46 protein-coding genes (1 of these 46 only partly in view) are annotated in these 48,551 nt (G+C 40.3%); 16 read left to right on the top strand and 30 right to left on the bottom strand.

Annotated features, from left to right (window positions below):
• Positions 1-179: 179 nt before the first annotated feature.
• The 12 genes from alr to ppsA all read right to left on the bottom strand — a co-directional run bounded on the left by alr (position 180) and on the right by ppsA (position 12,614).
• Complete coding sequence (gene alr / locus ABDV70_RS09775; RefSeq protein WP_343597403.1) at positions 180-1,253, bottom strand: alanine racemase; 1,074 nt, start codon at positions 1,251-1,253, stop codon at positions 180-182.
• Between the two features lie 18 nt (positions 1,254-1,271).
• Entirely contained in the window at positions 1,272-2,717 is a 1,446-nt protein-coding gene (dnaB, locus tag ABDV70_RS09770) for a replicative DNA helicase (RefSeq protein ID WP_343597402.1), read from the bottom strand.
• A 186-nt stretch (positions 2,718-2,903) separates the two neighbouring features.
• Positions 2,904-3,350, bottom strand: coding sequence for a 50S ribosomal protein L9 (gene rplI / locus ABDV70_RS09765; RefSeq protein ID WP_343597401.1), 447 nt, complete (start codon positions 3,348-3,350; stop codon positions 2,904-2,906).
• A gap of 12 nt (positions 3,351-3,362) precedes the next feature.
• Positions 3,363-3,590, bottom strand: coding sequence for a 30S ribosomal protein S18 (rpsR, locus tag ABDV70_RS09760; protein ID WP_004928375.1), 228 nt, complete (start codon positions 3,588-3,590; stop codon positions 3,363-3,365).
• Positions 3,591-3,604: 14 nt separating this feature from the next.
• Positions 3,605-3,994, bottom strand: coding sequence for a 30S ribosomal protein S6 (gene rpsF / locus ABDV70_RS09755; protein ID WP_343597398.1), 390 nt, complete (start codon positions 3,992-3,994; stop codon positions 3,605-3,607).
• A 261-nt stretch (positions 3,995-4,255) separates the two neighbouring features.
• Complete coding sequence (cyoE, locus tag ABDV70_RS09750) at positions 4,256-5,134, bottom strand: heme o synthase (RefSeq protein WP_343597396.1); 879 nt, start codon at positions 5,132-5,134, stop codon at positions 4,256-4,258.
• Positions 5,135-5,144: 10 nt separating this feature from the next.
• The gene (gene cyoD / locus ABDV70_RS09745; RefSeq protein WP_343597394.1) at positions 5,145-5,471 is read right to left on the bottom strand and encodes a cytochrome o ubiquinol oxidase subunit IV; all 327 of its coding nucleotides are present in this window, start codon (positions 5,469-5,471) and stop codon (positions 5,145-5,147) included.
• Positions 5,468-6,091 carry a cytochrome o ubiquinol oxidase subunit III gene (gene cyoC, locus ABDV70_RS09740; protein ID WP_343597392.1) on the bottom strand — a complete coding sequence of 208 codons (624 nt, stop codon included), beginning with the start codon at positions 6,089-6,091 and terminating at the stop codon, positions 5,468-5,470. The genes cyoD and cyoC overlap by 4 nt, the downstream gene beginning before the upstream one ends.
• 4 nt (positions 6,092-6,095) lie before the next feature.
• A complete protein-coding gene (gene cyoB / locus ABDV70_RS09735) occupies positions 6,096-8,087 on the bottom strand; it encodes a cytochrome o ubiquinol oxidase subunit I (protein ID WP_343597390.1) in 1,992 nt (663 codons plus the stop codon).
• A 3-nt stretch (positions 8,088-8,090) separates the two neighbouring features.
• Entirely contained in the window at positions 8,091-9,134 is a 1,044-nt protein-coding gene (gene cyoA, locus ABDV70_RS09730; protein WP_343597388.1) for a ubiquinol oxidase subunit II, read from the bottom strand.
• A gap of 297 nt (positions 9,135-9,431) precedes the next feature.
• Positions 9,432-10,163 (bottom strand): RDD family protein, encoded by a 732-nt coding sequence (locus ABDV70_RS09725; protein WP_343597387.1) that lies wholly within the window; start codon positions 10,161-10,163, stop codon positions 9,432-9,434.
• A gap of 72 nt (positions 10,164-10,235) precedes the next feature.
• The gene (ppsA, locus tag ABDV70_RS09720; RefSeq protein WP_343597385.1) at positions 10,236-12,614 is read right to left on the bottom strand and encodes a phosphoenolpyruvate synthase; all 2,379 of its coding nucleotides are present in this window, start codon (positions 12,612-12,614) and stop codon (positions 10,236-10,238) included.
• Positions 12,615-12,774: 160 nt separating this feature from the next.
• Here ppsA and ABDV70_RS09715 point away from each other — a divergent pair, with 160 nt between their 5' ends.
• Complete coding sequence (locus tag ABDV70_RS09715) at positions 12,775-13,611, top strand: pyruvate, water dikinase regulatory protein (RefSeq protein WP_343597382.1); 837 nt, start codon at positions 12,775-12,777, stop codon at positions 13,609-13,611.
• Positions 13,612-13,767: 156 nt separating this feature from the next.
• Here the strand turns inward: ABDV70_RS09715 and ABDV70_RS09710 are convergent, their stop codons facing one another.
• Positions 13,768-15,021: a D-amino acid dehydrogenase gene (locus ABDV70_RS09710; protein ID WP_343597381.1), complete on the bottom strand. Its 1,254-nt coding sequence runs from the start codon at positions 15,019-15,021 to the stop codon at positions 13,768-13,770.
• A gap of 140 nt (positions 15,022-15,161) precedes the next feature.
• Between ABDV70_RS09710 and ABDV70_RS09705 the strand changes: the two genes are divergently transcribed.
• The gene (locus tag ABDV70_RS09705; protein WP_343597379.1) at positions 15,162-15,626 is read left to right on the top strand and encodes an Lrp/AsnC ligand binding domain-containing protein; all 465 of its coding nucleotides are present in this window, start codon (positions 15,162-15,164) and stop codon (positions 15,624-15,626) included.
• Here ABDV70_RS09705 and folE2 read toward each other — a convergent pair.
• From folE2 to ABDV70_RS09680, 5 genes are all read right to left on the bottom strand, one after another.
• Positions 15,608-16,540: a GTP cyclohydrolase FolE2 gene (gene folE2 / locus ABDV70_RS09700; RefSeq protein ID WP_343597377.1), complete on the bottom strand. Its 933-nt coding sequence runs from the start codon at positions 16,538-16,540 to the stop codon at positions 15,608-15,610. The genes ABDV70_RS09705 and folE2 overlap by 19 nt on opposite strands.
• Positions 16,533-17,753, bottom strand: coding sequence for a zinc metallochaperone GTPase ZigA (gene zigA, locus ABDV70_RS09695; protein ID WP_343597376.1), 1,221 nt, complete (start codon positions 17,751-17,753; stop codon positions 16,533-16,535). Before zigA ends, folE2 begins: the two co-directional genes overlap by 8 nt.
• Positions 17,754-17,996: 243 nt before the next feature.
• Positions 17,997-18,734, bottom strand: a complete 738-nt coding sequence (locus ABDV70_RS09690) for a D-Ala-D-Ala carboxypeptidase family metallohydrolase (protein ID WP_343597374.1) — start codon at positions 18,732-18,734, stop codon at positions 17,997-17,999.
• A gap of 107 nt (positions 18,735-18,841) precedes the next feature.
• Positions 18,842-19,861, bottom strand: a complete 1,020-nt coding sequence (locus ABDV70_RS09685; protein WP_343597372.1) for an LLM class flavin-dependent oxidoreductase — start codon at positions 19,859-19,861, stop codon at positions 18,842-18,844.
• Positions 19,862-19,986: 125 nt separating this feature from the next.
• Complete coding sequence (locus ABDV70_RS09680) at positions 19,987-20,439, bottom strand: glycine zipper domain-containing protein (RefSeq protein ID WP_343597371.1); 453 nt, start codon at positions 20,437-20,439, stop codon at positions 19,987-19,989.
• Between the two features lie 395 nt (positions 20,440-20,834).
• Here ABDV70_RS09680 and prfA point away from each other — a divergent pair, with 395 nt between their 5' ends.
• The 4 genes from prfA (at position 20,835) to ABDV70_RS09660 (ending at position 25,449) form a co-directional block, all read left to right on the top strand.
• Positions 20,835-21,923 (top strand): peptide chain release factor 1, encoded by a 1,089-nt coding sequence (gene prfA / locus ABDV70_RS09675; protein WP_343597370.1) that lies wholly within the window; start codon positions 20,835-20,837, stop codon positions 21,921-21,923.
• Positions 21,923-22,756 carry a peptide chain release factor N(5)-glutamine methyltransferase gene (gene prmC / locus ABDV70_RS09670; protein WP_343597368.1) on the top strand — a complete coding sequence of 278 codons (834 nt, stop codon included), beginning with the start codon at positions 21,923-21,925 and terminating at the stop codon, positions 22,754-22,756. Before prfA ends, prmC begins: the two co-directional genes overlap by 1 nt.
• A 313-nt stretch (positions 22,757-23,069) precedes the next feature.
• Complete coding sequence (locus ABDV70_RS09665) at positions 23,070-24,389, top strand: NCS2 family permease (protein WP_343597366.1); 1,320 nt, start codon at positions 23,070-23,072, stop codon at positions 24,387-24,389.
• 61 nt (positions 24,390-24,450) lie between these two features.
• Positions 24,451-25,449 (top strand): adenosine deaminase, encoded by a 999-nt coding sequence (locus ABDV70_RS09660; RefSeq protein ID WP_343597365.1) that lies wholly within the window; start codon positions 24,451-24,453, stop codon positions 25,447-25,449.
• 45 nt (positions 25,450-25,494) lie between these two features.
• On the opposite strand, the gene ABDV70_RS09655 is transcribed toward ABDV70_RS09660, so the two are convergent.
• Complete coding sequence (locus ABDV70_RS09655; protein ID WP_343597364.1) at positions 25,495-26,055, bottom strand: cytochrome b; 561 nt, start codon at positions 26,053-26,055, stop codon at positions 25,495-25,497.
• 242 nt (positions 26,056-26,297) lie between these two features.
• On the opposite strand from ABDV70_RS09655, the gene ABDV70_RS09650 reads away from it, so the two are divergent.
• Together ABDV70_RS09650 and rnhB are read left to right on the top strand one after the other, a co-directional pair.
• On the top strand, positions 26,298-26,693 hold the full coding sequence (locus ABDV70_RS09650) for a hypothetical protein (RefSeq protein ID WP_343597362.1): 396 nt from the start codon (positions 26,298-26,300) through the stop codon (positions 26,691-26,693).
• 7 nt (positions 26,694-26,700) lie between these two features.
• Positions 26,701-27,273 (top strand): ribonuclease HII, encoded by a 573-nt coding sequence (rnhB, locus tag ABDV70_RS09645; RefSeq protein WP_343597410.1) that lies wholly within the window; start codon positions 26,701-26,703, stop codon positions 27,271-27,273.
• Between the two features lie 95 nt (positions 27,274-27,368).
• Here rnhB and csrA read toward each other — a convergent pair whose 3' ends face one another.
• The 3 genes from csrA to alaS form a co-directional block, all read right to left on the bottom strand.
• Entirely contained in the window at positions 27,369-27,623 is a 255-nt protein-coding gene (gene csrA / locus ABDV70_RS09640) for a carbon storage regulator CsrA (protein ID WP_343597360.1), read from the bottom strand.
• Between the two features lie 238 nt (positions 27,624-27,861).
• Positions 27,862-29,142: an aspartate kinase gene (locus ABDV70_RS09635; RefSeq protein WP_343597358.1), complete on the bottom strand. Its 1,281-nt coding sequence runs from the start codon at positions 29,140-29,142 to the stop codon at positions 27,862-27,864.
• Between the two features lie 63 nt (positions 29,143-29,205).
• Positions 29,206-31,842: an alanine--tRNA ligase gene (gene alaS, locus ABDV70_RS09630; RefSeq protein WP_343597408.1), complete on the bottom strand. Its 2,637-nt coding sequence runs from the start codon at positions 31,840-31,842 to the stop codon at positions 29,206-29,208.
• A gap of 264 nt (positions 31,843-32,106) precedes the next feature.
• On the opposite strand from alaS, the gene ABDV70_RS09625 reads away from it, so the two are divergent.
• A complete protein-coding gene (locus ABDV70_RS09625) occupies positions 32,107-33,135 on the top strand; it encodes a type I glyceraldehyde-3-phosphate dehydrogenase (RefSeq protein WP_343597356.1) in 1,029 nt (342 codons plus the stop codon).
• Positions 33,136-33,171: 36 nt separating this feature from the next.
• On the opposite strand, the gene ABDV70_RS09620 is transcribed toward ABDV70_RS09625, so the two are convergent.
• A complete protein-coding gene (locus ABDV70_RS09620) occupies positions 33,172-33,474 on the bottom strand; it encodes an AzlD family protein (RefSeq protein ID WP_343597355.1) in 303 nt (100 codons plus the stop codon).
• The gene (locus ABDV70_RS09615; RefSeq protein WP_343597353.1) at positions 33,471-34,202 is read right to left on the bottom strand and encodes an AzlC family ABC transporter permease; all 732 of its coding nucleotides are present in this window, start codon (positions 34,200-34,202) and stop codon (positions 33,471-33,473) included. Before ABDV70_RS09615 ends, ABDV70_RS09620 begins: the two co-directional genes overlap by 4 nt.
• Positions 34,203-34,359: 157 nt before the next feature.
• Here ABDV70_RS09615 and ABDV70_RS09610 point away from each other — a divergent pair, with 157 nt between their 5' ends.
• From ABDV70_RS09610 to ABDV70_RS09590, 5 genes are all read left to right on the top strand, one after another.
• Positions 34,360-34,812: an Lrp/AsnC family transcriptional regulator gene (locus tag ABDV70_RS09610; RefSeq protein ID WP_343597352.1), complete on the top strand. Its 453-nt coding sequence runs from the start codon at positions 34,360-34,362 to the stop codon at positions 34,810-34,812.
• Positions 34,813-35,028: 216 nt separating this feature from the next.
• Positions 35,029-36,195, top strand: a complete 1,167-nt coding sequence (locus ABDV70_RS09605) for an ATP phosphoribosyltransferase regulatory subunit (protein WP_343597350.1) — start codon at positions 35,029-35,031, stop codon at positions 36,193-36,195.
• 78 nt (positions 36,196-36,273) lie between these two features.
• On the top strand, positions 36,274-37,593 hold the full coding sequence (locus ABDV70_RS09600; protein WP_343597349.1) for an adenylosuccinate synthase: 1,320 nt from the start codon (positions 36,274-36,276) through the stop codon (positions 37,591-37,593).
• 126 nt (positions 37,594-37,719) lie between these two features.
• Positions 37,720-38,031, top strand: coding sequence for a hypothetical protein (locus ABDV70_RS09595; protein ID WP_343597347.1), 312 nt, complete (start codon positions 37,720-37,722; stop codon positions 38,029-38,031).
• Positions 38,032-38,186: 155 nt separating this feature from the next.
• The gene (locus tag ABDV70_RS09590) at positions 38,187-38,966 is read left to right on the top strand and encodes a M48 family metallopeptidase (RefSeq protein WP_343597345.1); all 780 of its coding nucleotides are present in this window, start codon (positions 38,187-38,189) and stop codon (positions 38,964-38,966) included.
• A gap of 48 nt (positions 38,967-39,014) precedes the next feature.
• On the opposite strand, the gene ABDV70_RS09585 is transcribed toward ABDV70_RS09590, so the two are convergent.
• Complete coding sequence (locus ABDV70_RS09585; RefSeq protein ID WP_343597344.1) at positions 39,015-40,016, bottom strand: helix-turn-helix domain-containing protein; 1,002 nt, start codon at positions 40,014-40,016, stop codon at positions 39,015-39,017.
• Positions 40,017-40,212: 196 nt separating this feature from the next.
• Positions 40,213-41,640: an APC family permease gene (locus ABDV70_RS09580; RefSeq protein ID WP_343597342.1), complete on the bottom strand. Its 1,428-nt coding sequence runs from the start codon at positions 41,638-41,640 to the stop codon at positions 40,213-40,215.
• 354 nt (positions 41,641-41,994) lie between these two features.
• On the opposite strand from ABDV70_RS09580, the gene ABDV70_RS09575 reads away from it, so the two are divergent.
• Positions 41,995-43,335 (top strand): hypothetical protein, encoded by a 1,341-nt coding sequence (locus tag ABDV70_RS09575; protein WP_343597340.1) that lies wholly within the window; start codon positions 41,995-41,997, stop codon positions 43,333-43,335.
• A gap of 203 nt (positions 43,336-43,538) precedes the next feature.
• Positions 43,539-44,204 (top strand): LuxR C-terminal-related transcriptional regulator, encoded by a 666-nt coding sequence (locus tag ABDV70_RS09570; protein ID WP_343597338.1) that lies wholly within the window; start codon positions 43,539-43,541, stop codon positions 44,202-44,204.
• A 147-nt stretch (positions 44,205-44,351) separates the two neighbouring features.
• Here ABDV70_RS09570 and ABDV70_RS09565 read toward each other — a convergent pair whose 3' ends face one another.
• The 4 genes from ABDV70_RS09565 to ABDV70_RS09550 all read right to left on the bottom strand — a co-directional run.
• On the bottom strand, positions 44,352-45,647 hold the full coding sequence (locus ABDV70_RS09565) for an FAD-binding oxidoreductase (protein ID WP_343597336.1): 1,296 nt from the start codon (positions 45,645-45,647) through the stop codon (positions 44,352-44,354).
• 87 nt (positions 45,648-45,734) lie between these two features.
• A complete protein-coding gene (locus tag ABDV70_RS09560) occupies positions 45,735-46,157 on the bottom strand; it encodes a Rid family hydrolase (RefSeq protein ID WP_343597334.1) in 423 nt (140 codons plus the stop codon).
• Positions 46,158-46,225: 68 nt separating this feature from the next.
• Positions 46,226-47,368: a tyramine oxidase subunit B gene (locus ABDV70_RS09555; RefSeq protein ID WP_343597332.1), complete on the bottom strand. Its 1,143-nt coding sequence runs from the start codon at positions 47,366-47,368 to the stop codon at positions 46,226-46,228.
• A gap of 298 nt (positions 47,369-47,666) precedes the next feature.
• Positions 47,667-48,551 carry the 3' portion of a putative zinc-binding peptidase gene (locus ABDV70_RS09550; RefSeq protein WP_343597330.1) on the bottom strand. It continues 198 nt past the right edge of the window, so 885 of the gene's 1,083 nt are visible here — the last part of the coding sequence; its start codon lies beyond the right edge, outside the window; its stop codon occupies positions 47,667-47,669.

Genomic DNA, 48,551 nt, shown 5'->3' with positions numbered 1-48,551 from the left:
TTTGATTTGATTTGATTTGATTTGATTTGATTTGATTTGATTTGATTTGATTTGATTTGATTTGATTTGATTTGATTTGATTTGATTTGATTTGATTTGATTTAGATAGCAAATACATCATAAATTTTTTATAAAAAACAGGATGCTATTTCATTTTAGCATCCTGTTTTTGTATTTTATTATTTGACTATGCGCACTGGACGATTGCTTAGGCGACATAACAACTCATAGCCGATAGTACCATTAGCTTTGGCAACATCATCAACCAAGCGTTGTTCACCCCATAATTCTACAGCATCGCCAATGGATGCATTAAGACCTGTAACATCAATCGACATCATATCCATACTGACACGACCAAATAAATTTACAGTCTGGTCATTTACAACAACCGTGTTTGGGCTGACATAAGCCCGAGGATAACCATCACCATATCCAATTGAAACGATTGCGATATCCATTTCTTTTTCAGCAGTGACTGTTGAGCCATAGCCTACTTTTTCACCTGTATGAATATGATTCAAGGCAATAATTTCTGCACTAAAGGTCATGACTGGTTTTAAATCGAGGTCATGCACCGAGCGATCTGCAAAAGGAGATGCACCATACAGCATAACGCCTGGGCGAACATAGTCGAAATGAAGTTCAGGCCATTTGATGATGGCAGCAGAATTACAGCAAGAACATAAAATAGGAGCGCAAGCTTCACGAACCTGTAAAAATTGTTGTTTCTGCTGTTCGTTCATTGGATGATCATCGCTGTCTGCATTTGCAAAGTGCATGGCGAGGACACATTCAAAACCATCAGCCTTTAAGCTTTGAATGACATTAATAATTTCAGGAAATTTAAAACCAAGACGGTTCATGCCACTATTGAGCTTTACCCAGACTTTTAATTTTTTTTCTTGATATTGGGTTTTATATTGACGTAGCCAGTCGAGTTGCTGTTGATGGTGGATCATACATTCAAAATGATTGTCCAACACAATTTGCATTTCATCTTCGCTGAAGACACCTTCAATGAGGGTGACAGGTTGGTTAAATCCAAGTTGGCGAATCTCAATGGCTTCTTCTAGACATGCAACTCCGAATGCGTCAGATTGGGCAAGGGCAGAGAGGCTGTTTTCTAGGCCGTGACCATAAGCATTGGCTTTAACCATGCTGACTATTTTAGCTTTAGGTGCGAGCTGTTTAACTCTATTTAAATTATATTGTAAAGCATCTCGGTTAATTGTAACTGTTGCTTGGCGCACCTTGAAACTCCTTAAATGTTACTCATCATCATCAAATTGGTTGTAATATTCGGGTGAAAGATTACTAAAACGAGTATATTGCCCTTCAAAAGCCAAACGTACAGTACCAATTGGGCCATTACGCTGCTTGCCAATGATAATTTCGGCAGTACCCGCTTCTTTAGATTCTTTGTTATAGACTTCATCACGATAAATAAACATGATTAAGTCGGCATCTTGTTCAATTGCCCCCGATTCACGCAAATCCGACATAACAGGACGTTTATTTGGGCGGTTTTCCAGACTACGGTTAAGCTGTGAAAGAGCAATAACAGGGCAGTTCATTTCTTTGGCCAAGGCCTTTAAGCTACGTGAAATCTCACCAATCTCACCAACACGGTTGTCGCCCATACCCGGAACTTTCATGAGCTGTAAATAGTCGATCATGATACAACCGAGTTTTCCGCCATGTTGTTTTGCGACACGTCTGGCACGCGCACGCAATTCGGTTGGTGGTAAAGCAGATGAGTCATCAATATAAAGCTGCTTTTCTTGGAGTTGCAAAATAGTCCCTGTTACTTTTGACCATTCATCACTGTCAAGTTTCCCTGAACGTAAATGGCCTTGATGGACTTTGCCGTAAGAGGAAATTAAACGCATGGCAATCGAGTCTGCTGGCATTTCCATTGAAAAGACTAGAGCAGGTAAGTTACAGTTAAATAGAACACTTTCTATAAGGTTCATGGCAAATGTTGTTTTGCCCATAGACGGACGTGCTGCAACGATGATCATATCGCCAGCTTGCATACCAGAGGTTTTGTTGTCCAACTCTACAAAGCCTGTCGATAGACCTGTAATATTCCCTTCGAGCTGAGAGAGTTCGCTGAGTTTATTGAAGACATTCGATACGACAGCAGTAATGGGCTGAGGCCCTTCATTCTTTTTATTGTTATTGTGTTGTTCTGCGATGGAAAAAATATTCGTTTCAGCTAAGTCTAAAATTTCACTTACACTTCTGCCTTTTGTGTCATAAGCATTGAGTAAAATTTCATTACTTGCCTTAATCATGCTACGAAGTGTGGCAAATTCTCGAATTTTAGTTGCATATGTTTCTAGGTTATAAAAACTGGCAGGAGAATCAGACATAAGTTGCATCAGGTAGTCTTCACCACCGATAGCATCAAGTAAATTCTGTTTGACTAACCAATCATTGACGAGAACAGCATCATAAGGTGAGCTTTCTTGTGCAAGTTTATCAATGGCACGGAAAATATATTTATGACGTGTTGCATAAAAATCATTTTCATTCAGGATATCACTGACTTGTTCAAATGATTCAGCAACGGTCATTAGTGCCGCAAGTACCGCCTGTTCAATGGACAAGTTGTGTGGGGGTGTCCGAAATTCTTTCAATGGGCCTGTTTCTATGTTCTTGTTATCAGAAATAGGGGACTTTGCGGTTGTTTTGGCATTCGCCTGAGACATAAAGAACCTTGAGAACGATAAAGCGAAAAGAGAGAAAGATCTGTCTGCTATCTTAAAACAAAAGTTTAAAACTGCATAATCTTATTAACAATTCAAAAAACGGGATGAATCAGAAAAAACTATTAAAACGATTTGTTAGACATAAAAAAAGAGCATGCAAATGCATGCTCTTTTTTTTGCAGAGAATTACTCAGAAACGATAGTAACAAGTACTTCTGCAACAACATCATGATGCAATTGGATTGCGATGTTGAATTCACCAGTGTGACGAAGCGCACCGTTTGGTAAACGAACTTCTGCACGGTCAACATTTAGACCAGCATTCGTTAACGCGTCAGCGATGTCACGAGTACCGATAGAACCGAATAATTTACCTTCATCACCAGCTTTAGCAGTGATTACGATATTTACTTCGTTCAATTGGTCAGCACGCGCTTGAGCAGCAGCTAAAATTTCAGCTTCTTGTTTCTCAAGTTCAGCACGACGAGCTTCAAAAGCAGTTGTATTTGCTTCAGTAGCAGCTACAGCTTTACCTTGAGGGATAAGGAAGTTACGGCCGTAACCAGCTTTAACTGAAACTTTATCACCTAGTTTACCAAGGTTTTTAATGCGTTGTAATAAGATAACGTCCACAGCTCACCTCACTTACTTATGGTTGTCAGTGTACGGAATCAATGCCAAGTAACGCGCTTGTTTGATTGCAAGAGCTAATTGACGTTGATAACGAGCTTTAGTACCTGTGATACGGCTAGGAACAATCTTGCCGTTTTCAGTGATGTACTGTTTTAAAGTGTCGATATCTTTGTAATCGATGTACGCAACATTCTCAGCTGTAAAGCGGCAGAACTTGCGACGACGGTAAAAACGTGCCATTGATGTTCTCCTTATTACGCTTCAGCAGAGTCTTGAGCAACTTGAAGTGCTTCTTCACGTTGAGCTTTACGCGCACGTTTTTCTTCAGCACTCTTAGCAAGCAAAGACTCTTCAGTGATTGCGTGTTCACGACGGATGATAAGGCTACGAATAATTGCATCGTTATAACGGAACAATTCTTCTAGTTCGTCAAGAGTCGTTTGGCTACATTCAACATTCATTAAAATGTAGTGAGCTTTATGAATCTTGTTAATTGGGTAAGCCAATTGGCGACGGCCCCAATCTTCTAAGCGGTGAATTTGACCTTCAGCTTCTTTAATTTGTGAGATATAGCGTTCAACCATACCCACAACTTGATCGCTTTGGTCTGGATGTACCAATAGTACGATTTCGTAGTGACGCATTGTCAGCTCCTTACGGTTTATGCAGCCCCTAAAAATATATTTTAGAAGCAAGGAGTCTCGATAAATTATCGAGTCGCAAATTGCGAAGGCTGAATTTTATAAGATAAGGCGAGCTAACTCAAGGAAAAAGATGTTTATTTAGCAGACTTTTTTGAAAAACAAGGTGATGGTGATGAAATAAAGAAAAAGATGAAAATCTGTTTTATTGTAAAATGGATATGGAAAGATAAAAGTAGAGTGGAAAGTCCACTCTAGCTGATATCAAAAAATTGGTAAATGTGGGGCAGGAGATTGATAGCTAAAGCTGAAGCTTAGACTTAACGCAGTAATCAGAATGACTGAATACAAAAAGTAGCGTTTTGCCCAAAGCTGATTATTTTCCGCTTTAAAGCCAATAATCGATAAGTACACCCAATATGCACATAAAGCGTTAAAGGTGATTAAGAAAAAGACATTGGTATAGCCAAAGCAATATAACCCATTGAGTACCGCAGTAAATAAAAGTACATAAATTAAAGACTCAATCTTTGTACGCAATATAGAGCGGGCCACGGGCAAAATTGGAATGCCTGCTTTTTGATAATCATCAAAACGATAAATTGCAATTCCCCATGAATGAGGCATTTGCCAAAGTGCATACGCTAAAAAGACAAGTAAAGCGGCAACATCAAATTCATGGGATACAGCAGTGTAACCAATGACAGGAGGGCAGGCACCAGAAATGCTACCAATCACAGTTTGATGAATGGAAGAACGCTTTGACCATAAGCTATATAGGCAAACGTATACAATAAAACCAAGCACTGCAAAAGCAGTTGCATAGAGATTAACGAAGAACAGTAGGATGCCTAATCCAAGTGCACCTAAAATAGTGGCATAAATTAATGCAATTTTAGGTTCAACAGTTTTCTTTACTAAGGCGCGATTTTGTGTGCGTTCCATTTTATGATCGATGTCCTGATCGATAAAATTGTTGACGACACAACCAGAGGCAACAACAAGTGTTGTTCCTAAGAGTGTAAAGAAAAGTAAGAGGATATCTACAGCGCCTTGGGCGGCTAAAAAGAAGCCGCCCAAGGTGGTAACGAAGTTACCAAAGAGTATCCCTGGTTTAGTCAGGAATATGTACTTTTTTAGCATGACAACCAGTTTAGATCATCATGTTGTAATGTAGATAATTCATTACCCAAACCGAACCAATCAAAAGAATAGCTACAGTTAAGATCGTGTAGATAAATGCAATGACATTCCAACGTTGTTCTTCTGAAGAGTTCATGTGCAAGAAGAAAATTAATTGCACTAGAACCTGAACAATCGCAGTAATCCCAACAACTGCAAGTAATAAGCCACGGCCAAAACCGCCGCTCATCACCATTCCAAAAGGAATGATGGTGAGTACGATTGATAGGATGAAGCCAACAGTATATTGCTTCATGTTACCGTGAGATGCATCGGATGAATGATGATCATGACTCATGAGATAACTCCCATTAAGTAAACAACACTAAATACACAGATCCAGACGATGTCTAGGAAGTGCCAGAACAAGCTTAAGCAAGCTAGGCGACGTGTATTTGGTAGTGTTAAGCCATTTTTCTTGATTTGGAACATTAAGACAAGCATCCACACTAAACCAGAAGTTACGTGGATACCGTGTGTACCAACCAAAGTAAAGAAGGCAGTCAGGAAAGCACTGTGGCTCGGGCCGTGACCTTCAACAACAAGATGATGGAATTCGTTGATTTCCATGCCGATGAAGATCGCACCAAAAACCCAAGTCACAATCAACCATGTTAAAACGCCATTCACGTTATTTTTGTAACGTGCAAGTACCGCAAATCCGAATGTTACAGATGAAATCAAGAGTGCAAATGTTTCAATTAAAACATAGCTTAAAGATTCGCTGAACAAATCGAACGGGCTTGGTGTGCCTGCTGGTACGTGTGTATGTAATACAACGTATGCGATGAAGAGTGTACCGAATAAAATCAAGTCACTCATCAAGTAGGTCCAAAAACCAAAGACGGTGATGTCTGTATCATCGTGATGATGATGCTCGTCATGTCCGTGGTTTGCGTGATGAAGTACTTCAGCCATTGTCTTAGTCCTTCTTCAAGTGTTTTTCAAGGATGGCAAAGCGTTCGTTTTCAATGCGCTCAACTTCAGCAGCAGGAACGTAGTAATCTACTTTTTTAGTGTTCGAGCTGTTAATGAAGGTAATGATTGTTGAAACGAAAGCAAGTACAACAAGCCACCAAACATGCCATACCAATGCAAAGCCCATTACAGTGATTAACATTGCCAATGCAAAGCCCGCTGCGCGGTTAGTTGGCATATGAATATCTTCGTAGTGAGTTGGTTTTACATAAGCAACGCCATTTTCTTTGTCTAACCAGAAACGGTCGATATGTTCGCCATCTGGAATATGAGCAAAGTTATAAAATGGAGCAGGAGATGATGTCGCCCATTCAAAAGTACGAGCATCCCATGGATCGCCTGTGAAATCGATGTTTTGGTTACGTTGTAAGAAACCAACAACAATTTGCATTACGAAACAGATGATACCAAGTGCAACAAGTACTGCACCAAACATTGCGATTGCAACGTATGGATCCCATTCTGGGTTGTCATATGTATTCAAACGACGAGTCATACCCATGAAACCAAGGATATAAAGTGGCATGAATGCAAAATAGAAACCAATGAACCAGAACCAGAATGCTGCTTTACCCCATGCTTCGTTTAAACGCCAGCCAAACATTTTTGGCCACCAGTAGATGATACCAGCGAATAAGCCGAATACCACACCACCAATAATTACGTTATGGAAGTGAGCGATCAGGAATAAAGAGTTGTGTACAAGGAAGTCCGCAGGTGGAACTGCCATTAATACACCAGTTAAACCACCGATACCGAAAGTCACAAGGAAGCCAAGTGTCCAAAGCATTGGTGTAGTAAAGGTAATGCGACCTTTGTACATGGTGAATAACCAAGAGAAGATTTTCACACCAGTAGGAATCGCAATAATCATGGTCATGACACCGAAGAACGCGTTAACGTTGGCGCCTGCACCCATTGTAAAGAAGTGGTGAAGCCATACAATCAATGACAATACAGCGATTGCGACAGTTGCATACACCATTGTTTTGTAACCGAACAACGCTTTGCGAGAGAAGGTCGGTACAACTTCTGAGTAAATACCAAATGCTGGTAATACCAAGATATATACTTCTGGGTGACCCCATGTCCAAATCAAGTTCACATAAAGCATTGGGCTACCGCCAAGCTCATTGGTGAAGAAATGGAAACCGAAGTAACGGTCAAGTGTTAGCATTGCAAGTGTTGCAGTTAACACAGGGAATGTCGCAATTACAAGAACGGCAAACATTAATGCTGTCCAAGTGAAAATTGGCATATCCATGAGTTTCATGCCAGGTGCGCGCATTTTGATGATGGTTACAAAGAAGTTAACCCCCGTCAAAAGTGTACCTAGACCTGAAATTTGTAGCGACCAGATATAGTAGTCAACACCAACACCAGGAGAGTATTGAATACCAGAAAGAGGAGGGTAAGCCATCCAACCTGTTGCAGCAAATTCACCTAAAACAAGTGAAGCCATTACTAAACCAGCAGCACCAGCGAATGCCCAGAAGCTGAAAGAGTTAAGTAAAGGGAATGCAACGTCGCGAGCACCAATTTGTAAAGGTACTGCAATGTTAATCAGACCAGCAACAAGGCCCATTGCCACGAAGAAGATCATGATCACACCGTGAGCGGTAAAGATCTGATCGTAATGGTCAGGGTGTAGGTAACCTTCACCGCCGCCACGAGCAAGGAACAATTGTAAACGCATCATGAACGCATCAGCGAAACCACGAAGTAGCATTACAACTGATACAAAGATATACATGATACCAATTTTTTTATGGTCTACAGATGTAAACCACTCTTTCCAGAGGTATTCCCATTTTTTGAAATAAGTGATACCTGCAAGAACAGCAAACGCACCGATAGCCATGATAGCCATCGTTACAAGTACGATTGGTTCTTTGGGGATAGCACCCCATCCAAGTTTACCTAATAGCATGTCCATGTCTTATTCCCCTGCAGACGCTTCATGTTGCATGTTGGCATGAGAAGCATTTTGTTCTGCACCATGGTAATTGCTCATGTACTTGTCAATGACTTTCTTGAACAATCCAGTTTCAACTGAAGCATAGTAAGTTACTGGGTGTGGCTTAGTTGGGTATGGACCCAAACGTTCAGCTTCTGCAGCAGCAGCTTTTTCTTCAGGTGATTTGGCATCAGCTAACATACCTTCGATTTGGTGTTTAGAACGCTCACCATCACGTAGTGCTTGAAGCCCTGCAAAATCAAGGTTCTCTTTTTGAACAGCAGCGGCATTTATTTCAGTGCCTTTACCAGCTTTAACGTCAGCAACCCACTTATCGAAGTCTGCTTTTGTCACGCTGTGTGCTTTAAAGTGCATTTGAGAGAAACCATAACCACTATAGTTAGAAGAGAAACCACGGAATTCACCTGGTTCATTTGCTAACACATGTAGGTGGGTTTGCATGCCTGCCATTGCATAAATTTGACCTGCTAACTGAGGAATGAAGAATGAGTTCATTGTAAAGTCAGAGGTAATATGGAAGTGAACAGGTGTTTGCTCAGGGAAGCGTAACTCATTGACTGTTGCAATTTGTTGCTCTGGATATACGAATACCCATTTATATGGCTCTGCAATGACTTGAATATCAACAGGTTTAGTTGTTGCTTCAGCGTCAAGCGGGCGATATGGGTCATATTGGTGAGAACCCCACCACGCAATATAAGCAAGAATCGCAATAATAATGATAGGTACGCCCCAAACTACGATTTCAATAGTAGTTGAGTGTGCCCATGTAGGTTTATAGTCTGCATCTTTATTCGACGCGCGATATTTCCAACCAAACCAAAGTGCCATGATGATTGAAGGAATCACCACCAAAAGCATAAGATAGATCGCTGTCATCATGAGTCCACTTAGACCATGAGCGACAGGACCTTTTGAGTTTAGAAGTACTAAATCACCACCACACCCTGTTAAGAGTGCAGAAATCGTAGATAAAGACAATACAGCTAATATCGTTTGTCTCATTTTACAACCTCGGTGAAGAGTCCCATTTACATTTAGGAAGATGGGATAGCGATCATAGTGACGGATGCTCTTGTTGGATACTTTATTTATAAGAAAGTCATAACTTAAGCATACTGGCACCGCTACATTGTTGGGCATTATGCCCTATATTCATAAACTACGCCATATTTAGCGCGAGTAAAAAGAAGTTATTTAAATCCAATAGATTAAGTAGGATTTCAAAATGCAAAAATAAAAAATGAGATAAATCATTATCCTAAAGTCGAATTATGATTTAATCTCATTTCACGTATAAGCTTAATTTTGTCTATTAATTACCTTGGTTTTAGCCAATAGATCATGCAAAGTTTGTCGTTTTTTACCCAAAGCGAAAGCATAGTCTAGAATCGTAATTAATGGCATCGATAAAAAATTAAGAATAATAAAGACCACACTGCGTAATAAAAAGATGCGGGTGAGGTTCACTTTGCCTGAAGTTTGTGCATCTACAATCTGAATTCCCATGATTCGTTTGCCTAAGCTTTGCCCTGTTTTAGCAAGCAAAATTGCCTGAATCATTAACATAATGATGAGGTAAATGGCCATCGTTTGCCATGCTTGAGGTGAAATCAGGTCAAAGATCTGTTGTTGTGTTTGCGGATTAAAAGTCTGACGTTGAAGATCTAGAACTCTGTCTTTTGCTGCCTGATCCATCATAAATGAGGGGATGGCAAAAAAAGGAATCCATAGCATTAAATCAAAAATTTTTGCAAAAGCGCGCTTGGAAATAGATGCAAGAGCCTGATTTTGTTTGCGTACTTCTATACGGTGCGTATCTTGAGGCGAGAAGGTGTTCGGTATTTCCTGATAACCTTGCGGCTGGTAAATCAATTTGCCTTGTGTGAGCTCGCCTAGGGGCTTCCATTCGGTCATCCCTTGATGCCATGCAAGATCTGTAAGTAGAACTTGTTGGTTCGCTAACATTTGATTAATTTGTTCTAATGTATAAGGGCCGGCTTGCTGATTGTTTCGTGCCAAATAGATTTGCATATAAATATTTACTCTCAATCCAATAAAAAAGACCCAATGAATGGGTCTTTTTTAACATGTTTTAAGCTTTACTTAAAGTTGTTTGCTTTTTTCTTCTGCAAGAAAGAACCATGTATCTAATACAGAGTCAGGGTTCAATGATACAGATTCAATGCCTTGTTCCATTAACCATTGTGCAAGATCTGGATGGTCAGAAGGGCCTTGACCACAAATACCGATGTATTTGCCAGCTTTGCGGCAAGCATGAATTGCCATAGATAATAGGGCTTTAACAGCAGGGTCGCGTTCATCAAATAAATGAGAAACGATACCAGAGTCGCGGTCTAGACCAAGTGTTAATTGTGTCAAGTCATTTGAACCGATTGAGAAACCATCGAAGTGTTCAAGGAATTGTTCAGCTAACAATGCATTGGTTGGCAATTCGCACATCATGATCACTTTAAGGCCATTTTCGCCACGTTTTAAACCATTTTGTGCCAATAATTCGATAACACGTTTTGCTTCAGCAACGGTACGAACAAATGGAATCATGATTTGGATGTTGGTTAAGCCCATCTCATCACGTGCTTTTTTCAATGCGCGGCATTCAAGTTCAAAACAGTCACGGAAGTTTTCAGATACGTAACGGCTTGCACCACGGAAGCCCAACATTGGGTTTTCTTCTTCTGGTTCGTATAACTTACCACCGATCAAGTTTGCATACTCATTCGATTTAAAGTCTGACATACGTACAATCACTGGCTTGTCTGCAAATGCAGCTGCAAGTGTTGTAATCCCTTCAACCAGTTTTTCAACATAGAATTCAACTGGAGACGCATAACCTGCAGTACGGGTCATTACAGCTGCACGTGTTTCGCGCGGTAAGCTATCGATGTTGAGTAACGCTTTTGGATGTACGCCAATCATACGGTTGATGATGAACTCTAGACGAGCTAAGCCAATACCACCATTTGGAATTTGAGCAAAGTCAAATGCTCGGTCAGGGTTACCAACGTTCATCATAATTTTGAACGGAAGTTTAGGCATAGATTCGATAGAGTTGCGTTGGATTTCAAAATCTAACGCGCCTTCATAGATGAAGCCTGTATCACCCTCAGCACAAGAAACAGTAACTTCTTGACCATCTGTAAGGACTTCAGTTGCGTTGCCGCTACCTACAATCGCTGGTACGCCAAGTTCACGTGCAATAATTGCAGCATGACAAGTACGACCACCACGGTTGGTAATGATTGCAGCAGCACGTTTCATTACAGGTTCCCAGTCTGGGTCTGTCATGTCAGAAACAAGCACATCGCCTTCTTGGACTTTATCCATTTCTTTGATTGAAGTCACAATGCGAACTTTACCAGAACCAATGCGTTGACCAATTGAACGGCCTTCAGCAATCACAGTACCTTTTTGTTTTAATAGGTAGCGTTCCATTGTACTGACATTTTGACGGCTTTTTACTGTCTCAGGACGTGCTTGAACAATATAAATTTGACCATCATCACCATCTTTTGCCCATTCGATGTCCATCGGTGCATCGTAATGTTGTTCGATGATGAGCGCTTGTTTTGCAAGCTCATGTAATTCGTGGTCATTTAATGCAAATTGTTGGCGGTCTTGTTTTTCAACATCAACTACAACAACAGATTTACCCGCAGCAGCTTCTTCGCCATAAATCATTTTTTGGTGTTTAGAACCAAGATTACGACGGATAACAGCATGTTTGCTATTATTTAAAAGTGGTTTAGAAAGGTAGAATTCGTCAGGGTTGACCGCACCTTGAACAACCATTTCACCCAAACCATAAGAGGCAGTGATGAAAACAACATCACGGAAACCTGATTCGGTATCTAGGGTAAACATAACGCCCGCAGCGCCAGTTTCAGAGCGAACCATACGTTGTACACCAGCAGATAGGGCAACGATATCGTGCTTGAAGCCTTGGTGTACGCGATAAGAAATCGCACGGTCATTATAAAGTGAAGCAAAAACTTCTTTAATCGCGATAAGAATATTATCAATACCACGAATATTTAGGAATGTTTCTTGTTGACCTGCGAATGATGCGTCAGGTAAATCTTCAGCAGTAGCAGAAGAACGAACCGCTACCGCAATATCAGGATTCCCGTTAGAAAGTACTGCGAAAGCATCGCGCACTTCTTTTTCTAAAGCAGGAGTAAGTGGAGTTTCGACAATCCATTGACGGATTTTAGCACCCGTGATTGCAAGTGCATTTACGTCGTCTACATTCAGTTGATCTAGTTCAGCCTGAATTTTTGTATTCAATCCACTTTGTTCAAGGAATTCACGATAAGCAGCCGCTGTTGTTGCAAAACCACCCGGAACGGATACTCCTGCATTCGAAAGATGGCTGATCATTTCGCCTAAAGATGAGTTTTTACCACCCACCAATTCGACATCGTGTTTCCCTAATTTTTCCAGACCAATTACGCGCGCTTCCAAAGTAGTCTCTCCACTTTTGCAGTATGTGACTCATTACCTGATCAGATTAAAAACATAAGGCACTTAGTAGTTTTTTACTGTCAACTAAGCGATAGTTATGTAAGATGCGATTACTATAAAGAATATACGCTACTAAGACAAATATTTGAGGAGGTTTTTGATGGCTGAAGGTAAACAAATTAAACGAAGTGTGTTTTTTATTTCAGATGGAACCGCGATCACGGCAGAGACGCTTGGACATTCGCTTTTGGCTCAGTTTCCTAACGTAAACTTTGATATACATATCATTCCGTATATCAGCACGGAAGAGGCAGCCATGAAAGTTGTGGCTGAAATTAATGCGTGTGAACATGAAGATGGCAAATTGCCATTGGTATTTGATACTTTAGTCGACCAGAATGTTCGAGATATTATAAATACTGCAAATGCTGTAAATTTAGACGTTTTTGAAGGTTTGATCAGCAAGCTTGAACAAGAGCTTGGAACACCTCCAACAACGCTCATTGGTCAGACCCATGCAGTGACAGACTCTGAATATTATAAAGCGCGTATTGATGCCGTTCACTTCGCACTGGATAACGATGATGGTGCAAGAACACGCCATTATGACAAAGCTGATATTATCCTGATTGGTGTTTCTCGTTCAGGGAAAACGCCAACATCAATTTATTTGTCATTACAATTTGGGATTCGTGTGGCAAATTATCCACTTACAGAAGAAGATCTGGATGATAACCGTTTGCCTGCGGTGCTGAAACAGCATAAAAATAAACTGTTTGGTTTGATGATTGATGCTGATCGGTTGGTTGCAATTCGTACAGAACGTAAGGCAGGTAGCCGTTATGCAAGTTTTAACCAGTGTCAAATGGAACTACGTGCTGTAGAGGGAATTTATATCTCAGAAGGTATTCCGTATTTGAATGTATCTGAAATGTCGATTGAAGAAATTTCGACACGTATTCTACAAATGACAGGACTTAAACGCCGTATCGGTTAAGCGATATCTAATGATCGTGACACATGCTAGATAGGCGTTTAACCAGAATATTTGAATAATAGCGATGCTATACAGAAAATCTGGACTTGATTTCAAGTAGGGCATAAACGCAAAAGCGCTGATCATTGGTCAGCGCTTTATTTTTAATGGACGTTGTTATTTGCCGTAGCGACTAATCGCCAAACCTTCGGTGCTAATATCGGTTTTATTTTGGAAAATAATATCGCTGAGTAGTTTTCCTGAGCCACAAGACATTGTCCATCCTAAAGTACCATGTCCTGTGTTGAGGAATAGATTTTTGAACTTGGTTTCGCCAATAATCGGGGTGCTGTCTGGGGTCATTGGGCGTAAGCCTGTCCAGAAAGTTGCTTGTTTAACATCCCCACCCGGGAAAAGATCATTCACCACCATTTCGAGTGTTGCACGACGGTTTGGATTTAAACGTAAATCAAATCCACCTAATTCAGCCATACCGCCTACACGAATACGATTGTCAAAGCGAGTGACTGCAATTTTGTAGGTTTCGTCTAACACCGTAGATTGAGGTGCAAGGGTTTCATCAACAATTGGCACTGTAATTGAGTAACCTTTTACAGGATAAACAGGAACGTCTAATCCGAGTGGTGCAATAAAATCACGACTATAACTGCCAAAAGCCAGTACATATTTGTCTGCTTTGAGAACTTCATTTCCTACTTTTACACCAATAATTTGGTCGTTTTCCCAAAGTAGGTTGCTCACGTCCTGATTAAAGCGAAATTCAACGCCTAATCCTTCGGCAATCTTCGCTAATTTATTGGTGAATAAATAACAGTCACCTGTTTCATCATTTGGTAAGCGTAAGCCACCTGTTAAATGGTCTTTGGCCTGAGCGAGAGCAGGTTCTACCGAAGCAAGTTGATCGGGTGTGAGCATTTGATGCGGAACATTACATTCTTCAAGGACTTTAATGTCGCGTTGTACTGCTTCGAGTTGTGCTTCGTTACGGAAAAGTTGCAGTGTTCCACCAGAACGGTTTTCGTAAGAAATGCCTGTTTCTTTGCGTAGTTCACGCAGGCAGTCACGGCTATATTCGGCAACACGAGTCATGCGTTCTTTGTTAATGGCATAACTTTCAGCGTTACAGTTGCGTAGCATTTGCGCCATCCACTGTAGTTGCCAGAGCGAGCCATCTAAACGAATTGCTAAAGGGGCGTGGCGTTGAAACATCCATTTGATTGCTTTGAGTGGAATACCTGGTGCAGCCCAAGGCGTAGAGTAGCCAGGTGAAATCTGCCCTGCATTACCAAAGCTAGTTTCTTCGGCAGGATTAGGTTGTCGATCTAGGACAGTGACTTTAGCACCTTGTTTCGCAAGATAATATGCACTGGTTGTTCCAATAACACCGCTACCTAAGATGATGACGTGCATCCTAATCCCTCTATTTGGTTTTATAGTTGATTTTGCTAGTATAGAGATAGATAATGAGTTTTTTTCACTGATTTTAAGATTAAAACCAGTGAATTTTCCGATATTTTTACTGTTAAAAAACGCTTTTAAAGGGGAATTTCATGCGTACATTGGATCGTACAGATCGCCTGATTTTGAGTATTTTACAACATGAAGGCCGTATTGCCATTAGCGAGTTGGCATCACGGGTTAATTTGTCGACGACACCATGTTCAGAGCGTGTGAAACGCTTAGAACGAGATGGTGTCATTATGGGCTATTATGCACGGGTTAATCCAGCCTATGTCGATAAAAATTTGCTGGTTTTCTTGGAAATTAAACTGTCTGCAAAATCGGGTGATGTATTTGATCGTGTTGCAGCAGACCTTGCGGAAATTCCAGAAGTTTTAGAATGTCATCTCATCTCTGGTGAGTTTGATTATTTGGTTAAAGCACGTCTAAAAGAAATGAGCGCTTACCGACGCTTATTGGGGGATTTGCTGAAAAAGTTACCTGCTTCAGCATCATCCCATAGTTACGTGGTGATGGAAGAAATCAAGGAAACACTTTATTTGGAAGTCACCTGATAGGGGCGTTTGGCACTTTCTGTATACGCCACGGCATTGTGCGGGTGTAAGCTTTCCTGATGTTCTATCCGAACAGACCATTGGGTGAAAAACTCAGAAAGACTGAGGTGTAAACGTCTTGCTGCATCTTCAACAAACATTAAATTTTGTCCATTTAAGTAGGCAAATGCCTGTTCATCTTGACGTTTAACAGCCGTTTGTGTGGCAGTTTTCAAGGTTTGTTCGGCTAATGTAATTACAAAATTGGGGTCAAAGGTCTGTTCGGGGCTGTCATGTTGAATAGAAATGGTCGCAATACTGCGTTGGCTATGTGGTGTTGCTAAAGATGTATTGTCTTTTAGCCAGTCGATGATTTTGGGTTTGGAAAGATTTTCTTTGTGATGAAATTCTTGCTCAAAATGCGCTGTAATAAGCTGACGTGATAATGCTGCCGAACAAGGACACGTGGAAGAGTAGCTGATATCAAGTGTATAGCCGAGTCTAAATTCATCATCTTGTAGTGTTGCTTCAAGTGTAATCGGATAGGCTTTCCATCCAAATAAATGGGCTGTTTTTAATGCTGCATGTTGGACAAGTAAATTAAATTGACAACGAAATTGAGCAGCGGTCACATCACAATCAAGATGACTTTCAACCATATTTTTTAATAGCTGATGGATGGAGGATGTCGAGAGTTGCTCTAACTGCTGCAAATGTTGGTAGAGCCTTGACATGTGAATTCCCTTGACGTGTCCATTTGGTAAATTAACAGCCAAATCAATTTTGCAAGCAATGCTTTGTGGCGCATGTGGTTGCTGGATGTAGAGGGGTAAATCAATCCCTTGCATTCCCACCCAAGATAGTGCGGTTGGATGTGTTGGCGTTTGATCTTTTGAAATATCTGGAAATGAGGTATTCATAATGAAATTACGCATCCTCGTTCCAGTTTTGAAAAGGGTTGGGAAGCTGTTGCCAAGCCTGAACGCCCAAAGCCATTTCTTCATCGGTTAGGAGACATTGATTAAGCCCTTGAATTAAAATATCTTGTTGCATATCAATCCCAATAAATACAATTTCCTGACGTGCATCACCGACGGTATGTTCCCAACTTTTTGAAATATCAGCTAAAAATTCTTCATCTTGAGGCCATTCTTCGGGTGGAATGCATGCCCACCATTGTCCCGCGATTTCCTGCCTTGCCATAGCACCTGCATGTGACCACATGCCTGCTAAAGTCGGATGGCTGGCCAGCCAGAAAAATCCTTTGGAGCGTAAAACGCCGTGCCATTCGGTCTGGATAAAATCGTGAAAACGCTGAGGGTGAAAAGGACGACGGGCACGATAGACAAAATTTTTGATGGCATAGGTTTCAGTTTCAGGTGTGTGATGACCCCGTAATTCTTGTAACCAGCCAGAAGCCTGTGATGCCTTTTCAAAATTAAAGAGACCTGTGTTGAGTATTTGATCAAGTTGAACCCGACCAAATTGTGCGATCTGAATTTTCGCTTGAGGATTTAAACGCTGTAGAATTTCAATGAGTTGTTCTTTTTGGCTTTCGCTAATAAGATCTGTTTTATTCAAAACTAAAACGTCACAAAACTCGATTTGGTCAATCAATAAATCAACCACATTGCGTTGGTCGGTTTCCCCTAATGATTCACCGCGTTCAGATAACAGATCGGTAGAGTAATAATCCCGAATAAAATTATAGGCATCAATGACCGTTACCAAAGTGTCAAGTTGAGCAAAACTGTTGAGTGCTTGCTGCTGTTCATCTGTAAAAGTGAAGGTTTCAGCGACAGGAAGTGGCTCTGAAATGCCTGTTGATTCAATCACTAATTGGTCAAAACGGTTTTCCAGTGCGAGGCGTTTGACTTCAATAAGCAGGTCTTCACGTAAAGTACAACAAATACAGCCATTACTCATTTCTACCAGTTTTTCATTGGTTCTCGAAAGTTCAGATTGTCCTTGTTTGACCAGTGCGGCATCAATATTCACCTCTGACATATCATTGACAATGACCGCAATTTTTCGCCCTTCACGATTATTTAAAATGTGATTTAACAGTGTGGTTTTACCTGCGCCTAAAAAACCAGACAGTACAGTGACAGGTAATTTAAAAGAAGGAGATTGCGTATTTGATTGCATAAGGAAGAATGGCCAAATGATATGAAAGAGTAAATGTTATGTTATAATATAACATTTATCAAGATCAAAAAAAGCAAGGATATATAGATGGGTTTTTAGGCGAAGAAAAGGTGGCAATGAGGCTGTCATTACTTGTGTCTGTTGTATCGGGAGACTGATTTGAAGCTATGGATGCACAAATGCTTACGACTGAGTCATATATAGCGCAAGCATTTCTGAGGATATAAGCCGTAAGATTTATGATTAAGGAATGCTTTCTGCACAAGGTGAGCTATGCCAAGTGTGGTCGACCCCCCACGTGCGAAAGCCTTGTGTATCGATATGAATTTGACCTGTGCTATATACACCAACGCCCATGTTGAGGGCTTTGCCGTGTTGCTGCCAAAATTTACATAACTGGCGTTTATTTTGTTCAATAAATTGTTGATCTAACACTGACGGTTGTGGAGGGCCGATACGAAAATCGATGGCGTTATTGTTTAAATGACTGGATGATTTTGCACCGCCTGCGCAGCGGTTGAGTTCGGCTGGGCGATAGGTTGAAGTGAGTTCGATATCGGAAATAATTTGTTGCTGCAATAAGGTATTTAATATTGTTAATGTCGGGAGGGCATTGTTCCAAAGTGTTGGTTCTGGAACGCTAAATTGTTCGCTATTACACTGTTGCCAGTTACGTGCGGAACGGAAAAATTGCTCATCGGGTACAGGTAAGGTGACTTGGTGTTGGGAAAGAAAGTTCTTATATTCAACGATCTGCTGTAAGTGATTGTTTTGTGATAGCCAGCTTTGGTAATCAATTGATGCAGGGGTATTGAGTGGAATATGTGAGGCCTGACGTGCAGGAAGTGTTGTTGGGAGTAATACGGAAGGCGAATTGGACTTTGGATGAGGTTGAGATGATACAGAAGTCGGCGGATAAGAATGACAACCATAAATGGTCACACAGCAAATGAAAAGGCTAAGTTGACGTGAAAATTGCATCTTATTCTCTGTATCAGGTATCCATTGATGTTATAGTATAACAAAAATAAAATCACAGATTCTTAAAAACAGCATGATTCGTTAAAAGAACCATGCTGAATATGAGGTTATGCTTTTGAATTTTCAGAAAGGTGATGAATATCCATTAATAACTTAAAGTTTTCGAGCCGTTTTTGTTTATCGTAAATATCACAGGTAAAAATAAGCTCGTCAGCTTGTGTGCGTTCAAGTAATTCCTGCAAACCTTTTTGTACCGTTTGTACAGAGCCAATTTGGGCAACTCCATAAAAACCGTTTACAGCTTGTCGTTCAGGTTCAGACCATAAATTTTGCATCGACTCTACGGGTGGTTTAAGTTTTAGGCTTTCTCCTCGGAAGAGGGCCAAAATACGTTGATAGGCGCTTGAGGCGAGAAATTGTGCTTCTTCATCGGTTTGGGCGACAACCGAAGGTACACCGATGGCAACATACGGAGCAGATAAATATTGTGATGGCTGAAAATTATCACGATAGACCGCCAAGGCTTGATCAAGCAAACGGGGTGCAAAATGGGAGGCAAAGGCATAGGGTAAGCCTAATTTTGCAGCCAGTTGGGCGCTAAACAGACTTGAGCCAAGTAGCCATACAGGGACATGTGTTCCCTGACCTGGGGTTGCGGTAATTTGCTGTTTGGGGCGTGGAGTATCAAAATAATTCAGGATTTCCTGAACATCTTGCGGAAATTGATCTTCAGTTTCGAGTCGTCCACGACGCAAGGCACGCATGGTGATAGGATCTGTTCCCGGTGCACGTCCTAGACCCAAATCAACTCGATCAGGAAATAATGTTGCCAGAGTACCAAATTGTTCAGCAACAATCAGTGGGGCATGGTTGGGTAGCATAATACCGCCAGAACCAAGCCGAATATGTGAGGTGTGATTGAGTAAATGTGCGAGTAACACACTTGTTGCAGAACTGGCAATTCCATCCATGTTGTGATGCTCTGCCAGCCACAATCGGCGATAGCCTAGTTGTTCTGCATATTGAGCCAAAGTGACACAATGTTGCAGTGTGTTTTGAATGCTGTCCTGTTCTCGAATTGGAGCAAGTTCCAAAATAGAAAAGGCAGTTGAATTTAGCTGTTTCATATAAAAAAATGGAGTTGTTGTTTAGGGCAACATACTCCATTTTGCGTATGAATTTAAGCGTGTTTGTTGTAAAGATACCATTGCCGATATGTCATGAATCGTTACCTTCAAACGATGCTTTTATCTTAACGATAGTAATGGTGTTTGTGATGACGGCGGTGATGGTTGTAGCGGTTATCATGGCTATAATAGTCACGTTCAGCACGTTTATCATTTGCAATACGATTACCTAATGCAGAACCACCCGCAGCACCAACCGCAGAGCCGATTAAACCACCGTTACGACCGCCCATGCTGTTCCCAACGCTGTAACCTGTTGCACCACCTACAGCACCGCCAATTGTTGTTGATGTACGGTTACGTCGATCACTGGCGATTGCTGCACCTGCGCCACCACCAACTGCGGAACCAATCAGCGCACCACTGCTACCACCAACATGACGGCCAACGGTTGTCCCAACAACACTACCGAGTGCGCTTGTAAGTGCTACATCGGTTGTGCTACCTGCATGTGTTGTTTGAGTTAGTGCTGTTGTTGCTAAAGCTGCTGTCATTAATATCGCAGTAAAAGTTTTCATGTTCTCTCCATACCAAAGGGTATTTTCATTGCTAGAAAAAGTAACAAAATACTTCTGATGGATAATGGAGATGATCGTGTTAATTGATTACTTTCAGTTAAACTATGTAATTTTTATATTAAAATAATTTATAGAATTGAGAAAATAATTACAAAGTGGTTGGAAATTGTGCAATCACGTTTTATCTGTGAAGATTTGTTTTTGTCTGTGATGTTGCCAGTGCTAACGGAATAGATGCGCATGAAAATCAAATGAAATCGTGGATGATCTTATTGGGGAATTATGGGCTGTGTATATGAAAATGAGAGCAGAATGGGTACACTATGCTTGATTTGAAATTATATGATTTCATCCCTTTTTAATGAAATCTTGCCTGAATTTGAGATATTTTGACAATGAAAGAAACATTGCGGTTACGCTTAGACCAACTCACAGACCGTCATGAAGAGTTAACGGCTTTACTTGCTGATGTAGAGGTCATTTCGGACAATAAGCGTTTTCGTGCATTATCACGTGAGCATAATGACTTAACTGAAATCACGGATGTCTGGAAACAATATCGTCAGGCAGAAGAAGACATTGAAACCGCACAAAGCATGTTGACCGATCCTGATTTTAAAGACATGGCTCAGGAAGAAATCAAAGAAAATAAAGCCTTGTTGGAACGTTTAGACGCTGAACTCAGTATTTTAATGATTCCTAAAGACCCAAATGACGCCAATGCAGCGTATTTAGAGGTTCGAGCAGGAACAGGTGGTGACGAGGCGGCAATTTTCTCGGGTGATTTATTCCGTATGTATAGTAAATATGCTGAATCACAAGGTTGGCGTATTGAAATTCTTTCTGAAAATGAAGGCGAACATGGCGGATACAAAGAGGTGATTTGCCGTGTCGATGGTGACGGTGTTTATGGTCGCCTAAAATTTGAAAGTGGTGCGCATCGTGTACAACGTGTCCCTGCAACAGAGTCACAAGGGCGTGTACATACGTCTGCCTGTACTGTAGCGATTTTGCCTGAAGTTGATGTCGATACCACTGTAGAAATTAACCCGTCAGAGTTACGTATTGATACCTACCGAGCATCGGGTGCAGGTGGTCAGCACATTAACAAAACAGATTCAGCGGTACGTATTACCCATATTCCAACGGGTGTTGTGGTTGAATGTCAGGATGAGCGCTCACAGCATAAAAACAAGGCCAAAGCGATGGCGTTGTTGGTGTCACGTTTAGAAAATGCAAAACGTGCAGCTCAAGAAACAGCAACTTCTGAAATGCGCCGTGACTTGGTAGGTTCGGGAGACCGTTCAGAGCGTATTCGTACCTATAACTATCCGCAAGGACGTATGACAGATCATCGTATTAATTTAACTTTATATAAGTTAGATGCCATTATGGAAGGTGATTTGACTGAATTACTTGATAGCTTACATCGTGAATATCAGGCAGATCAGTTGGCGTTGCTTGCACAGGAAAATGGCGGTTAATGAATATTGCCCAAGCCTTAAACTTGCGTGGTGAAGCGGACAGTTACGAACGTCAGGAAGCAATGTGGCTACTTGCACACATTTTAGAAATGAATGCGTTGGCGTTAAAACTACGTTTGATGGATCAACTTGATGCCGAGCATGAACAGCAATATTTACAAGGTTTAATGCGTTTATCAAAAGGTGAGCCGTTGGCGTATGTCATTGGTTCACAGCCATTTTGGACATTAGACTTAAATGTTACGGCTGACACTCTTGTTCCTCGGCCTGATACGGAAGTATTAATTGAAACGGTTTTGGCACTAGATTTGCCTTTTTCTGCATCTGTTGTAGATATGGGAACGGGTACAGGTGCCATTGCACTGGCATTGGCCAGTGAGCGTCCAGATTGGCGTGTCCTAGCGACGGATATTTATTATCCAACGCTAGAAGTTGCACAGGGGAATGCTTTAAAGCATGGGTTAAATCAGGTGGAATTTATATGTAGTGCTTGGTTTAATGCAATTCCTAGCCAAAAGTTTGATTTGATTGTTTCTAATCCACCGTATATTGATGCAGAAGATATTCACATGCAGCAATTGCACCATGAACCACGTCGTGCATTGGTTGCACCTGAACAAGGGTTGGCAGATTTGCGTGACATCATTGTGCAAGGTAAAAACTGGTTAAACCCAAACGGTTGGATTGTGCTCGAACATGGCTATGATCAGGCAAAAGCAGTTCAAGCGATTTTCGGAGAAGCTCGATTTAGCCATATCCAGACAGTGCAGGATTATGGAAATAATGATCGGGTGACTTTGGCGCAGTGGTGTGATCAATTGGTCTTAAATTAATATAGTTTATTGTTATTTATTGTTTTTTCTGTAAATTGGATTTTTCTTCTGGAAATTCACCACACGAAAAGACTTGTGGTATACTTAACACAAACAGTGTACATCATGACAACATGAACTGAACACTATGAAATAAGAGCTGCATCGACATGCAGCTTTTTTAATTTTTGGTTAGCTATCGTTCTGCATAACTCGGTGGCATTTGGTCTACATCGTTTGTTGGTTTTCGTCAACAAATGCAAAATTATTGTCTTGCTGTTCTTGATTCAGGTTAAAGCATGAGCAGGGTAGGCAGTTTTATCAAGGGCTATATATGGCGACTCCTCAATCTTCTTCTGGTTTACTTGAGCGTTTGTTTAAATTAAGTGAAAACAAAACGACATTAAGAACAGAAATATTGGCAGGCGTAACCACATTCATTACGATGTGTTACATCATTATTGTCAATCCAATGATCCTTTCTACGACAGGTATGGATCATGGTGCAGTTTTTGTTGCAACCTGTATTGCAGCAGCAATCGGTTGTCTAGTGATGGGATTAATTGCAAATTACCCAATTGCACTTGCACCAGGTATGGGACTCAATGCGTATTTTACCTATTCTGTTTGTTTGGGAATGGGTGTGCCGTGGCAAACTGCACTAGCTGCTGTTTTCATTTCAGGTATTGTTTTTGTTTTAATCAGCTTTCTTAAGATTCGTGAAGCCATTGTCAATGCAATCCCAATGTCGCTTAAATTTGCAATTGGCGGTGGGATTGGATTATTCCTTGCACTTATTGGTTTAAAAAATGCAGGATTGATTATCCACAATGATGCAACACTGGTTGGTCTGGGAAGTCTAAAACAGCCAACAGGACTATTAGCACTGTTCGGATTTTTAATGATTGTAGTGATGCATCATTTTCGTGTTCGTGGTGCGATTATTATTAGTATCCTTTCGATTACAGTGTTGGGTTCTCTTTTAGGATTAAACAAATTTCAAGGTGTTGTTGGCGAAGTCCCATCAATTGCACCGACTTTCTTGCAAATGGATTTTCATGGTCTGTTTACTGCAAGTATGGTTGGCGTGATCTTTGTTTTCTTCTTGGTGGACTTGTTTGACTCTACAGGAACCCTAGTGGGGGTTGCACATCGTGCTGGTTTACTTAAAGACGGTAAACTTCCTCGTTTGAAAAAAGCCTTGTTTGCAGATTCATCCGCTATTATTGCGGGTGCAGCATTGGGAACATCATCTACAACGCCTTATATTGAATCGGCATCTGGTGTTGCTGCGGGTGGTCGTACTGGTCTAACTGCGGTCGTCGTTGCGATTTTATTCCTTGCTTGTTTGTTCTTTGCTCCATTGGCGCAATCTGTTCCAGGATTTGCAACTGCACCTGCTTTGATTTTTATTGGTGTATTAATGATTCAGGGGATTGTGAATATTGAATGGCAAGATATTACCGAAGCAGTTCCTGCATTTTTAACCATTGTTTTTATGCCTTTTGCTTATTCGATTGCGGATGGTATTGCAATGGGCTTTATCAGCTATGCACTCATTAAACTATTTACCGGTAAAGTCAATACTGTGCCATATATGGTGTGGATTGTTGCGGTACTTTGGACGATTAAGTTTGTTGCATTTGGCGGTTAATTTTTAATTTAAATTAGGGGTGTAAACTTAGTTTGCACCCTTTTTATTTTCAGGAGATGACATGAATCACGCTGAGTTGATTCGCGCTTTGCCTAAAGCGGAGTTACATGTACATATTGAAGGTACATTTGAACCAGAGTTAATGTTCGCGATTGCAAAACGTAATCAGGTTGATATTCCTTTCAAAAGTATTGAAGAAGTTAAACAAGCGTATAACTTCCATAACTTACAGTCATTTTTGGATATTTACTATGCAGGTGCAAATGTTCTAATTGTCGAACAAGACTTTTATGATCTTGCATGGGCGTATTTTGAAAAATGTCACGAAGACCATGTGGTTCATACCGAAATGTTCTTTGATCCACAAACCCATACAGAACGTGGAATTGCCTTTGAGACTGTCTTGAATGGCTTACGCCGTGCTTGTCAAGATGCGCAAACCAAGTTAGGTATTAGCTCTGAGTTGATCATGTGTTTCTTGCGTCATTTAAGCGAAGAAGATGCATTTAAGACATTAGAACAGGCATTGCCATATAAAGATGTAATCGTGGGTGTTGGGCTAGATTCGAGTGAAGTCGGTCATCCACCTGCTAAATTTGAGCGTGTGTTTGCAAAAGCACGTGAAAATGGTTTCCTGATTGTTGCTCATGCGGGCGAAGAAGGTCCAGCAGCGTATGTATGGGAAGCTTTAGATTTGCTTAAAGTCAACCGTATTGATCATGGTGTTCGTTCTGAAGAAGATCCGCAATTATTAGAGCGTTTGGTGAAAGAGCGCATGCCGTTAACAGTATGTCCTTTAAGTAACTTAAAACTTTGTGTTGTTGACGATATGGCACAGCACAATATTAAACGTTTGCTTGATCAGGGCTTATGTGTGACGGTGAATTCAGATGATCCAGCGTATTTTGGTGGATATATGAATGATAACTTCTTTGCGATTACCGAAGCATTAAATCTGAATGAAGCTGAATTGAAGCAATTGGCGATTAACTCGTTTGAAGCTTCGTTCTTAAGTGAAGTAGAAAAAGAAAAGTGGATTAATCAAATTCACGCACTTTAAAAATATAAAAAGGCATTTCAAATTGAAATGCCTTTTTTTTTGATTTTACTTGTCTGATTGGCGAGTCATACTGCGCAATATATTATCTTTATCAATAAAATGATGTTTAAGTGCAGCTAAAATATGTCCTACAACAACAAATCCAGCAATCCATGAAAGATAAACATGGATCGGTTTTACAATCGCCATTAATTCAGGGTTGGGCTGAATTAAAGTGGGCAGGTTAAACAGATATAAAACAGGCACAGGGTATCCAGCTGACCAGCTAAATAAACAACCTGTGATTGGTAGGGCAACCAGAATAAGATAAAGTGCCAAATGACCTAAATGCGCAAAAAGCTTCATGGAAGGTGACATGCTGTCTGGTAAGGCTGGCACAGGGTGAGTGTAGCGCCAGAAAATACGAATAACGACCAAAAAGATAATCGTCGTTGCAATACTTTTATGCAGTGTGATGACATCGGCTTTAAAAGCTCCATCAGTTGCATAGCTTAAAAAATTACCGCTATAAAATCCAAGAATCCATGCAGCGATAAAAATAATGGCCATGACCCAATGGAGAACTTGAGCCGTGCGGGTGTAATATTGGGGTTTGCTATTATTCATAGGGCAGACTCTTTATAAAGTGGTGAGCAAGTTGACTTAAAGTATAGAAATATAGGAAGAAATACTAAAGCATGCAAATATGACTGTAGTGTTGCATTTATGAAATGACCTGGATGCTATTTGGCGTATAAATTGTACGTTTATCCTATTTTGAATGAGGAAAATGTAAAAAATAAATTTCCTAAGGAAAGAATCAGGCAAAATAGCTTTTTTCCCAAAATGATTTTACAGGACAAACGAGCATGAAAAAGAATTTATTGATATTGGCGCCATTTGCTTTTCTATTATCGGCATGTGCGACAGATGGTACCATGAATGGTGGTATGGGAACGGCTTCTCCTTATGGTGCACAGGCGGAGCAATTGGGAATGACTGCCATTAAAATTGCTGTGAATGCGAAATGTACAACAGAAATAAACCAATTACCTGCATGGAAAATGATTAGCAAGACATTAACTTCTGATCAACAACAAACGATTCAAACAAATGTTTGTGGCTGTGTAAGTGATAAAGCTCCAGAAAGCGTAACAGCCGTTGATTTGGCAACTGCTGCACTTGATCCTGCTGCACGTACTACAATTGTGACAAATGCAGTAAGTCGCACAATTGACCAATGTGTTGCAGAAGCGATGAAATAAAATGTTGATGCATACCCGAGTTGCTGGAGTGGATGAGGCTGGACGTGGCCCATTGGTTGGTTCTGTGGTTGCGGCAGCTGTAATTTTAGACCCTGAAAAACCGATTTTAGGATTAAATGATTCTAAAAAATTGACAGAAAAGAAAAGAGAAAAGCTCTTTATTGAAATTCAGGAAAAAGCGTTGGCATGGTCGATTGCTGAGGCGACACATACTGAAATCGACGAGCATAATATTTTACAGGCAACTTTTCTGGCAATGCGCAGAGCCGTGGAAGGGTTAGCTCAAATTCCAGATAAAGTACTTGTTGATGGTAATCAGATTCCTAAAGGAATTGAGATTGCATGTGAAGCGATTGTTGGGGGAGATGCATCTCATCCTGAAATTAGTGCTGCAAGTATTTTGGCTAAAGTAACACGTGATCGACAAATGCAGGAACTCGATGCGCGCTATCCACAATATGGTTTTGCGAAGCATAAGGGTTACCCAACGAAAGCACATTTTGAAGCAATTGCACAACATGGTGTAATTGATGAACATCGCCGTAGTTATGCGCCAGTGAAACGAGCGCTTGGGTTGTAAGCTTTTTAAGTCACTAAAAGAAAAGCGATCCTTAGAAAGGATCGCTTTTCTTTTTAATGATCCGTGAATTCAGAAGAAATCATCGGATACAATCATTAGCGATTATATTTATCTTGATTGTATTCATCATTGTAAAATGATGGTTGATAGTCTTGATCAAGATTTTGTAGGTGTTCGTGCATTGCGCGTTCATGTTGAATACGCTGGTATATCTCTTCACGATGTACTGATACTTCTTTGGGAGCGTTAACACCAATGCGAACTTGGTTACCTTTAACACCAAGTACTGTCACACTGACTTGATCCCCAATCATTAAAGTTTCTCCGACACGTCGAGTCAGAATCAGCATGTTTGTCTCCTTGCTAAATGCTAAACCTGCATTGCTGTCATGCAAAATTTAAACCACAACCTCAAAAGAGAATACTTAAAGGATGTTTGTTGATCACAAAAGCTGTGACTTATGACAAATATTAAAAATATTCTCTAAATATTAATCGCTAATATAACAGAGCCACTCTATAGAAAATAGAGTGACTCAGGTTTTTTATTGTACATCCCTCAAAAAAATGAAGGATTCGAGGAAAAAATTAAGCGCGAGCGCTACTTTCCCCGTGTTCACGGTCTAAACCGAAGGCTGTGTGTAGGCTACGAACAGCCAATTCTAAATAATTTTCTTCGATTAAAACCGAGATTTTAATTTCAGAAGTTGAGATCATGAGAATGTTAATGCCTTCTTCTGCCAAAGCGGTAAACATTTTGCTTGCCACACCTGCATGTGAACGCATACCAACACCCACAATAGAAACTTTCACGATGTCATCACGTGTTGTAACTTCACGCGCGTTAATTTCTTTAGCAATATTGGTTAAAGTTGCTTTTGCTTTTGCAAAATCGGTGCGGTTGACTGTAAATGTAAAGTCTGTTGTACCATCTTCTTCGATGTTTTGTACAATCATGTCAACTTCAATGTTTGCAGCACCAATTGGAGAAAGAATTTTTGAAGCAATACCTGGTTCATCAGGTACACCTAAAATGGTGAGTTTCGCTTCATCACGATTAAATGCGATACCAGAGATAATAGGCTGTTCCATAGTGTCTTCCGCTTCAGTGGTAATTAGTGTGCCAACGTTTTGTTTGAAATCTTCATCAAAAGCGCCATCATTGTCATTATCAAAGCTTGATAAGACACGAAGAGGAACCTGATATTTTCCAGCAAACTCAACAGAACGAATTTGTAATACCTTTGAGCCTAAAGATGCCATTTCTAGCATTTCTTCAAAGGAAATACGATCAACTTTCTTGGCTTTAGGTGCTACGCGAGGGTCAGTTGTGTAAACACCATCTACATCGGTGTAAATCTGACATTCATCAGCTTTGAGTGCAGCAGCCAATGCAACACCCGATGTATCTGAACCACCACGACCTAAGGTTGTTGTGTTTCCAAGTTCATCCACACCCTGAAAGCCAGCAACGACAATCACACGGCCTGCATTTAAATCAGCGTTCATGACATCGGTATCAATCGATTCGATACGTGCTTTGGTAAATGCGCTATCGGTTTTAATACCGACTTGACGGCCAGTATAAGATTTAGCTTCCACACCAATAGAATTAAGTGCCATAGCTAACATGGAAATCGTCACCTGTTCCCCAGTCGATACCATTTGGTCGAGTTCACGAGGGTCAGGTGTTTCGGTAATGGCCTTCGCGAGAGCCAATAAGCGGTTCGTTTCGCCACTCATTGCAGACACGACTACGACCACTTTGTGACCATGATCATGCCAACGCTTCACACGACGAGCAACATTTAAAATGCGCTCGGGAGTACCCATTGAAGTACCACCATATTTTTGAACGATTAATGCCATAGTTGTTCCATATAAGCCATGACCCTGAGAGGCATTCAGGGTCAGTTACACAAAAGTGAAGTCTTAATTTTGCTCAAGCCAAGCAGGAAGGGCTGCAAGGACAGGTTCAAACTTCTCGTTTAGTGGCGCGCCACCTTGTGCTAAGTCAGGTTTACCACCACCTTTACCCCCAAGTTCTTGACCTAAGTGTTTGATGATGTCACCTGCTTTTAGATTTGCTGTAAATTGTTTCGCAACGGATGCAATCAGACTCACTTTATCGTCTTCAACACCAGCGAGCACAATCACCGCATCATCTAATTTTGATTTCACACTGTCATGCAGGTTGCGAAGTGATTTTGCATCCATGTTTTGAACAGTTGTGATAAGTGTAGAACGACCAGCAACGGTTTGAACTTGGCTTAAAAGTTCTGCCGCCTGAAAGTTTGCTAACTTTTGGTTAAGCTGTTCAATTTGCTTTTGCAATGCTGAGGTATGTTCTACCGCAGCCTGAACACGTTCTACTGTTTGATCTTTTTGTGCTTTTAACAAGCCATTGATATGTTGAATGTCAGCATCTACTTTTTGTACTGCTTCAACCGCTTTTGTGCCTGTCACTGCTTCAATACGGCGAACACCTGCTGCTACACCACCTTCTGAGGTGATTTTGAACAAGCCGATATCACCTGTACGTTTTACGTGAATACCACCACAAAGCTCGATAGAGAAGTTTTTCTCATCAATGATCGAACCCATTGAAAGTACACGTACTTCATCACCATATTTTTCACCGAACAACATCATTGCGCCTTTTTCTTTGGCAGACTCAATGTCGAGCAATTCTGTTGATACAGGTGTGTTGGCAATGACTTCACGATTGACTAAGCGCTCAACTTCTTGAAGCTGTTCAAAAGAAACTGGTTGGTCGTTGGCAAAGTCAAAACGTAAAAGTTCAGATGCAACCAATGAACCTTTTTGCTGAACATGTGAACCTAAAACTTGACGTAAAGCTGCGTGTAAAAGGTGAGTTGCAGAGTGGTTACGTGCAGTAGCAGCACGTAAATCTGCTTTAACTGTTGCTTCGACACTTTGTGTGGCTTTTAAGCTACCCATAGTGACAACGCCTTGGTGAACAAAGGCTGCACCTGACTTTTTGGTGTCTTGTACTTCAAAAATACCAGTCTCGTTTTTGAAAAGACCTGTATCACCAACCTGACCACCGCTTTCTGCATAGAAAGGTGTTTGGTTGAGGATGATAAGGGCTTCATCGCCTTCAACAACTTCGTCTACTTGTTCACCATCTTTATAGATCGCAAGGATTTGACCTTGACCTTGTGTTGCATCATAGCCGTCAAATTGAGTTTGGCTGTCAACTTTTACAATGCTGTTGTAGTCCACATTGAATTTACCTGCATCACGTGCACGTTGGCGTTGAATTGCCATTTCACGTTCAAAACCAGCTTCATCAATGGTAAGTTCACGTTCACGTGCAATGTCAGCAGTCAAGTCAGCAGGGAAGCCGTAAGTGTCGTAAAGTTTGAAAACGACTTCACCCGGAATGATCGAGCCTTTGAGCGAGCTTAATTCACTTTCAAGAACTTTTAAACCTTGTTCAAGTGTTTTTGCGAACTGTTCTTCTTCTTTAATCAAAGCGGTTTCAATACGCGCACGGCTTTCAATGAGCTGTGGGTACGCTTCGCCCATCACCTCAATTAAAGGTTGCAACATTTTGTAGAAGAATGTGCCTGTCGCACCAAGTTTGTTTCCGTGGCGAATCGCACGACGGATGATACGGCGTAACACATAACCACGACCTTCATTTGAAGGGTTTACACCATCGGCAATTAAGAAGCAGCAAGAACGCGCATGGTCAGCAACGACGCGTAAAGAAGGTTGTCCTTGATCTTCTGTGCCAATAATGTCAGCCGCAGCTTTAATTAAATGCTGGAACAAGTCGATATCGTAGTTTGAGTTTACATGTTGTAAAACGGCTGAAATACGTTCAAGCCCCATACCTGTATCTACAGATGGCGCTGGAAGCGGGTGTAATACACCATCGCTTGTGCGGTTAAACTGCATGAAGACGTTGTTCCAGATTTCAATGAAACGGTCGCCATCTTCTTCTGGTGTACCCGGTAGGCCACCCCAAATGTGGTCACCGTGGTCAAAGAAAATTTCGCTACATGGTCCGCATGGGCCTGTGTCACCCATTGCCCAGAAGTTGTCTGAAGCGTATTTTTCGCCTTTATTGTCACCAATACGAATAATGCGTTCAGCATCCAAACCGACATCTTTGTTCCAGATGTCAAATGCTTCGTCATCAGTATGGTAAATGGTGACGTAAAGTTTATCTTTTGGAAGGTTTAACCATTCGTCACTTGTTAAAAACTCCCAAGCATAAGAAATAGCTTGTTTTTTGAAGTAATCACCAAATGAAAAGTTACCTAACATTTCAAAGAATGTATGGTGACGTGCAGTGTAGCCAACGTTATCTAAGTCGTTATGTTTGCCGCCTGCACGGACGCATTTTTGAGAAGTTGTTGCACGAACATAGTCGCGTTTTTCTAGACCCAGAAAACAGTCTTTAAACTGGTTCATGCCCGCATTGGTAAAAAGCAAAGTCGGGTCATTCGCGGGAACAAGTGAACTCGAAGCAACACGTGTATGACCTTTGGTTTCAAAGAAATGCAAAAAGGCTTCACGAATTTCAGCGGACGTCATAAAACGTGTACTCACAACAAGTCACTCCATCATAATCATTTTGGCTAAACGCATTGAATCAAATCTTTGAACAGACGAAAACAGATTAATACGTGGCTTATAAAATTTAAAAAACGCCAAATTATAACGAAAAATAGGGGGATGACCAATGATTTTGCGGTGTTTATCGGCAAATGTGATAAGAAATGAAATAACTTTACTCATAATTTGCCGAGTTAGATTAACATAGGCGTAGTTTTTGTACTTTGCAATAAAGGAAAAGTCATGCAACGAGTGGCAATCAATGGGTTTGGTCGGATAGGTCGAAATGTTGTTCGTGCGTGGTTTGAAAATCCAAAAGAATTTCATTTTAATATTGTTGCTATTAATGACATTGCTGATATTGAAACACTGGTTCATTTGTTTAAATACGACTCCACGCATGGTCGGTTTAAAGGGAACGTCAAGATTGTAACAGAACAAGATTGCAGTTTTTTGTCAGTACGTTCTGGTCAACGACAACTTAAAATTCGGGTTTTTCGTGGTGCAAACCCAGACCAGTTGCCTTGGGATAAACTAGATGTCGATGTGGTTTTAGAATGTACCGGATTATTCCGTTCACGCGAAGCTGCAACAAAGCACATTCAGGCAGGGGCAAAACGGGTCATCATTGGTGCAGCACCCTTTGATACTGTAGATGTTGCGGTGGTGTATGGTGTTAATCATCAGGATGTAAAAATAACAGACCAGATTATTTCGAGTGTGTCGTGTACAACGCAGGCCTTGGTTCCATTAGTTAAAATTTTGGATGACCAATTTGGGATTGAAACAGCAATGATGACCGAAATTCATGCGGTTACGGCTGACCAATCGGTATTGGATCATGCACATCGAGATATACGACGGGCACGGGCTGCGGGGCATAATTTTATACCAACAACATCCAGTGCATTAGGGGCTTTAAAGCAAGTGATGCCCAAAATGGAAAACCGAATAGACGGCTATTCAATTCGTATCCCAACCATTAATGTTGCGGCAATTGATTTAAGTTTTGTTGCACAATCTGAGATTTCCGTTGCTGCATTAAATCAGTCATTAACTGATGCTGCGCATAATATTTATGCCGAAATTATGGCTGTGACCGATGAGGCATTGGTTTCGAGTGATTTTAATCATTCACCTGAGTCATTGATTGTGGATTTAACGCAAACGATGGTTGTGGGTAAACAGGCAAAAGTCTTTGCTTGGTATGATAATGAATGGGGATATGCGAACCGCTTGCTCGATTTGTGCGAATCATTCGAGCAAGCGTAACGCGAATAAAAAAAATCATGATGAGCGCAAGGCTCATCATGAATTAAGGAGTAACCGTAAAATTGCTGCTGAAAACATGCTAATAATGACTGTAGGTAAAAGTGAAAATCGGCTTGCTGCGGCAATGGTGATGCCCATTGCAATTAAATCTGCGATATCAGTTTTCACAAAGTATGGTGCAATGACCGAGATCAGCACACAGCCAGGAACAACTTCTAAAATATTGGCCTGACGTTGGCTTAAAGTTTTATTTTTTAATAAAACATAACCCAAAACACGAGTCATATAAGTGGTCAGGGCGACACATAAAATTGCAAGTAAGGTGGGGAGATGAATCATGTTTCATCTCCAGATAAGAAAAATGCAGTGATAATGCCCGAAATGGCGCCAATAGGCACATACCAACCTTGAGGTAAATAAAGATAAGCAACGACTGCTGCGATGAGGCTCACGAACCAAGGACGGGCCGCATGAAAGCCTTTCCACATTCCACGGAGTAAAACCAGAAAAACCGCAGGAAATGCCATATCAAAACCTAAGCGTGAAATATCACCTAAAACTGGGCCAATCATGCCGCCTAGTGCAGTAAAACCAACCCACATGGCATAAAGAGAAAAACAAAGACCTGAATAAAACCATAAACTAAATTGTGGTGTGCTTTTACGCTGCGTATCTGCGAGTGCAATCGCCCAAGACTCATCGCACATAAAGAACAAGGCAGGGTAAACTTTCGAGTTAGGAAGATGTTTTAAATAAGGTACTAAACTTGCACCCATCAATAGGTGTCGGCTGTTGACCAAAAAAGTAATGAACATCAGCATAAAAATATGCGGTGGATTTGTCCAGACTTCCAAAATGGCAAATTCAGAACCACCAGCAAAATTAAGTCCCGTTAAAAGTGGAATCTCTAAAATACTAAGACCTTTATGTGTTGCTTGAGTGCCTAAAACCAAAGCAAAGGGGATAATGCCGAGCAGAACAGGGATAGATACTTTGAGGCCTCGCTTAAATTCAGCAAGATCTTCAGATTCATTTAAAACTTGAGCCGTATCTTTCCGTGCCAGCATTGCAAATTACCTTTAATTAAATAAGCACAACAACATGCGCTATTTTATGAATAAAGATTCGCTATTTGGCACTAAATTTGGCTTGGATTGGTCTGCTTTGTGGTATTGAAAATTAAAAAATAGTAAAATATTGGAATATTATATCAAGGATCTGATAGTGGATAAAATTGATCGGCATATTCTTCAGGTTTTGCAGCAAAATGGAAAGTTGCAAAATAATGATTTGGCGCAAAAGGTAGGCCTATCTGCTTCACCCTGTTTACGGAGGGTGAAACAGCTTGAAGATGATGGTGTCATTGAAAAATACGTGGCGTTAATTGATCCTGTTAAAGTGAATTTGGGTCTAACAGTTTTTGCACGGATTTGGTTAAGAGAGCAATCTGCGAAAACCGTAAACCATTTTGTGGAGTCTATTCAGGATTTGCCTGAGGTTGTCGAGTGTCAGCTCATGGCGGGGGATTGTGATTTTTTCTTGCGTATCGTCGTTGCTGATTTAGAAGCTTATCGTCAATTTCAAATTCAGCGTCTGAATAAAATTACGGGGATTCAAAACGTAAAAACAGAAATTCCTTTGCAAAATATCAAGCAAACAACAGCATTACCTCTTTAATAAAGTAGGTGATTTAAGATATAAAAATTGAAACGAGATACAAATAAGCGCATTGTAAAGTGAGAGATCTTGTATCTGATTTTAGATTTATCATTTTTCTAAAATTGTCAGGTGCATGAGTAATACTTACGTGCTAGACTAGGAGAAATCGGGTGTGTTCCCGATTTTTTTATGCGGATTAAGACCGCTTCGCTCAGATTTTAGGTTGTTAGCAACATGCCCATTTCAGAGACATGGTTATTGCCTGATGGTGTAGCAGATGTACTACCCGAACAAGCACAAGTAATTGAATCGTTTCGTCGTGAAGCATTAGATTATTTGGCGGTTCATGGCTACCAATTGGTCTATACACCATTTATTGAATATATCGAATCACTTTCATCCTTATCTGAATCTAACCAAGACTTAGACTTGGTTTCATTTAAGGTGATTGATCAGTTATCAGGCCGTTTGCTTGGTGTTCGTGCCGATATGACACCTCAGGTTGCACGTATTGATGCACATGTTCATGCCGTTGAGGGAATTGCACGTTACTGTTATGCAGGGACAGTTTTACATACTCGTCCTCAGGGGCTAAGTGCTTCACGTACGCCTTTGCAGTTAGGTGCAGAACTTTTTGGTCAGGAAAGTACCGATGCAGACATTGAACTTATTAATGTCATGCTAGGTTTGCTCGGACGTTTTGACTTCCTTGAAGGGGCTCACCTTGATTTGGGGCATGTTGGTTTATTCCGTAGCCTTATTAAAAAAGCACAACTCAATAAGGCAACAGAAGCAGAATTGTCTGATTTATATCAGCGTAAAGCATTGCCTGAGTTAAAAGAATTCACAGCAACGCTTCCTTTGGGTGATGACTTTTATACTTTAGGTCGTTATGCCAGTGATTTAGATGCATTACAGCAACATTTGAGTGCCGATGTTTTTAATGACGTTGAATTTAAGCATGCCTTTAATGTGTTAGTTGAAACACGCAATGCCATTCAGCAGCATTGGCCAGAACTCAATATTGGGGTGGATGTCGTAGAGTTACGCAGTTACCACTACCATACAGGTTTGATGTATGCCGTATATGCACCGCAATGGGCAACACCACTGGCACAAGGTGGTCGTTATGATGGTATTGGCGAACATTTTGGTCGCGCGCGTCCTGCAACTGGGTTTAGTTGCGATATTTATGCTTTGGTCTCAGGGCAATTTAAACAAATTGAAACTATAGTTGCACCTAAAGGGCAGCAACCTGAATTAGTGAAAGCAATTGCAGAGGCACGTGTCGATGGTCGACGTGTAGTGCAATTGCTTGGAAATGATGATCTCTCGTCTATTCCGTATGCAACACACGTGATGTTGCTAAAGAATAATATTTGGCAGATCGAAAAAATTTAGTGGATGTCCTGTTCTGTTTATATCCGATAAAGAACAGGATTCTTTTCAATTTTAACAGCATGATGTAATGAGGCTATTATGGGCAAAAATGTTGTGGTACTTGGTACCCAATGGGGCGACGAAGGAAAAGGTAAAATCGTTGACCTGCTCACAGATCAAGCGGCTGCCGTAGTCCGTTATCAAGGTGGACACAACGCTGGTCATACGCTTGTCGTTGGTGGAAAAAAGACTGTGTTACACCTCATTCCATCGGGCATTTTGCGTGAAAACGTGTTGTGCTTAATTGGTAATGGTGTTGTTCTTTCTCCTGCTGCATTAATTGAAGAAATGGCAATTTTGGAAAAAGAAGGTGTACCTGTTAAAGAACGCCTACGTATTTCTCCAAACTGTCCATTAATTCTTCCAAACCATATTGCGCTGGATCAGGCACGTGAGAAAAAACGTGGTAACGCGAAAATTGGTACAACAGGCCGTGGTATTGGACCTGCGTACGAAGATAAGGTTGCGCGCCGTGCAATCCGTGTTGCTGACTTGGTTCGCGGTGGTGAACATTTAAAAGCACAACTTGTTGAGCTTCTTGAATACCATAACTTCCAGTTAACTCAATTTTATGGCGTAGAAGCTGTGAAATTAGAAGATGTATTGGCATTATGTGATCAATGGCGTGAAGTGGTTGCACCACTTGTGATTGATGTGACTACCGAATTACATGATTGCCGCAAAGCGGGTAAAAACATCATGTTTGAAGGTGCTCAAGGTTCTTTACTTGACATCGACCACGGTACATATCCGTATGTGACATCATCAAACACAACTGCTGGTGGTGTAAGTTCAGGTTCAGGCTTAGGTCCTTTACATTTGGATTATGTATTGGGGATTACCAAAGCATATACAACACGTGTAGGTGCAGGTCCATTCCCAACAGAACTTATTTATGATGCTGCAACAGATTCAGGCGATGCTGTAGGTAAACACCTTGGTACAGTGGGTCATGAGTTTGGTGCGTCTACTGGCCGTCAACGTCGTTGTGGTTGGTTCGATGCCGAAATTTTACGCCGTTCTGTAGACGTAAACTCACTTTCTGGTATTTGCTTGACTAAACTTGATGTTTTAGATGGTTTAGAAGAAGTTAAAATCTGTGTGGGTTATGAAAGCGCAGACTCTGGTTGTGTGGGTTCATCTGATGCTTTGGCATACGAAACCTTAAAACCGATTTATGAAACATTGCCAGGCTGGAGTGAATCGACCGTTGGTTTAACCAGCGTAGATCAACTTCCTGCAAATGCATTGGCTTATGTAAAACGTATTGAGCAATTGATCGAATGTCCAGTTGATATTATTTCAACAGGTCCAGACCGTGCGGAAACGATCGTTTTACGTCATCCATTTGATGCTTAATGTTTAATTAAAAAAAGCGCATCTGAAATAGGTGCGTTTTTTTTAACAAGACCAAAGTTGACTATCAGTAAATAAAAAATCAGGCTAAAACACAGAGAATTCAAGAATTATATAATTGTGTGAGTGATGAAATTACAGGCTGATTTAACCAAAACTTTATTTTATTCCTTCTTATTTGCACTTGGTGGTGCGCCTTCTATTGCCATGATGGTTGTATCTGAACGAATTTCGAATCAACAGGCGCTTCTTTCTGGATTTATTGGTCTTACTTTAGTATTGGCTTGTGTTCTGTTGCCATTGATCTTGATTCAAAATAGTTTCTTTTTATTTGTTCGCCATAAAGGCCAATTCGACAAAGTTTTTCAAGTCACTGGAAAAGTATATCTTGCGCTCAATTTTATTTGTTTGCTTTTCTGGATTCTATTTATATTAAAATAATTCTATGCACTGTGTGAGTCTTTGTTGCAATGTTGTGCGAACGTATTACATAACGCTACAGTTCATATAAATAAGATCATCTGTGGTAAACGCTGAGTTTTTTATATAATTTAAAAAGAGATTTTCTGTTTATATAGAGTTTTGGAGTAAGAAGCATGAAGGTGGCTTGCATATTTGGTGTTGCAGTTGTCGCAACGCTTGGATTGAATGGCTGTACAACAATTGCAGATATGGCAGGTGCAGACTCTGCAACTTTGAACGCATCGGCTGCACAAGGATTTACTAAAATGCGTCAGGAGGCGCAACAAAAAGGGCAATTAGACACATCTTCAAGTACATATAAGCGAATTAATACGGTGATGTTGCGTATGATTCCATATGCAAATCAGATGAATCAAACAGGACATCCTTTTAGTTGGCAATTGGCTGTGCTGAAGTCAGACACGATGAATGCTTATGTTGCACCTGGTGGTAAAGTTGTATTTTATTCAGGCATTGTGAACCGATTAAATTTAACCGATGCAGAAATTGCAGCAGTTATGGGGCATGAAATGACCCATGCGCTAGAGGAACATTCAAAAAATAAAGTCGGTGCAGAGGTACTGACCAATTTAGCTTTAGGCATCGGTAAATCTTATGTTGGTGATGTTGGCGGTGGACTTGGTGGAGCAGCACTTGATCTCGGAAGCCAGGTTGGGGTTGGATTACCATATTCGCGTAGTTTGGAAAGCCGTGCCGATTATGGTGGTTTAATGTTGATGGCAAAAGCAGGTTATAACCCGCAAGCAGCGATCACACTATGGACTAAGATGAGTAAAATGGATGGTGCAGGTGGTCCTGTGTTTTTATCTACACACCCTTCAAACCAAGAACGTATTGATGCCATGGAAAGAAATTTACCCGCAGCGATGGCAATTTATAATAGCCGCCGATAAATTGGAACAAGAGGGTGCTTTTAATGCATCCTCTTTGTTTATGATGGTTTAGTGTTTGAAAGAGCCATCCTGATCAAAACGATGTTTAAATTTTTGATTGGACATGAGTGTTTGCGATGGAGATTCACCAAATAGCCGTTTGTAATCCACTGCAAATTGCGAAAGGTGCCAAAATCCCCAATCCATAGCAACATTGCTAATTGTCACAGGTTCGGGCGATTGAACTAAAATATTTTTTACGGTATTTAAACGGACATGTTTGAGAAAAAGGGCAGGACTTTGCCCTGTAATTTGTTCAAAACAGTTTTGTAATGTTCTGCGTGATGTGTGGGTTAATAAGCATAAATCTTCGACAGATAGAATCTGATCCTGACTATTTTCAAGTGCTTCAAGTGAAAGTTTTACCACGCTGTTAGCTTTTTTAATGGATGTCTTGATTTGTGTATGGTGCGTATGTAACCCATCAAGATAACGAATGCCTAAAGCAGTCAGTTCAGATTTAATCTGTTTGCGAGAGTTCTTCATTGCGACAGATAATGGCTGATTTAAAATGGTGCTAAATAATGCACAGAATTGGGCATGTAATGCTGTGGCGAGTCTCTCATCAGATAAGATTTTGACTTCAGATTTTAATAAGGAAAAATCATCGTTATGATTTTCTGATAAGAATGAAAAGGGAATACTCAATGCATAAAAAGATGATTGTTGAGGTGTCCTAAGCATAATTTCTTCATCATGACTGACTGCAATGATTTCTTGTCCTGTAATATTTTGGCCTTTCCACACGGCAGGTTCAGATAAGCTTGAGAACATGCCGAGGCAAAGACAATCTTGCTTGCCTGTGCCACGTTGAAAGATAGACGGTGTTAATTTTTCTTCGTAGAGTTGTATGCCTTCAAAGTTGAGTTCATTGAGGTAACTTTCAAACTTTCCAGAGGTTAATTGGTTATAAGACAAACTCCAGTCTTTTAGAAGCTGCGTGTGGTGAGAAACTTCCTGAATTTTTGATGCGCTAAGGAAACTATTATGATTGGTTTCATGAGTTAACATCTATCTCTCACATGAAAAAATAAACCTATTTGTATTGAAATAAGCAATATTTGTACCAGTCATGAATTTATTTGGTATTTCGATTTGATAATTTAAATATTATTTATTTTGATTAACTGTATTTGCAGTTTAAAAAATATCCAATGAGGGTGAGTCATTGGATAATGCGTGAAATAATGAATATTTAAGAGAAGGTTTAAATAAATTCAACCATTTGACCAATAAGAGCATAACGTTCAGGGTTTTTATATTTAATCACTTGCGCGGTAATAATTCCGATTAAAACACAGATAAAGACTAACCAAGGTAAAAGTGTCACGACAGGAGAGGATGATCCGCTTAATACCTGAATATTTTGTACAATCGTGATAAAAATATAAGCCAGACCTAAAGCAGCTAAAGCGGGTGCAATTAATCTGCTCCAAATGGAAACGGGTAAGTGTTTATTGCGACTAAAAAACTTGATTGCGGCTAAGGATACACCAAATTGTAGAACTAAAATGGCCATACTTCCTAACACAGAAACCCAGGCAAATACATCTGTCATAGGGTCTAATTTTGCTAAACCGAAGATAAATAGTATCGCAATCATGATGATACCTTGAACGATGCTTGCAATGTAGGGTGTTTGATGCGTTGGATGCGTTTTTGCCATGCCTGACCACAAAAGGCCATCACGACTCATGGTGAATAAATAACGAGATAGCGAATTATGAAATGCTTGTGATGCTGCAAATAGGCTGGTAACCAACAGAACAGACATGAGTTTTACAGACCAGTGTCCTAGCAATTGGTCTGCAATATTGAAGACAAATAGATTCGGATTTGCGGCTGCTATTTTTGCAACTTGTCCTGCACTTTCAAACTGTACAAATGACCATGCACTAAATGCAAAGAAAGCGGTGATTAGGATTACTGCGATAAATGTCGCACGAGGAACAGTTTTTTGTGGATCTTTACATTCTTCTGAATAAATTGCGGTTGCTTCAAACCCAATGAAAGAGCAAATGGCAAATACCATTGAAATTCCGAAATTACCACTTAAAAAAGCAGAAGGTGTAAAAGAGCTAAACTCGAAATGAATGGGTTGGGTCACGATGTGCCCATCGAGCAGGAGTACAATACCAACCTCACAGATCATTAATAAACCAAGAATTTTTCCGCCAATCTCAACTTTGGCAATCCCAAGAATAACCACAATGACTTGCATAATAATTGCATACATCCACCATGTCAGCGGTAAATGCAGATTAAAAGATTGAAAGAGTTGGTCTGTAAAAAATCCAAACATTGAACTGACTGCTAGCTGCATACCGGCATAAGCCAACAGAGCAAGGTTAAAAGCAGATAAACCACATGTAACACCAAGCCCTTGTACGATATAGGCATAAAATGCGCCCGCATTAATAACATATCGGCTCATGGCAACAAAGCCAAAACTAAATAAAATCAGCAATAGACCCGCCATTAAAAAGATACCGGGAACGCCAGCACCATTGCCAACAAAAAAGGCAATAGGAAGGGCACCCACGACTCCTGTTAGGGGTGATGCTGCTGCAATTACGAAAAAAACAATCGAGAAAAGTCCCAAACTTCCACGTTTGAGGTTGTTTCCAGTCCCCATATTTATCTCCAAAATGGCTTTTATTTGAGTCTATGAGTCTTCGCTTTCAGGTGTTATCGAAATATGGCAAATTTTCATTTAGATAGATACTTTTTTAAAAAAATTATTAACATCAATAGCTTAAAATAAATTTTAACTATTTGAATGAAATAAAAATAAATAAAGTTGATATGTCTTAAAAATTGCCAGATTTCGATAGCTGTTATTTAAATATTTAAACCACAATCATGATGACTTGCTAAATTATAAAAATGAGAAGTTTTTATTGGAGGTAGGTATGGGTTTGGTGATATTGGATATAGCGAAGCATACCCTAAAGGTCATGGCTTTGCGGCTTGAAAATAAGGCAATTAAATGATGAATAAACAGCTCTCTTTTTTTCTCACTTGCGGTGGAATGTTGATGGCAAGTCCTTATGCCAATGCAGACATTTCAGTATATAGCAATGAAAATACAAAGATTTCAGCAAATGTGAATCTTGCGCTAGGGGCATTTAGTAGTGGAAAAAATTATATTCCAAATGCAGAAAATAAGCGCTATTCATGGCAGGAAGGCTATATTCAATATGGGCTAGGGTTTGAACAGAAACTGGGACAGGCGGGGATGCTTTATGGAAAAGCCAATTTGGTCAGTGCTGGAACATGGGGGGATGGTGATGCCGGTGGTTACACAGATGGTTCTGAGCGTGCCACAAAAATTGAAGATGCCTATATTGGATGGAAATCTGGGAAACTATTCCCTGATTTAGGGAATGATGGTTTGGATTTATCTTTTGGCCGTCAAAGCCTTTGTTTAGGAAATGGTTTTTTAATTTGTGCTGATGCACCAAATTTGGGTAATTCTCCTTTAATGGGCTCTAGTTTTAACCGTAATGGTGGGGGAACTTATTATCTAGCAGGGCATCGGGATTTTAACGAGACAGCTGTATTAAAAATTGCATCAAATAAACCACTACATGGAAGTATTTTTACTTTTAAATCGAATAACCGAATACAAGCCGATGCTCGTTTTACGGGTGCAAATGTGGCTTATACAGATAAAAAAGGAACTTTGGAATTTACCTATTTACATAATAATTCGATAGATTCTATTTATGCAAAACAGGTTTCTCCTATTTTGGAAAATCGTAATGGTATGAATGTTTATAGTATCCGTGGAGATGGAGATTTGGGGGTAAAAAATGCAAACTTTGCATTTGAATATGCTGCACAAGATAAAAAACAAGGGAAAACTGAAAATGCATGGTATGTCAAAACAGGCTATACATTTTCAGAGCAAAAATGGAAACCTTCATTTTTTATGAGGTATTCAAGATTCTCTGAAAACTGGGATAACTTGTTTATTGGTGCAATGCAATATGGACAATGGTTTCAGGGAGAAGTTGCATATAATTACGCTGGGCCATTTAATGCAAATACACAAATAGCAACGCTTGGAGTCGGTATCTCTCCTTTAGAAAAGCTTAGTCTAGGAGCAATAGCCTATGATTTTAAAACATTAAAAACCGCAAATAATGTCAATTATACAGGTCAAGAACTAGACATATATGGGATTTGGACGGTTAATTCTCATATTACTGTTTCACCAGTACTTGGTCTTTATAAACCTAAATATAGCAATTTAAATGGTGGTCTTCAAACAGGTGATAATCATTTAAATGTTTATTCATCTCTAGTCCTTTCAGCATCTTTTTAATTTTTATCTATTTAAAAACATTCATTTTAATCAGCAGTATTTATTGATGGTCTTTGGAAATAAAATCAAAAAGATCATTAATAAAGCTGATTTTTTATGCTCAAAAAATAGATGAATTGATAAATGGAAATGATTTCCTCTTTTTATGAATGGAATGTTTTTTGCATATTTTTTATATGGTTTAAGTGGTATGAGGTGTAATTATGGAGTCGAAGCAATGGGTTGCATTTGTTGATAATTTTATTTCATCTGTGACAAAGATTGTTCCATTTAATAGCTTTTTCTCTTATGAAGTTAAAAATGAAAAGTCAGATAATTTAAATTCTTATCATTTTAGAAATTTATCTGAAAACTCGGTAAAGGATTATCTCTATGGAATGTGCCATTATGATCCTGTCTTTTTTAAAAATAATGATAAAAAGGAAATTGTTCTTTTACGTGAGAGTGGTATTATTCCCAGCGAATATCAGGGTTTCCTACAGGAAAATCAGGTCGCAGACAATATCGAATTATTTTTTAAGGGAAACGATGTTTCATTGAGAGGCATTAGTCTAATTCGTTCTTCAAATGAAGGTTTTTTTTCAAGTAAGGAAATTCAGATTATAGAAAGTTGCTATTCATTAGCAAAATTTCATACAACACAAATCGTTGAAGATTTTTCTGAGTTTAATATTCCAGAAAAAATTTCGAATCAGCTTACATCAAAAGAAAAAAAGGTTATGCAATTGATTTTAAAGGGAAGGAAAAATCAGGAAATTGCAGATGAAATATTTGTGAGTTTAGCGACGGTAAAAACACATTTGCAGCATATTTTTCAAAAAACCATGGTGAATAGTAAACAAGAACTTATTGTAAAAATGTTCTCATAGTTTTGAGTTTATCTTTTATGAACTTTATGTTCTGTTATAGAGCATCAAAACAAATCTGAAAATAAATAGATCGTTATAAAATAAAAATGAATACTGAATATAATAAAGGATTGGCAAATGACCAATCCCTTTTTATACATCAATAAGTTATGCAAATCGTTCGAAACGGTAAGGTGTTGGGTCAATAATAGGTGTATGACCAGAGACAAGATCTGCTGCTAAGTGACCAGCAGCAGGTGATGTACCAAAACCATGCCCTGAAAAACCAGTTGCTAATGTCAGCCCCGGAATTTGGGGCACAGCACCAATCACTGGGTTTGAATCTGGCGTGACATCAATGACTCCTGCCCAAGCATTCGCAATCTCTGCTTGAGCAAAAGAAGGCCAAGCTGAGATTAAATTATTTAGGGCTTCCTGATTCAGTCCTGTATTTGCTTCAGGATCCATCATCCGAAGATGTTCGAATGGTGAGGTTGAATTGGCATTCCAACGTCGTGCCAAGCTTAAATCCTTAAAGAAATATTTACCCAAGGAAATGCGTAAAAAGTTTCTTTGTCCACGTAACTGTTGGGTGTAACGTAGTCCTATCAATGCATGATCCAGCGTTAATGGCGCATCGAGTGCACCGCGCTGAGTAATAATAAAGCCACCATCATGGTGTTTTCTAAAAGAAAAGTCAGGTGCGCCAACAGCAATATCTGTTGGACCCGTCATTGGTTTAGTATGTAATACCGAACAAATGAGAGGTAAGGTTGGTAAAGAAATACCTAGATTGCCTAAGAATCGGCGTGACCATATACCGCCAGCCAATAGTACCTGATCACAGCGGATTTCGCCTTTTTCGGTGAGGACACCACTGACTTTTCCTGCCGTCGTTGAAAGTGTACGAACAGCGCAGTTTTCAATGATAATTGCACCTTTTTTCATTGCCGCTTTTGCAATTGCGCTCGATGCAAGTGTTGGTTCTGCACGGCCATCTGACGGTGTGAAAATACCACCTGCCCATGAACCTTGACCATGGGGAACAAGTTTTGAAATTTCTTGAGCACTGAGTAAACGTGAATCTAGATTGAGAGGCTGAACTAATTTAAGCCAATTCTCATGTGCTGCCATTTGTGCTTCATTGCGGGCAACAAACATGATGCCAGCTTGGCGATAACCAACATCGCTGCCAACGCGTTCAGGCATTTGTGCCCATAAACGGTCTGAAGCTTGTGCAAGTGGAATGTCGTCAGGGAGTCGGTTGGTTTTTCGGACCCATCCTAAATTACGAGAGGACTGTTCTCCTGCTATGTGACCTTTTTCAAGAACAACAACAGGAATATTGCGTTCAGCCAGTGTTAAAGCGGCTGTCAGCCCCACAATACCACCACCAATAATCACAACTGTAGTTGAAGATGGAAATTCTGTCGAAGTCTGAACGGGTGTAATATTAGGAACCATAGAAAGTATCCTCTATCATCAATGGCTAGGTACGAATACCGAATCTAAAATAAAGACTTGTGGTTTTCTGTGAGGAAAAGACAAGTTTTAAAGTGCGATAGTGAGTTCTTCAACATCGGCTTTTGAGGCACCTCTAAAAGCAGTCACTTCAAGTTCAACCTTATAAACAGTAGAGCCAAGAGGAGGACAAGTTACTGTTGTTGCAGGATTAATCCCTCTAAATTTTTCACCGACAATATCCATTACTGTGGGGGTATCGGCAGGATCTTGGATAAAGACACGAGAGAACACGACATCTGCCAAAGATGAGTCCACCGCAAGCAATGCCTGTTCGATATTTGAAAACACCTGTAAAGTCTGCTCGCGGATATCTTCTGAAATTTCTTTGGTTTGTGGATTACGTCCCGCAGTATTTGAAACATAAATCCAGTTATCTACTGCAACAATACGTGAGTAGCTGCCTTTTTCTTCAAATTTGTTGCCAGTTTTAACTTTAACGATTTTCGTCATGGTGATCTTCCTTAAAAAGTATAGGATGGGAATCTATAAAATGGTGTTTAAATTCCCTAAAAGTTGAATTAACGTAATGCTGGGGTATCCCAAAGGTTAAGTTTGACGCCAATGCCTTGTTCGATTGCGTTACGGTAAAGAATAGTTGCCCACGCCACATCTTCTACAGGCATGCCACCGACGGACATAATGATGATTTCATTATCATTTTTGCGTCCTTCGGCTTCACCAGAAACAATTTTTCCAATATCTTCTAATTCTTCAGATTTGAGTTTTCCTTCGGCAACCATATCCATGAAACGAACGCCAATGAGTGGAATAGTGCAGTGCGCAGGTTTTGGTACTTCTTCAAACCATGCTTCATACATCCCTGGGTTATCTAGAACTTTACGAACGTCAGGTTGTTCCATACCTTCATCAAGACTAGTTGCAGCTGGCATTGCCAAGAATGCACCTGCTTTGACCCACTCACGTTTGACAATTGGATATGTGGTTGGGTCGCCAACTTCAGCAGAGTTACAGTAAGTCACCAGATCTGCACCACGAACGGCCTCTTCAATGCTGTCAACAATATGAATATTGGTGACTTGAGGGTAATTTTCTTTTAGCCATACAACAAATTGATCAATGCTGTTTTGACTACGACCTTTAATTTGAATGGTGTCAATTTGAGGGCAGACCGCAATAAATGCAGCAACTGTGGTACGTCCCATAACACCTGGGCCAACCAAGCCAATCACTTTAGAGTCTTTACGAGCTAAATGACGAGCACCCACCCCCGGAATTGCGCCAGTGCGATACGCTGAAAGTAAATTGGCAGACATATGTGCCAGTGGTGCACCTGTATCAGCATCATTTAAAGTGAACATTAAGATAGAGCGAGGCAGGCCTTTTTTACGGTTCTCAATATTAGAGCCGTACCATTTCACACCTGCTGTACCGAAATTACCTCCTAGATAGGCAGGCATTGCCATAAAACGACGATCAGCAGTGGGTTTTGGCATGTTTGGAAAAGGTGAGTTTTCAGGAAAGACGACCATAGCACCATGAGAATCACTATTTGGGCCAGCCATGCGATAATCTCCCTGATAAAGGAGACCAAACATTTCTTCCATCGCATCTACACAAGCTGGCATATTCGTGACGCCTGCTTTAATCATGTCTTGCTCAGAAAGATAGATAAAATCAATTTTTGTGTTGTTGCTGTCCATCCAACATGCCCTCATTCAAAACCGAATTCTTTGCCGTGCTATTGAGCCTCGGCTGAAAAAATTTAAATATTTCAAAATGGCAGCGAGGTTGATGCTCGTCATTTTGAATATGTCATGGTGTTAAAATAGGGAATATTGATGCCAAAAAAATCAACCCAAAGGATGATTTTTCGATTGAATTAAAGCAGTGTTTCAATGAGGGGGTGCAACCCTATTCAATAAATGAATCGAGTTACTGATTGAAAAGTAAGAAAATAGATCCTTTTTATCCTTTGTAGGAAAGCTAAGTTGGATACTTTCAATGTTTTGCTAGTAATAAAGTATGGATGTGTAATAAGCCGCGATGAATAAAACGTAATTTGTCTAATACAGAGGTGGAGAGTACAAAAGGATAACCATCGTCTAAGCCCATGCTGCGGTTCAATGCATTGAGAACATAGGTTAAAGCAAACCAGTTATTTATCGTTAATTCAAAGTCTTCTGCCAATAAAGGCGGTTCTTTAAAGTGAATTTGAGGGTCTATACACAATTGCCCTTCAAGATTTAATCCTGCATGGAACGCTGTGTCGAGCGTATCTGCCATATGTAAATAATGCGCCCACGTTTCAGCCCAGTCTTCCCATGGGTGAGCGCAGGCGTAGCGGCTGACATAAAAATCTGACCAATTTTGTGGCGGACCATTTTCATAATATTGTTCTAGTGCCTGACCATAGTCGGTTCTTTCATCGCCAAAATAATGTCGAAATTCCTCTAACCAATGCGGGCAGTGGTGTTTCATTAAATCAAAATAATAATGTCCACTTTCATGACGAAAATGCCCGAGCAATGTCCGATAGTTTTCTTTCATATCCATACGTGTTTTTACACGAATGATGACATCAGCTTCACTGGCATTTAAAGTAATCACACCATTAGCATGACCTGTCATTACAGGTTGATTGTCATAAGGCATTAAGAAATTAAATTGCAGCCCCAAATGGTCATTTTCATTTGTTTTGGGGCGAGGGAAAATATCGAGTTGCTTGGTTAAATATAAAAAACGTCTTTTTGCGGCTTCGATTTGTTTCCAGTAGGTTAAATGATGTGGTTCTGAAAGGTCTGGAATAATGTGTGTCAGTTGACATGATTCGCAATAAGGATTGTCCTGCTCGGCAGGAATAACCCAGTTACATGATTGATATGT

The sequence above is a fragment of the Acinetobacter sp. genome (assembly GCF_039596015.1).
Lineage (GTDB): Bacteria > Pseudomonadota > Gammaproteobacteria > Pseudomonadales > Moraxellaceae > Acinetobacter.
Note: the sequence above shows the minus strand (reverse complement) of the source record. Positions and strands in the feature narration are given on the sequence as shown.

Excerpts from the sequence above, each read along its gene's own strand:
- ABDV70_RS09565 (WP_343597336.1), bottom strand. The coding sequence starts at position 45,647 with ATGGTTCCTAATATTACACCCGTTCAGACTTCGACAGAATTTCCATCT.
- ABDV70_RS09685 (WP_343597372.1), bottom strand. The coding sequence starts at position 19,861 with ATGAAACAGCTAAATTCAACTGCCTTTTCTATTTTGGAACTTGCTCCA.
- cyoD (WP_343597394.1), bottom strand. The coding sequence starts at position 5,471 with ATGAGTCATGATCATCATTCATCCGATGCATCTCACGGTAACATGAAG.
- ABDV70_RS09625 (WP_343597356.1), top strand. The coding sequence starts at position 32,107 with ATGCAACGAGTGGCAATCAATGGGTTTGGTCGGATAGGTCGAAATGTT.
- csrA (WP_343597360.1), bottom strand. The coding sequence starts at position 27,623 with ATGCTGATTCTGACTCGACGTGTCGGAGAAACTTTAATGATTGGGGAT.
- ABDV70_RS09635 (WP_343597358.1), bottom strand. The coding sequence starts at position 29,142 with ATGGCATTAATCGTTCAAAAATATGGTGGTACTTCAATGGGTACTCCC.
- ABDV70_RS09600 (WP_343597349.1), top strand. The coding sequence starts at position 36,274 with ATGGGCAAAAATGTTGTGGTACTTGGTACCCAATGGGGCGACGAAGGA.
- ABDV70_RS09650 (WP_343597362.1), top strand. The coding sequence starts at position 26,298 with ATGAAAAAGAATTTATTGATATTGGCGCCATTTGCTTTTCTATTATCG.
- ABDV70_RS09715 (WP_343597382.1), top strand. The coding sequence starts at position 12,775 with ATGGCTGAAGGTAAACAAATTAAACGAAGTGTGTTTTTTATTTCAGAT.
- ABDV70_RS09725 (WP_343597387.1), bottom strand. The coding sequence starts at position 10,163 with ATGCAAATCTATTTGGCACGAAACAATCAGCAAGCCGGCCCTTATACA.
- ABDV70_RS09615 (WP_343597353.1), bottom strand. The coding sequence starts at position 34,202 with ATGCTGGCACGGAAAGATACGGCTCAAGTTTTAAATGAATCTGAAGAT.
- cyoB (WP_343597390.1), bottom strand. The coding sequence starts at position 8,087 with ATGGACATGCTATTAGGTAAACTTGGATGGGGTGCTATCCCCAAAGAA.
- rpsF (WP_343597398.1), bottom strand. The coding sequence starts at position 3,994 with ATGCGTCACTACGAAATCGTACTATTGGTACATCCAGACCAAAGCGAT.
- prmC (WP_343597368.1), top strand. The coding sequence starts at position 21,923 with ATGAATATTGCCCAAGCCTTAAACTTGCGTGGTGAAGCGGACAGTTAC.
- ABDV70_RS09665 (WP_343597366.1), top strand. The coding sequence starts at position 23,070 with ATGGCGACTCCTCAATCTTCTTCTGGTTTACTTGAGCGTTTGTTTAAA.
- rnhB (WP_343597410.1), top strand. The coding sequence starts at position 26,701 with ATGCATACCCGAGTTGCTGGAGTGGATGAGGCTGGACGTGGCCCATTG.
- cyoE (WP_343597396.1), bottom strand. The coding sequence starts at position 5,134 with ATGCTAAAAAAGTACATATTCCTGACTAAACCAGGGATACTCTTTGGT.
- zigA (WP_343597376.1), bottom strand. The coding sequence starts at position 17,753 with ATGCAATCAAATACGCAATCTCCTTCTTTTAAATTACCTGTCACTGTA.
- ABDV70_RS09660 (WP_343597365.1), top strand. The coding sequence starts at position 24,451 with ATGAATCACGCTGAGTTGATTCGCGCTTTGCCTAAAGCGGAGTTACAT.
- ABDV70_RS09620 (WP_343597355.1), bottom strand. The coding sequence starts at position 33,474 with ATGATTCATCTCCCCACCTTACTTGCAATTTTATGTGTCGCCCTGACC.
- ABDV70_RS09575 (WP_343597340.1), top strand. The coding sequence starts at position 41,995 with ATGATGAATAAACAGCTCTCTTTTTTTCTCACTTGCGGTGGAATGTTG.
- rpsR (WP_004928375.1), bottom strand. The coding sequence starts at position 3,590 with ATGGCACGTTTTTACCGTCGTCGCAAGTTCTGCCGCTTTACAGCTGAG.
- ABDV70_RS09590 (WP_343597345.1), top strand. The coding sequence starts at position 38,187 with ATGAAGGTGGCTTGCATATTTGGTGTTGCAGTTGTCGCAACGCTTGGA.
- ABDV70_RS09605 (WP_343597350.1), top strand. The coding sequence starts at position 35,029 with ATGCCCATTTCAGAGACATGGTTATTGCCTGATGGTGTAGCAGATGTA.
- ABDV70_RS09680 (WP_343597371.1), bottom strand. The coding sequence starts at position 20,439 with ATGAAAACTTTTACTGCGATATTAATGACAGCAGCTTTAGCAACAACA.
- dnaB (WP_343597402.1), bottom strand. The coding sequence starts at position 2,717 with ATGTCTCAGGCGAATGCCAAAACAACCGCAAAGTCCCCTATTTCTGAT.
- cyoA (WP_343597388.1), bottom strand. The coding sequence starts at position 9,134 with ATGAGACAAACGATATTAGCTGTATTGTCTTTATCTACGATTTCTGCA.
- folE2 (WP_343597377.1), bottom strand. The coding sequence starts at position 16,540 with ATGCGTAATTTCATTATGAATACCTCATTTCCAGATATTTCAAAAGAT.
- ABDV70_RS09595 (WP_343597347.1), top strand. The coding sequence starts at position 37,720 with ATGAAATTACAGGCTGATTTAACCAAAACTTTATTTTATTCCTTCTTA.
- ABDV70_RS09555 (WP_343597332.1), bottom strand. The coding sequence starts at position 47,368 with ATGGACAGCAACAACACAAAAATTGATTTTATCTATCTTTCTGAGCAA.
- ABDV70_RS09655 (WP_343597364.1), bottom strand. The coding sequence starts at position 26,055 with ATGAATAATAGCAAACCCCAATATTACACCCGCACGGCTCAAGTTCTC.
- ABDV70_RS09585 (WP_343597344.1), bottom strand. The coding sequence starts at position 40,016 with ATGTTAACTCATGAAACCAATCATAATAGTTTCCTTAGCGCATCAAAA.
- ABDV70_RS09705 (WP_343597379.1), top strand. The coding sequence starts at position 15,162 with ATGCGTACATTGGATCGTACAGATCGCCTGATTTTGAGTATTTTACAA.
- ABDV70_RS09570 (WP_343597338.1), top strand. The coding sequence starts at position 43,539 with ATGGAGTCGAAGCAATGGGTTGCATTTGTTGATAATTTTATTTCATCT.
- ABDV70_RS09580 (WP_343597342.1), bottom strand. The coding sequence starts at position 41,640 with ATGGGGACTGGAAACAACCTCAAACGTGGAAGTTTGGGACTTTTCTCG.
- alaS (WP_343597408.1), bottom strand. The coding sequence starts at position 31,842 with ATGACGTCCGCTGAAATTCGTGAAGCCTTTTTGCATTTCTTTGAAACC.
- cyoC (WP_343597392.1), bottom strand. The coding sequence starts at position 6,091 with ATGGCTGAAGTACTTCATCACGCAAACCACGGACATGACGAGCATCAT.
- ABDV70_RS09690 (WP_343597374.1), bottom strand. The coding sequence starts at position 18,734 with ATGCAATTTTCACGTCAACTTAGCCTTTTCATTTGCTGTGTGACCATT.
- ABDV70_RS09710 (WP_343597381.1), bottom strand. The coding sequence starts at position 15,021 with ATGCACGTCATCATCTTAGGTAGCGGTGTTATTGGAACAACCAGTGCA.
- prfA (WP_343597370.1), top strand. The coding sequence starts at position 20,835 with ATGAAAGAAACATTGCGGTTACGCTTAGACCAACTCACAGACCGTCAT.
- ABDV70_RS09560 (WP_343597334.1), bottom strand. The coding sequence starts at position 46,157 with ATGACGAAAATCGTTAAAGTTAAAACTGGCAACAAATTTGAAGAAAAA.